A 54,115-nucleotide genomic window follows, 5' to 3' on the forward strand; every position below is an offset into this window, starting at 1 on the left:
CTTCTTCCGTTAACTGGTTTACTTCCCGCTGAACCTTAGCCTTCCATTTTTCGTACTCGTTATCAAATGGCGATACTCCATTCACGAAGTCCATAGCAACCGATAACAGGTTCGGTTCAACATCAAAAAAACACGCCTTTGATGAGAGCTTATTTGTCCCATTATCCAGTTCAATCTGAAACGTATACCGCCCAACTGTCTGGAAAAATCCTGGCAGGAAACTAAAATTAAAGATTGCGTTACCGGATCCAGACTGGTCGGCAGTTAGTTCAAATGCTGTACCATCCGGATATGCTCCCCGCATTTTAACGGTGTAACCCGCCGTGTTCAGTGGACGTCCGTTTTGGGCGAACATTAATGGTAGAACGCTACCATGATCCCCCTGTCCACCGTTGAAGTACTGACGCAGGTCAAGGAACGTATTAACTGGCTTGGAAATATCCAGCATGATATAAACCAGCTGACCGTTGACAATCTTGACCGTGCTGGGATAAGCAACTTGATAAATATTTTCTTCTGGCATGATAGCCGTAATATCTGCGTTATCCACGTCTTATCATCTCCTTTAAAAAACGCACCTACTGATTAGCAGGTGCTTCTAAATCATTAATCATGTGCTGTAACTCTCTGACCGCAAAGCCGACATCATCAGCGACCGCTTTCCAAAACTTGTTCAGAGCGTCCTTATCCAGCTCTAGTCCTTGCGGAATAACTGGCACTTCATACTCGAAGTCGTAGTCGGTGTACCGGCTATCATTAACAAGCTCCGGGAGCATATCCAACAAGGTCTGGGCGTTCTTCAACCACTGCAACCGTGCCGCTCGGTCAGCAACCGCAATATCGGTCAAATCAAACGTGTAGTTCATCACTGGAACGAATGAACTTTCAACCTCGGACAGTTGGGTCAGAAAGTTCTGAATAGCCTTGAAGTTCCCCAGATTAGTCGGATTTAAACTCCCCGGCGACCCGTCCCAAAGGTTAATTGTGACCGTTGGTAGTTGCGTCATTGTCAGTCCCCCTTGCCGTGATATTGCCGTAGTTGTCAACGTCAATCATAAAGTGCTTTCCGCTGGCGTTTACCACGTAAAGTGGAAGTTGCAGAACCGGCTGGCTCTGCATTAGTTTATCCTTGATAAGCGACCAAATACGGTCAGCGTCTGTCTGGTCGTAGACAATTCCTAGCGGGGTAATTTTTCCATGAAATACGCCGTTGTCGGTGTACCCGAAGCATTTACCCTCACCAAGCGTACTATCGTAACCAAATCCCACACCATAACTATCCGTAGAGTTGCTTGAGTTTGCCATTTAGATCTTCCACCTCACCTTCCGACCATGTGACGTTTACATCCGCCATATGGTTTTCAATATCCGTTCCGCCACTACTTATAACGCCAATCAATGAACCCACGTGTTCGTGAATGCCTTTGATTTGTTGCCGTAAAGCGGCGTTTACATCGTTCACACTGATTGCCGTGTTATCAAATGCCAGCGTTGGCACGTCCTTCTCGTTAAACGGGTTGCGCTCAATGTGGTTCAGCGTCACCGTAGTTTTCCAGTCGTATTTCGGAATAACAAGGTGGATGACTTCGCCCTTCTGGTAACCCTCGTCACTAAACGCATTCAACGTCAACGTTACACTTGGGTCTATTTGCTGGTGGCTATCTTCATAACTCTGCATTGAGTTCTGGTCGGTAAACCGGTCATCTTGGATAACGTCTCCCCGATGAAGCCCCCAACGGTCGATTGACCCCTGATTACTCCACAAAAAGTTGACCGCATACGTGGTCGTGTCGCTGTTGTCATTCTGGTTCGCCTTACCGTAGCACTGCGCCTGATTAACAATCGAACTACTATCCATGCCTAGCTTGACGTCTTCGCTGTCGTGTTCGTAGAACATTGTGCGTCCGTTATCTTGCCGAAAAGCGTCTGTGGTGTAAAACACCCAGTGCTTGCCGTTCGGAACCACAACCGCATTGTAGTCGCCAGCGTGTGATGAAAAGAAACTCTGGAATGACCCGCTTGGGCTTTCGATAGTCGCAATCGGAAAATTACCGTGAAACTCGGCACTAATACCCTGGTCGTTACCGTTCAAGAACTTGTTCACGGCGTCCTGAAAGCTGGTTGGCGTTCCGTTGCTATCCGCTGAGTTACCACTATTCGGCGAACCATTAATCCGTAAATTAGCGCTGTCCGTGAAATACTGGTGCGTTGCCGTCACACTATACGTACTCGTACCATTGTTAATTACCCGGTTAATGCTGTTGATATAAAACTGCTGTCCGCCGTAGTTGATGATATTCTCAACGGATAATAACCCTATCGCCGTCCGGTAACCAGCGTTATCCATCACCGTAAACTCGATCTGCCATGTATCATTGACGTTCCATGTTTCCTTAAAGGAAGCCTGCATATCCGGAATAGGTAATCGTTCACGTGTCGCCCCGTCCCGGGTTTGCACCGTAATTGTCGGGTACTGGTACATCAGTTCAGATACTTAAAAAAGAAGTCAATCGAACAGGAGAAGTTGTCACACCCCGACACGCTTAGGTGGTTTTCTCCTTGTTGTAACCGAATGACCCCGTTATTCGTCTGATTACCGCACCCGTTTCCGTCAAGGTACGGGTTAACCCCGTTCAATACCAACGACTGACCTTTGTTGACGTTGTTGTTCATGACGAACGTGTCGCCAGTATCGTTGTTCTTGATACACGGTTTCCCGTCCGCATGAATTGTCAGCACAAAATAATCATTTTGCACAATCGGGTCAACCGGCAGATCACCCGGATTGTAGACCGTGAATGAGTTACCGCTAAACTGATAGCTGTAATTCTCGTTCTCACGTAACCCCAACCCGAATGCCACGGCATTATCAATGTTTAATGAACTAACTACGCTCTGCCCAACCCCAGTAAGATTAGTAAGCGTCACCTGTATCTCAAGGTTTTTCTCACTGATATACGTTGCCGTCATGCTAGTATATTTCACCAAAAACATCCGATAACCGCAGTCTGCAAACGTAATCCAATATGGCGTCCGGCTAACAAGGTAATTTGTAATTGCCTTTAGTGCCAGCTTCTCATCATCTTCGTCCAGACACCGGGCGAGGAACGTAAGCGTAATCTGCCGACTATCATAACGACTTGCGGTTAAATTTTGCCCGTTCCTTTGCCCTAACGTGCTATACGTGTCGGCGGTGACTGGTGTTTGCCAATCATAGTCGTACAGGTATATCCCGTCCATATCGCCAACATCAAACGCCGATACCCAGTTCTTGCCGTCCTCACTGATAGCAAGTTCTACCGGGTCATAAGCTAGAGGGTTCTGGTATTCCCCAAACTTATAAGCATGTGGCTTATCAGTTCGTTTTGAGAAAATTTGCATTCTAGAACACCCCCTGTTTCGTTTGCATACGTAGCACGTGTGCGTCTTGTTTCCGCAGACGTTGTGCGATGTCTTCCAGACTAATCGTCATATCCTTAGCAACCAACATCTTTAACAGCTCGACAATTTCGTCCAACTTATCACCGTCTGCACTATCCGCATGAACCGGTGCTTGTGACGGTTCGGGTTGTGCCAGCATGGTTTCGTTGACTGCTTTCTCTAACAATGGTTTGGCGCTTGGAGCATACGGGTTAATCACGTACTCGTGACCTTCTGTGTTGTCGCCAACCCAGCCTAACTGTTTGCCCCAAACTTCGCCACCAGTCCACCAGCCGTGACCGTTACCAATGTTGCCCCAACCACCTTCGCCACCGTGGTTCAGACAGTTAATTGCAGCCATAATCTGATCTAGCCCGCTCATAATGTTATGGTGTCCCGGCATTGCCCACGCATTGAACGTGGACGGAATGAACTGCAAGAGCCCTTGCGCCGGGTGTCCTTCGATTGAGTTAATATCGGTAATTTGCTGTCGGATATGCGGATTACCGCCTGATTCCGTTTGAATTTGCCGGAGTAATCGACTGACCTGATTTTCTGAAAGATGAACGTGCATTAAGTGTTCGGCATGATGGATAACCTCACGCCAGTTTCCACTTCCACCTTCTTCTTCCGATAACTTTTCTTCAATCGGCTTCAGAATTCTAACAGCCCAGTCTTTCATTGCGGAAGGTAATTTGTCAACGACCCACTTGCCAATGCCCCGGTACTGGCTCGGGACAAGCCCCAGCAGTGCATTTGCCGCCTTCTGGATAATTCCTTTCAAGGCCTTAATCGGGTCATCTAGAAAATCATCCAGAGCGTCTAGCTTATCGCCAAGCCAATCCTTAACGTTGTTCCATGCGCCTTTAGCCCAGTCGATACCTTCCTGAACCCAGCCACCACCGTCAAAGTGCTGTGCTTGCATGCCAACGATACCGCCGGTTGCATAGTGTTCTACGCCGGCCATTTGCATAATAGCGTGCGTCTCTTCACCGCTGTACACCCGGGAACCAACCGGGAGCAGTCCTGTCCAGTTCCGTTGATTACTCATAAAGTATTCGCCACTTGGTGTCCGCACCAGTTCTTTCCAGTGTGGGCCAGCGCCGTCATTGATGACAGATAACGCACCCTTGCGTTCGCCGACAATACCACCTTTTGCGAAGTGAACGTGTCCGATTTCGCCTAGTCCAGTACCTTTGCCAGTAAAGAACGACCAAACCTTATTAATGCCACCGATTGCGCCATTAATAACGTTAATTACACCATTCATTCCGTCTTGGGCGGCACTCTTAATGCCATTCCAGATACTCTGAAAGGCTGATTTCATGCCGTTCCATGCACTCGACCAGACGCTGGAAATTGAGTTCAGTGTGCTACTAATATGACTGGCAATACTACTAATTGCACTGCCAATATCTGCCTTAATTGCGCCCCAAATTCGGGAAGCAACCGCTCTAACTGCGCTCCACGCAGAACTCCAGTCTGCCTTAACTTGTGCCATTTTATTTGAAACATTACTCCGAACATTGTTCATGCCTTCGCTTACTCTGTCCTTAATGCCGTTCCAAATATGCACAGTGGTAGAACTAATCACACTCCAGTCCTTGTTCCACTCAACCTTGATCTTATTAATTCCCTGCGAAACGGAATTACGCACCTGTTCAGCACCTTTCGCTACCTTGGTAGTAATATCCTTCCAGACTTTCGCAGTGATTGATGACACTTTATTCCATGACTTCGACCATAAATCTTGAATGGACTTAGTGAGTGCTTGCCAACCTTTCAGAAGTATCTTGCTTCCGTCCTTAAAGAGTTTCTGCAAGTCCTTCCAACCTTTGCTGAACAACTTACCAATGGAACCCCAATGTTTAGTTATCAGTTGCAGGAGCGCCTTAGCCCACTGACCCCACGCTTTTTGTGAAGATTTAACCCAGTTAGTTAAACCCTTAAAAAACGTCTTATAGGCTTTGGAGAAATATTGTCCTGCTTTTCCCCAATGACCTTGTAACAATTCAAGCAATCCTTTGCTCCAATCTTGCCATGCTTTTACATAGCTCTTAATGAAGTCGATATCGCCTTTAAGGATAGTGCCATAAGCTCTCTTGAATGCGTCCGGAACAGCGTTCCAAATACTTTTAGCAGTTTTACCAATGTTAGTAAACGACTTAATTAACACATTAATGCCGTCTTTTACAAGGCGTCCACATGCACTCACTAACTTTACTAACACTGAACCAATGGCATTCACTGCGTCACGGAATGGTTTGCAATGCTTGTAGGCCTCATAAATTCCCAATCCTAACAGTGCTAATGCACCGACAATCAGAACAATCGGGACGTCAACCCCAAACATTGACACACTTAAACTCGTAGTAGCGGTTGTTAAGGTGCGAATGGTAGCAATAGCACCCTTAACAGCCGAACCAGCTAAACTAGCCGCACCCTTGGCTAATCTTCCTAATCCGTTAACAGCACCCTTAATACCAGCTGCACTTAAACTACCAATCTTCTTCGCCAACGTTCCAACACTCGAGATGGCACTCTTAATACCTTTTCCACCTAACTTGGCGATTGAGCTTGTTAGGCTACCTAATTTAGTATTACCAAACTTAAATAATGCTTCGTGCGCATTATTTACCATGCTAATAAAGCCCATCGCTTTCTTAGCGGCAAACAGTCCTATTAATGCGTCAGCAAGCAGCTTGATTGCTTGCCGGTTGTTTGATAATGCTTTAAGGGCGTTAGCAACCGTCTGCATGGCATTTGCGGAGTCCTTGCCACTCTTGCTAGTTTTATCAAAAATTCCCAGTACGGAACTAAGAACCTTGATTACCGTTCCGACAGCCGTTCCAATCACTTCAAACGCGATCTTAACGGCTGAACCCATAGCACTAAACGCCGCCTTAATGGTCGTGGCATGCTTGGCAATAAATTGTGAAGCGACGGCAACTCCTTTGGTAATGGAGTTAATGGCGTTATCCATTTCGTGCTGAATGGTCTTAACGTCACCTGAACCCGTGAACGCCTTAGAAACGACTTGCATTCCCTTTGCCACGGTTTTTCCTAACTTCTGAAATTCTGCGTCAGTATCCTTAGATGATACCCACTTCGATACCGCTTCAAACACTGGACTTTTAGCGTTCAGGAAAGGCATTTGGAAGTCCGATATAAGCTGTTTGGAACGTGATTTGATAACCCGTTCCATTCCCCACATGGTTTTCATCATGTTTTCAGCAGCCTTGCCGTATTTATCCTGCCCTAATTCATTGAACACTTGTTCCAACGTTGAAGCCGAAATTTTACCTTGCCGTGCCATTTGACGCATTCCGGCAACCGAAGTATGGCACGCATGCGCCATTGCTTCATCAATCATCGGGAAGTAGCCCCCAATTTGGTTTAATTCACCAGCAGTGACCTTCCCCGTTGCCATGGCGTGCGTCATATCCTGCGATACAGCCTTTAATTGCTCAACGGACAACCCAACGGCGTCACCCATGTTCAACATGGACTTCGTTAAATTATCCGCTTGTGTCTTATTGCTATTCAGGTGGTAAAAGCTCTGTTCTAGTTCGTTTACTAGGCTGGTGGACTGCCCTGTCGCCGTAGCTAAATGCTGAATGCTGTCAACCATTGCGTTTGCCTGCCCAGCACTACCCGTTAGGGTATTCCACGTTTGCGTCATGACCTGATTTTCCTTGGCGACTTCGTCTGATTCATGCCACAATTCAGACAATTTACTACCGATTGCCCCAATTCCAGCCGCAATTGCACCGCCGACAAACGTTCCCAGCATAATATCCTTTAATGCACTGAAACGGTGTCCGGTTTCACTTGCACCGGCACTAATTCGGCTTAACACACCAGAAGCATGATCTTTGGCTTCTATATCTACGGTCTTATGGCTTGGTATTTTCTTAAACGAGTTGATAATCCGTGATAAGACACTTTGGTTCGTTTCCGCTTTGATTTCCGTGACCTTGCGCTTAGGCACGTCACGGACTTCACGGGAGAACTTGCCTAGATTACCGTCCTCAATTTTTGCCTTGATTTCGGTGGTCTTTTCACGGGGGAGCTTGTTAATTGCCGACCCGAAGCGGTCAACGTTCTTTTCAGCACTGCTTAAAGAGTTCATTACGCCATCTTTCATGTTCTTTGCGGTGTTGACGACCTTGTCAATCGCTTCTTTGGCTTTTGTGCTGAAACTCGACCAACTACTACCAGCGTTCTTAACCTTGTCATCTGTACCATTAATAGCGCTCTCCACGTCCGTTTTGAGGCTTACAGCGTCATGTTGCACCTTGTCCATTGCGTTGGTGGCTTTGGCACTGTATTCCGCCCAATGTGCGCCTTGTGCCGCAATCTCTGTCCCACTGCCTTTGACGGCTTCTTGGGCTTCCATAATTGCCTGCTTGGCACGGTTTACGCCGTTCGTAACTTGGTCAATGAACTTCCACACGAATTGCTGTTCGACAACTGCCATGGCTCTACCCCCTTTCTTTGAGAATCTCCTGTAAAGCTAACGCCGCTACGGTTTGTTTCGGCTTTTCCTTCTGCTTCTTGGCTTCCGCCAGTATCTTCTTGCGGGCTTCACCAACACTTTGGTGTGTCCGTTCGACATAATCAGTCAGAGAACCTTGTAACGAAGCGTCTACGGCAATCTGTGGGGTCAGACGTTGCTCCTGCTCATCTAGCAGTCGTAACTGATACCCCCGCTCTGCCGCCCGAAACTCAACCGGCGACATTTCGTCCAGTTCAGAAACACTTAACCCTATACGCCGGGCGTAACTGATGGTGTCGAGATAAGTTGTTTCAGGTGGTCGAGCTGACCCGTCATCCGCCGAAGTACGGCTTCTTCCGTATCCTTGTCCGGATTGTCGTCCGCTTCCTTGTCCACCCGTTCCTGCATTAAGTCCATGTTCTCGTCCATATCCTTGACGAACTGGTTCAAACGAGCTTTCAAGAAATTTGACGCTTTCATCTCCTCAATGATGTTGTCAAATTCCTTCTGCGTCCGGCCTTCGTCCGCAAATACCGTATCGCTTAATGCGTCCACAATGGCTTCCTGTGACGGCTGGTTACGCTTGTACCATGCCATGCCGTAGTAGTACGCAGACACGATTGCGTCCACGCTACCAGCTAACAGGTCATTAACCAGCATTGTGAACCCGTCCTGATTATCAGCGGCATTTTCTTTTGAAACTTGCTTGTAGAATGCAAAGTTAAACTTCGGTGTGTATGCGTTGTTGTTAATGTTAAGTGTTTCCATAACTAGATTTCCTCCTAATCTGTATTGTTATTAAGCCTACTTACCACCGTTTGTGGTAGTGGCGGTTGTTGTTTCTGCCTTTCCCGTTTCGCTGTTCGTTGATGAACTGCCTTCAACATTCGGCTTTACCACAGTTGAAGGCTGGTCAACAGTGTGTGACTGTTGCCATGTTTCCCAAACAGTCGGCTTCGGGTCTTCCTTACCCCCAAAGTCTGTGTTGTGAGCAAAGTTGAACAGCTTAATACTCATTTCCAAAATCTTCGGGTCTAACTCGTCCTCGCACAGAATTCCCGGCTGTGAAGAACCGTTAATGTTGTACGTGATGTTAGAGTGCAGTAAGTTGTTAACCGCTTCGGTTTCAGGAACACCATTAGGCGTTGCTTCGGCGAAATCTGCCCGGAAGTACCGCTTACCACCACTGGACTTAACTTGGTTAAGGTCAATCCGCCAAATACCGATTTCGACGTCCTCATCAACGGCCCGCTTGAGCATTTCCTGTAACGTGTCACCCATTAACCAGTAGCTATCAACGACAAACGTTTCAGACTTGGAACCGGAAGCGTGAAGCACACCCTTCTTGGTGTTCACATTCGTTACTGTCCGGGTGTTTGTGGTTGACGTTGCCGCCTGTACCCCTAACATGCGGATAAGGTCGGTTGGCTTGTCCCACGGGAATTTAATTCCGTAAACAATCTTATCTGCGCTTTCTACGTCTAATTCAGCGTCGTGTTGCCATTCAATCGCCATAATCTATACCCCTTTCTTTCCGTAAACAAAATAGTCAAAAATATAATTGATCCGCAGGAGCTTGTCGCCACCCTGCGTTGTATCGGTCATCGTCCGCTCGCTAAACGTGTCGTACCTTATCGGCCAATACGTGGTTGCCACTGTCTGCATTGCAACTCGAACATTGTGGGCTACGTCATAGGCTTGTCCCATGAGATTACGCTTGGTATAAACGTCCACCATGAGTGACACCTTCATGTAGTCCATTTGCCGTAAGTCGTTCTGCTCTTCTTCGTTCATGAGGTTTACGACAATCTGCGGGAACTTGTTTGGCACTTGTTCCCCGAAGTCATAAACCGGAACACCAATCTGTTTCAGTTGCCGTTTAACAGCCAGCAACAGGTCTGTTTCTGGTGACAATCGGTTCACCTCCTATTCGATTGCTCGCCGTACCGTGTTCTCAAAATCGCCTTTCAGTTCATTTGCTACTCGTTCACCGCTGGGCTTCATGAACGGTTCAGGTGCCATTTTGTACGTCCCAAATTCAACGAACGGGCCGTACGGTGTTACCTTGCCGTCTGCTTTCCCTCCTCGGGCTTGCTTAACTTGAGCGGTTGTTGCGTGTGGTGCGACTGATACCGATAACCCGTCCGGGCTAACCTCCGGCTTAATCGACCCCTGCAACGTTCCGGTAGGTACATATCTGCTCTTGCTATGCCCGACCAATGAACTTTCTAATTTCTGCGCAGCGTCCACCTCTTTGGCGCCAGCTTGGAGGACGAACTGACGGGATAATCGTTGCGCTTGCTGAAATTCACGGTCAAACTCGGCCAACGCTTCCGGCATACCAGCGTCCGCTAACGCTTGTGCCGCTGCCCTGACTTGATTAAATGCGTCCAGATTTACTCCAAACTTAACTGTTGGTAACTCGTTATCCGACATGCCATACCACTTCGCTTTCTGCAATGAAGAAATCAGTGCGCCGGAAATGGTGTTGCACCGTCTGAACGTTATACATCGTGCTATCGTCCCCGGGCTTATACGTCTGCGGAAAAGCAATCTTATCCGCTTCGTACTCGCCGAACACCCGAATAATGGTTGCCTCATACGTTTCACCCGTTCCGACCGTTACGTTCGCCCGTTGCAAGTTCGCCTTGACCCGGGTTTCTACGTACGTGTCAACATGGTCTAACGTTTCGGTATCATCCTCCGTGCTTGGCTGGCGCTTGAGCAAAATTACGTCTTGGTCGTAACGCATACCACATCACTCCCAACCGACCACAATTCCGCTATTGCCTAACCCTGTATTACGGTCTAACCATGCTTGCAGGTCGTTGTAGTACGGTTGCAGGTCGTTCGCATTAAAGGTCATCGACAGTCCAGCTTCACTGATACTGTTAATGCCCTCGTTATGGAACTTGTTGTATTTCGCCAGCGTGATTGCGTCCACGATATAACTCAACTCATCCGGAAAGTCGGTCACGTCCTTACCGATAAAGACGCAAATGGCCTTTTTAGCGTTGTCGATATAGATTTGTAGCCGGGCTTCCGTCTGTTCATCAACGGCTACGCCAACCAGCGTCTTAATTCGCTCAATATCCGTCATTGCCATTGCGTCCACCTCCTAATTAATGGCTTGAAGCCGTAGAAGTCGTCGTTGCCGCAACTGCGTCTGCGGACGTTACGAACTTAACGACCGGGATTTGCTTGTTGTCGAACTTCTTCACCCAGTTTGCACCGTTGGCAAGGTCAGTCAGTGACGGGAACTTCTTGTCCGTTCCGAATGCTGTTTCGTTCCATGACACACCCTGTGGCGCCATAACGAACCGCCGCCGGTTAACAAGGAAGTCCACCCCATGGTTAACAAGTGAGTCACGACCCGTTTCAACGGCGTGTTCTACCGGGAACTCGGCGTATGAAATTGCACCCTTAGCGAACAGGTATGATGTGTACTTACCAGAACTGTCCTTTGCCAGTGCGTCATCTACGACAATCTGAACACCCTTGATACTGTCGCCAGCGTCTGGTGCGGTGATTGCTGTTGGCACGTTAGCGTTACCGTTGATAACGAACGTGTTTGATGAACCACTCTTCGGGTCAACAAGGTTAGCGTTCTGTAATGCTTTCAGAATATCTGAATGAATTACAACCAGTGCTAAGTCCTTGTAGTGGTCGCCCAACATGAACCGTGCTTCGTTGAAGTTTGTCAGGCTGAATGTGGCGTCCTTGCCAGACGTTGCGTCAAACTGGTTAACACCCTTCATGCTCGAAGAAGCAAATACCCCGTTCAACGTAGCGACCAAGACCTTCTCGTAAACTGAACTCCAATAGTCCGCCAGTGACTCACCAATAGCTGTCAACGGGTCTGAACCAGATAATTCAGTTGCTAAGTCCGTAGCGCTCCATGCCTGGTCGAAGCCCAACTTACGTGCCTGATACAGGTCAGTCGTAATTTTGTGAAGCTGTAAGTCCGTGGTGTCGTCCGGTAGTTGCGGGTCAGCAATATCTAACGGCTTGTATGCCGGGATATTAACGACTGATCCACCCGTCCCCAGCGTGTGAAGCTGTGGTGTGTTATCAGCAACTACACCACTTTTGAAAAAGGCGTTACTTGCTGTTGACCGTTCGATAATGTACTGCGCCCAGTTGACTGGCACTTGCATATCGGATAAGTGCGTTGCTTGCGTGTAATCTACTGTCATATCTACATCTCTCCTTTATTACTCAACCGGCGTAACGTGATAACGGCTAATTGCCCCTACTTGAGCAATCAATTCCCGTGCTCTGTCCGGGTCTTCCGTACAAATGCGTTGCTGTTCCGTCAAGTTCCATGCGTCCTCTGACCACGGGTTATCTTTGACCGCAATCTGCGGGGCACGTGGTGTCGAAGCCGCCGGGGCTTGCTTGCCTTTCAGTAATTCAGCCGTCACGCTTTCCTTAATCTGCTGTCCATACTTTTTCAGCAGTTCCAGATTGCGTGAGGTTTCGTCCTCATTCCGTCCCATGACAAGCGGGAGCATGTCACGGCTAATTCCCTCGTCAATGAGCATTGACTTCGTGGTTAACTCGTTGAGCTTCTTGTCATACTCTGCGCTCTTAGCTTGCAATTCCTTCTCACGGTCAGCCTGTTCTGCCTGTGCTCGTTCTTCGGCGGACATCTTGGCACGCTCGGCAATCTTTTTCTTCTCGCTTTCCAGTCGCTCATTGAACTGCTTCTCTTGCTCCGCCATTTTAAGTTCGCTTCTCTTGCGTTCTTTGGCGACCTTCTGGGCGATTAACTGGTCGATACGTTCTTGTTGTTCGTCGGTAAATGTTGGTTCGGAGTTTTCCGTAACCTGTCCCTGCTTTTCTTCTGCTTCGTCGTTCATGACAAAACCTCCTCCGTTTTACGCCCGTCGGCTAGATTCCGTTTAGCGCCCGTCGGCGATAAAAAAATAAGCCTTTTAACGTCATACTTGGGACAAGATATTAAATTGCTGGCTCAATGTTGCACCCACAATACGGATGATAGGGCGGTGCGTTCACGCCGTGCTGCAAATCATCAATGTACGCCGCCTTGGCGTCCATTCCCATACAATACCGACACACGTTATTAGAATGCCGGGTGTACGTTTTAAATCGCTTGTAACCCATGCGTTTAAATGCCGCCGCCGACGCTTGAACCTGCCGGGCTTTTAACTCAGTCACAAAAATACGCTGGAAGTTCTTAGCTTCTTTTGAGAATGACTGACTGACCGCACGTTCCCACTTGCCGTCCAGCAAATCTTTCTGCTGGTTCTTGGCGATCACCTTGCGCACCTTATCCTTGAGTACGTTTTGGTTAACGTTATTCTTCAACGCAAAATCAATCACGTTATCTAAGTCCATACTCATCTCGTTAACATGGTGATAAATCAACTCAACTGGTGACTTATCCGTGGCGTTGCGGTAAGCAATCTTCGCTAGTGCTTTTCGGGTTGCTTGCGGGTGATATCGATCAAAGTTCGTGTGCATGAGTTCGTCCATTTCAGCACTATGTTTAATTGGTGCCGGCTTAACATCATGTGAAACCACGTTTGCAATCTTATCGACCACATCGGACTGCTTATCGGTTAAGGCGTTGTACACGTCCAACCCCAATTTAGCGTTATTCACCCGTGACTGGAGTTTTGCAACGTCTGCATTAGTCTTGTACGGTAGATCGTTTAATATCAAACCACACGCCGCCGACAAGCCCTCTACGCCGTTTTGCTCTGCCTTGTGAACTTCTACCTGCAACTGCTTTAGATCATTCAGAACACGTACTACATCCTCCGGCTTAGCGTCTGCATTCCACTGAATACCGTTGTTGATGTAATAGCTTAAATCAGCAACCTGCTTCCCTTTAGCGGCACTCACCAACCGCAATAACTCCTTAACGCTCTTGTCATTGGGGTTAAATACCCGGTTAAGGTCGTTAATCAGTTTCTGCTGGTTCATCTTCATCACCCTTTACCAGTTGGTCGACCACTGCCGGTTCACCCGTGGCAAACACCTTCCCAATGCCAGTCACGCCCTGATTGTAGGCGTCCGTAGCGTTCTGTTGCTTAACCGTTTCGTCATCGTCCCGCTGTTGCTCCGTATCTGCTGAAACTCCCGTAACCGGCTCAGCTAACTCACGCAACGTTTCAGCACTGAATAATCCGGTAGCGTTCAACGTCTGCACCAGTAACGCCGTTTCTTGGTCGTTCTTCGGCAGGTTCGGCACGAAGTTTGGTTGGATAACCTGCGCCAACGTAGCCGTATTGACTGCCTGCGGTAGGATATTGAGCTTTTGCCAGTACGCCACACAAGCGCATAGCCGACTGAACAACCCCTTTTTGTATAAGGCTTCCTGAATTTTCCGCTCTTGGTCTGCACCCCAGAGTTTGTAACTCATGGCAACCCCAGAAGCGTTAGAAGCGAAGTTCGGGTCGTTAACGTTTGGCGTGTTCGTGTACTTGTGAACCTCGCCAATCAAGAAGTCGGTGTACTCCTTCCAGCCAGCGCTGTCGTACGTCTTTGTCAGGTACTTGGCGTCTGGATTTACCATTGCTCGTCCGCCGTTGATACCCGTTGGCTGGGCGTACGGCTCCAAGTACCACAAATGGTTGTGTGGGTTGACGTTCGGGTGCGCTGGCTCCAGCACAATCGGTTGTCCGTCCGCACCGATTACCTTCTTTCCGTCCTTATCCAGCTTATACACTGGTTCAGTCAGGTTGGCGAACTTACCCGTCAAAATAATGTTGGCGTTGTCGAAATCGTCCTGAAAATCGGCCATGCTCGATACGCTGTCATCCAGTGCGTCAATCAAATCAAGCTCCGGCTCCCAGTCACCCGTCCGTTCATCATTGTTGTAGTATTCGGTCATCGGTACCCGACCGAAAAACAACGGCTCTTGGCTATCCAGCACGGCGTACGGCATAGGCGTATTCATTTCCGGGAAACCACCGTCAGTGTGGAAACGGAACACCGTGTCGCTGGTGTAAATCTCGTACTGCTCAACTAAGTCGTTATCCAGCACGCCAGTTTGGTAGTACCGTACCGCAAACAACGGCTGTTCCTTCACGCTGTCGTCATAGACAACAAACGCTGTTTCTGGGTCAACAACCGCTAAATTCAGCGTGGTTTCACCCGGGTTCACGAATACCAGATCATACGCCCGACCACACACTGACAAATCTTTCTTAATCTGTTCCTCAATGTAGCTCTCATCGCTCGTCTGGTTGAACACTTGTAACTGTTCGTCCAACTTATCAGCAACGCTTTGCTGAACGCTGCCCGTTTGTTGCACTTTAAACTGAATATCGTTACCCAAGAAGTACCCAACCCGGATATTAGTAATGTAACGGGCGAACGCACTCGCAATCTTATTGTTGGAGTGATACGGGTTCGGACTGTCCGCCTTGTTCTTAATGTCGTTCTGCGCCAAGTAGTACTGCTTTAACTCCTGAATGCGTGGCACTTGGTAATTCTGGTGGTTTTGGATAAACTGGTACGCCAACTCCATTAAGGCATTCGGGTTATCCTTAATTGCATTAAAACGGGTAACTGGCACTCGATACACTCGGTTTGCCTGCCCGTTAAAACGCTGTTTTTTCTCAATCTTCATCAGTAGTTAACCCCCATTCTTTCGCCAATTTCGTATTGCTCGTTCCAGTTGACACCCAACGACCCGTCATAGTCATTCAAATATGGACGCATGGCATAACGAAGAGCGTCAATTTCGTGGTTATTTTCGTCCTTCGGCGTGTTCAACGTGTTGCCTAACTTATCGCTGTCGAACACATACGAATTAAGCTCACGCCACAGGTTCTTGCACTTCGGATGAACGTGTATCTGATACTGCCATAGCTGGTCGATACCAACCTCAATCGGTGTCTTTTGCACACTCACCGCATTAACGACCCCGCAATCATTTAATTGGGCTGTTCGTTCCGGGTTCGCACTATCGCAATAGATATTCGCTCGCTCGTAACCGTGTGACTTCAACCATTCCGCAGTGTTCGGCGTTGTCTGGTGGTGACTGTACATCTCGTCATATACCCACAGCTCTTTGTGCTTACGGTCAATCGCCACCGCAACAAAGGCGTTCGGGTCTGAACCGAAACCGTAGTCCAAACCAAAAGAAGCTAACCCGCATTCGGTCAGCTTCTCTTGGATATTGAACTCTTGCTGATCGATATTGTCCTCGAACACCAGTCCTTCGGTTATTCCCCAATCACCGTCACATGCAACCCTCGCCCGCCTAGGGTTTGTCCGGTACAAGTCAAGGTAGCGTTGCTTATCCTGCTCGTCTAACCACTCATTACACCGAAACGTAGTTGTCAGGCTGAACGTATCACTCAACCGGGTATCTTCATCGAAAAACGCCCGCTTCAACCAATGATTTTCGTTCCACGGATTAAACGTTACCGTAATTTGTTTAAATCCTTCCGGGTCATCAATCTTCCCACGGATACTTTCGGCCAACGTCTGGAGCTTATCTTGGCTCTCAATCTCGTACGCTTCTTCGACCCACACAAACGAAAGTACACCGTGCGTTACGGAAACGGACGTCAGCTTCAATTCCTTATCCAGTCCCCGAAACATGATCTTTTGCCCGGTTGGCTTGTACACAATCTCGGGCATGGACGGGTTCAGTTTGAATAAATGCTGGGCGTGGAACTTATTGATTGCCCACACTAAATCACTGTACGTTGACTGCCGGTTCGTGTTTGAATACCGCCGAACAACTAAAACGTTGCTCCACGGATAACGCATAATGCGGTAGACCATGTTCAGCGCCGTGGTCTTGCTTTTCTTGCTGGCACGGGAGCCTTTAACAACCCGGTAAAAGTGCTTATCGTGCCAGTAGGCGTTATATCCGCCACCGACAATCGTATTAAGACTGTTCGTCACCTGCGTCACTTTCATCGTCCCCCAAATCATCAACGAACTTGATAGCCGTTATTCCAGCGTTGCCTCCTTCGGCTAGTGCCTTTGCCTTGGCTTCGCTTATCTTGGTATCTGCAATTAGCTTCTTCGTCCGTTGCTGTGCCAACCTACGTTCTTCCACTGACAACTGGCTATCGTTGTACTTATCCCGCCAGTTGTTCTTCAACCAAAAAATCATTGCTGTTGTGTTCCCTTGGCGGGCTCGTTCAAACAACTTATTTTCAATTACGAAATTTGCCTGTTGCCTACCAATTTTTAAAGCATTACTTATTGGGCGCTGTCCTCGTGGCAAATCACGTTCTTTCCGTTGCCATGCCCACAACGTCTTGGCATTAATGCCAATATTTTTAGCAATCTCTTCGTTGGTTAATCCGTTCCGCTTCCACCCTTGAATGAGGATGAGGTTCTCGGGTTCAGTCCAATCATCATACATCGAATGTTGCTTTACCATGAGGACACCCCCTTTCGCTAATCATTCATTACGCTGGTTTTGAACTCCGTTGGTTTGTTATTAGCGTACTTGACTAACAACTCACTCATACGTCCCTCTAGGTACGCATAATCACTAACCTTTACGCCAACTTTGAATGGTTTCAGCTTGTGCCTAAACGCTCGCATGCCTGCCTTACGCCTTGTCCCACTGCCCCGAGAACTCATCCCGGCTGAATAGTATTCGCCATATAACTTGCTCATATGCGCTCCACGCTTAACACCTGCGTCCACGTACGCTTGTCGATTACCGCTCGTGTCCTTGGTTCCTTCTTGCGCCGTCTTGCCATACCGGAACGGACAAACACACACGCTTGGAATACCCATTTGTTTCAGCTTTAACCGAAACTCAATGTCGTCCTCAAAGTCGCCTTGGTAATAATCAGGAATGCGTTGGAGGTCTAATGCAAACGCACTGTACACGTAACGCTCCCGCAAAAAATCATGTCCCGGAACACTTGCACCAGCAACTTCCATGCCCGCAATACCGGCGCTGGTAAATCGTAATACGTCTACCAGATACTCCAGCAAGTCATTCTGAATGCCTTCTGCATTTGAACCCTTTACGTGGCTCGTCCGATACGAACGTTCACCAATCTTGTACGCAATCTCCCAGAATACGATATTGTCGTCTAACTGAATCAGGTAACGATAACCATGTTCTCGGGCATACTTGATAGCGTAACTTCGGTTCATCGGTGCGTACCATGCACTATCGCTCGTCTTAACGTTTTGCTTGTACCATTCAACGTATTCATCCGGAACGTTTACTACGTCCCACTTGGTCTGATACCCGTCAGAATTGTTGGAAATAATCACGTGGTCGTAATCGTATTGAAACCCTTCTGTTGGACGTTCTTTAATACCACCCGGACGTTTACCGCTGATTTCAGCAATTAGTACATCACTCATATGTTTCCACCAACTCTTTCACTCGCTCGAATAACTGCTTATTCTGTGTTTTAAGGCTAAATGAATACGTCACGCCAGCTTCGTTCTTTTGCAAAACATCATCTTGCGTTTCGTCTAATACATCATCGAATATGTCAGACGTAGTGAACCCGGTAAACACGTCGTCCCCGATACCGTCCAACTCATCAAGGAGCTTCTTATTGTCCCAAATCGTCTTATCGGCCACCTTGTTATCTGCCAACCGGTATGCCTTAACCTGCTTATCGGATAACTTATCAGCTGTCACCACTGGGACTTTATCTAGCCCTAACTTTTGCGCTGCTTTGTATCGGGTATGGCCGACAATAATCACGCCGTCCTTATCAACCACAATCGGTTGTTGCCACCCGAACTCCTGAATAGACTTAGCAACTGCGTCCACTCCCCCTTCGTTTATCCGAGGGTTATTCGGATATGGTTTGATTGCGTCTATCGGCGTATTGACAATTTGCATGTACTCATCTCCTTACACACAAAAAGGCGACAGCATTTCGCTATCGCCATTCTTTACGCTATCAATATACATCCTTATTTGTCCGGTGTGTGTCCGGTCTTTGTCCGGTAAATGTCCGGTCAGTTTCCGATTTGCTTTTAATCCATAGTACAGTTATATTTATTAACGAACGCTTGTTCGCATATAACGTTTTGGAGATCTACCCGTATGATATACAACCAAACCACACTAATTAACGTCGACTACCAATCCCACCTGCGCTATCCGCGAATGCCGAAGAAACAACGAGCAGCAATTTTTTTACCATACGCAGCGCTAAGTGGATTTGAGGAAAAAATTCAGTGCGTGTTAAAACAGCACGGTAATTAAAAATAAATAGAAATTATGAACGATTGCTCAATAAATAAGTGTGTTTGCATTCAAAATTACAATTCTTCAAAAAAAACACACAAAATTCACACTTTAAACGTATGTCTCGTGATATACTAAATGGCGTTGTCGAATAGCAACGTGCTAAGGATACTATTCGATAACGCCACCTAACGTGTTAATGAAGAAGTCACGTACGTGCATTAAGGAAGTGTATAACGTGACTCTACGATTAGAATATCACCTTTATATTCATTATTCTAATCAAGTTTTAAAGTAGTTTCACAAAGTAACATTCATTAAAAGGCACTAGATTTATATTCTAGTGCCTTTTATCATAACAATTTCTTAAATATTTCACAGTGCTTCTACACACTTCCGTCACATTTTATGTGTTATACTCCTTGACGAAATAAAAGACGACATCCAGCAAAATGAGAAATAAAAAGATTACTGCTGGTAATGTCGCCGTTCAATAGTAACTGTTGTGAGCCAAGAGAGAAAATCTTCGGAGACAGAATTTCTCTAGCTCACGCGTGTAGGATAGCATATGTATTGTTAACCGTCTACTTAAGTTTTATAGCGGTTTCAAGTAATTAATATACTAACCACAGATAGTCCATCTTAATTATCTTGCTATTCGCAAAATATTATAAGGCCATTGGAGTTTTACTCTGATGGCCTTATTTTTTTGGAATAGAATGCGATAACACATAAACATTATGCTTTTAACAACAATAATGTGGTACAGAAGAAATTAATTAACTTCACCCGTTATTCCACTAAATATTCCTTACGATGCGCTACAATTTTTGCTCCGTTTGCTGCTTCAAATGGATCAAGAAAAAACTTAAAAATTAACTGAGAAAAGTTCAAAGAGATAAAATATAATATCATTTTATTCAATATGTGTTCGGTATATAAAAATTAAAATCTGGTATTTTACTTACAAGAGTACGATAATCATTAAGTAATTAACAACCATATTTACAATATCGCTAATAATAATTACGGAAGGTAGATACTATGAAACAACGCAGTATTAGAGATATATGTCCATGGCTTGGAGATGTATATTCAAGTCTCTGGAGCGTTATCAAATATTACAAAGAAGATATTTTTACCTGCATAATAGATATAATTATCACAAGTTCAATAGCTATAATACCAGTGATGATAATTAACTATAATATATCCGCAAAAAATAATCCTCATACCTACCCTCCCGTTACATTACACACCATTATGCGTCCTGAATTCATTATAGATTGTCTAAGTTTATATTTCTCATTTGATTTATTTATTATCTTGATAATAATAGTATTTATCATCCTCGAACCAATTAATCCACCTACTATAAATCCTTCATCATACTCCTTCATACAAGGTAAAAGAAGAATTACTTTATCTTTACAAGTTGCTTCAGTTTTTTCGTTATCGTTTACGTTAATTAAAATAACCACGAATTTTTTACGCCCTGATGTAACATCAGAAATTAACTTGATAATTTTCATTCTGTTTTTTAATGCGGTTATATTTTCAGCTTTAGGAAAATTAAACGATAAAAATAAAATCTACAACCATATTAAATGGACATTTATAATATCAACTTCACTATTTCTCTTATATCCCATAGTAAAATTAATTGTTACACCTGGTTATATAAAAAGCGATTACTGTCCTATCTTATTACAAACTTGCTTTATTGCATTTATTTTTGTTAGAGTAGCTAACTTAATCAAATCGACAATAACTAAGAGCGTTCTTTATTTATCAAAAAATCATGATGTTCTTGAAACGTTCATAAAGTTAATAATAATCGGACTGCTTTGCCCAATTGCTATCAAATTAATCCAAGTTCTTCTTTAAAGTTCTTATCGTTATGCAAACGTAATTGACAACATACTTAAATTAATTACCTCATTATTTACTAATAAAAACACAAAAAAGCATCAACACAAAGTTGATGCTTTTATGACCTCATTTACCGAGCTGAAAGGAAACTTTCAGCAAAAATAATAATACACGATCGACTCAGATTATGGATGTCAAAATTTGACAATAATTGTGAAAAATTATTAAAGCTCTAGTCTTGTACTAAAAAACACACATAGTTCATTCTTCTCTACATGTCCGTCATCTTAACCATCCCCACAAATACTTCTTTAAAGCGTCCCTAAGGGGATGCAGTTGCACGGTCACACCGCTACCGTCATATTTTATGAATTCCATATATCCGTCAAATATTCTAACTTCTTTCACGCCCATTTCTTTGAGGCTTTTTGTTTCCTTTTTTCTGAACACGATTGCCCCCCTATTCATCGTAAACGTGTAAATCTCTCCCGCCCCTGACGCACTCGAACCGGTCAGCAAATTCATTCAGCGCTTCCTTTTTCAAATGCGCGAATTGTGAATGAGAGTATCCGATACTATCGCAAACAATAACGTTCGGTAGATGATTAATATACAGCTTCGTGAGTATGGCCTGTGCCACACTTGAACACCGCATAATTACCATACCCACCGCATTAATCTCTGTCTTGGCGTCAATGTACTTCTGCATTTTTGTTTCATTTACATTCTCATAATGCGGATTTTTCGGCATCCCGTCCATGCTTGGTGACTTCAACGCCGCCGGACTCTCGTTCGCTATCCGCAGCAATCTTGCCACGACCACGGACAGGTAATAATCAACTCGCTTGGCGGTTGCGTCATAATCTAACTTATCTAACAGGTCAATCACACAATCACCCCTTAATCGAATAAAACCCGGTGAACCGGGTCTACTACTAAAGCTGTTTTAATGTCACCGGCATTTCCCGGTAAATACCGCCAGCGGAATCGCACCGCTGGCGATAACTAATTACGCCACCCTTCTTCGGGTGAATCACTGACAACGGTCACGAACCGTTTGGCAGGCTTTGTAAGTAAAAGAAACATGTATTTTTGTAATCCTGCGCCAGCGACACAAAAGTGAACGTCTTACATACTATATTTTACCTGACACCGAACGAACTACATACTAGAGGTTGATACACTTACGCTCATCGTCAGTAATGTTCTCGTGGTTTGTTAATGTAATCGTCCAACCCTTGCATTCGGTACGATTTTTAACCACCTCTTTGGTTTCTTTGTACGTCAGCCCGGTGATACTCTGGCTTTTCATTTGGCTATTCGCATATCTTACAGTTTCACCGTTTGTAACCCGATAGCGGTGTGTCATCAACCACCGCCATTCCTTCACATCTTCCATGCGGAACTCACCTCTCGTAAGGGTATGGAGCGTAGTTACTGCGTCCCGATTAATTGCACGCCCTAACGCACTCACTGAACCGCCTTGCCGTAATACGGTCAAACCTCGCAAATATTCATTATCCGCCAGCGGGCGAATATGACTGGCACTGTTAGCCGATTTTGGCCTTTCAAAACGTCCCTGCTTAATACACTCATCAACCATTCCCAGACTATCCCAGTACTGTTCGTTACCTTTCCGCCTTGTTTTTTGTTTATTGTTCTCTTTGCGGAGCAAACCGCACCAGCAGTTCATCAATGTTTGTAATTCAACGATTCGGGGGTCATCATTTGGAAGTTTTGTGTAATCATGACCGTATTTACCGTATAACTCCCGCTCGTAGTCATAAAACGCTGTTTTAGCTCTCTCGATTGCGTCCACTACATATCACCGTCCTTTACAAACGTCCCGTGAATGGTCTTGCCTGTCCGGTTCTTGATATGCGACCACGCCTTATTCCAACACTTATCCAGCGGTATATCCATTTGCTTAGCAAAAATAACCAGCGTCACCAGCACGTCTCCGAAACTGTCCACGATATGCTTGGCGTTGCCCTTGAGGTAATCTTCGGTTAGCTCACCGCACTCCTCGTGAAACTTGAGTAACTGCCGTGAGCGCTTAATATTTACCTGCTGTTCAAACACCTTCGTATCTGCGTTTGGCTCGATCAACAGGTGCTTATTACTTGCCCAGTCAATAACATTTTCCATGAACTCAGCAAAATTAAGTGAACGCTCCGGCTGACACAAAGCAAATACTTTGCCATTCAGTTCGGCAACATCCTCTGCCAGTTCGTTAATCCGTTCAATAACTTCGTCTTGACCTATCGCTTCATCTTGCGTATCAAAGCCAATAACTGGTGCTGAATTGCCACAGTGCAATAGTTCCGCTATATCTCCAGTATACGTAATGATTTCGGAGAACGACCACTCACCTACAACCTCAGCAAACCCACACTCAACATAGCCGCAGTACCATTTATCCGCGTCATCACGTATTACCTCACGCAACCAGCACCCAATGTTGCCGTGCTTCCATGTCTTTAATAATCGTGATTTCATTATTTTTCGTCCTCCTTAACTTTCTCAAAATCAATCAGCCGTGTTAGATATACCCGTGCTTTTTTCAAATCTTCCAGTCCGTTCTTTTTCTTGAACCGGGTCAGGTACTTAATCACGTTTCCCTTATAGAAACCGACCACCTCATCGGGTGTCAGTAGTCCATGCTCAAACCGGTCGAACAAGTCATGTCCGTCTCGTCCCTTGTAGTAATCAGGTTGTATTTCTGCCATTATCCACATTCCTTGCTTTCAGCTGCTAGTTTACTTTTAGGAAGTTAGATTCAAACTTGAGTTTGTTATAAGCGTACTGGAGAGCGGCATATGCTTCTTCGTACGTTAAATCTTCTTTTTTCAGCACTTCAACCACTTTATTCCCAGCTTCTACTGATAGTCCCCCGAATACATTACGAACTTCCTTTTCACGCGTAAACTTCTGTAAATACTCGTCTTTAGTCATTGCCATAGTAAAAACCTCCTCATAATTCGCACGCCGGGTTGACGACCTTCGCCAACTCCTCGTATAAAATCTGTTCCTTCTGCCGTTTTGTTAAGTGGCGCTCCACGCTCTTTATCTCCAACCAAATCGGTGGTAGATCATCGTGAAAAAACAGCTCCTCACTGTACTTGCGTTCCCACTCTGCCGACCGCCGTAACGGGTCGCCGGAAATATAGTCCCGATAATATTCTTCTGGTGTCATACCCGTTTCACCTGAACCTTCACGCCTTTGCTTGCCCAATAGTCAACGATTTCAGGCTCAGACGCCGAAGGATCTTTAAGAGAAGTCGGTTTGTTATAGTCCCTGACCTCAATCGTGACAAGATAACCAGCTATTTCACACTTGACGTTCTCGCTCATGTCCTGCAAATAGAATTTATCCAAACCAACGTGACGCAAAAACTTATCAGCGTCCGTTACCGCATACTTACTAATCACATTCATCGTTACCACCTCACACATGCCTTAATTTCACTCGCACCCCTAGCTCTTTGAAGTGCGCTTCCATTTCTTCAACCGATAATCTCATGAAGCCGTTTGCGGAGTTGTAGTGCTGAATTTCTAGTAGTGCAAAATATCCAGCTAATTCACGCTTGGCTTCATCGCTCATATAATCAACATATATGCCCACATCACCGAAATTCTTTAGAAATTCCTCGTCATCGATAACGGTACAGTCAGCAGCTACCGTTACCAACGGATAAATTCTTCGGGGATTTTCCACGTTTTTATCGTTCCGTTTGCAGAAGTGCTTACTAATCACATTCATTCTGGTTATTCTGCTCCTTTCGTATCTCCTCAACCGTCCCGCTCGTCAGGTACAACGCTAACTGGTAATCATCGGGGATTAACCCCGTACTGCATACCCTAATCTGGTGGTCGTCCGAATAATACAGGGCGAACATGATACGGTTACGCCACATAACTTCGATACCGTTGTACGTTGGTTCAGCGAACCAGTCATCACACCCGTTGTCATAAAGCCGGGCTTCCAGTTTCCCAGCGTAGTATTCGTAATCAGGTCGTTTCTCGCTAAAATATTCAGCCACAATCGTCCCTAGCATTATCTATCCTCCTCTACTGTGATTTCCGTTGACGGCAATTCACCGTAACGTTTTAATGCCTTAATCTGCGTTATTCGGCTATCATCGTCCCAAAGAACCCCGTTTAAGGCGTCCTCCAGTGACTTAACGTAATTGGACGTGTCCGGCTTCTGTACCGGCTTATGCTTGTTCGTCAACCGCCGGTAGCGTTCTGTCTTGCTAACCGACTTCTGAATGGGACGGAAGAACACAAACGTGACCTTCAACGCCATATCGTGGTACTGCTCAATCTCCCGCATTGCCATTGTTTCAGCAACGTATTGCCGTACCAGCTTCTTATACTTGGCAACCTTCGGTGGGTCATACACTCGCACAAATCTCCCCCGACTGGTGAACCGTGGTCGAGCTTGTTCGACCGGCTCATATGGGATTAACATTCTAACCACGATAACTACCTCCTGATTACGTTTTATTATCTTTATGTGCAATTCCTCTCATCATCACTCAAAACGCTCCTATGACGCTCTGGATGAGTTCTAGGGCTATCCCAACTCAATCACTTGTCCTAATGACGTAATCACCTTATACGGGTTGCAACCAACCGGAAGCTCCTCACCCACAACTACTCGTGGGCAGTTATCACCCACAAACCGGTATTCGTTACCGTTATCGGTAGTCACCGCCATTGCCCAACCGTTCGCTACTACTCGCACCACTCGCATAACTACACCCCCCTGTGACTGTCCGTCTTTGTCAACCGAATAACCGTGCCGTTTTTCTTCGGTACTAACCTATCTGCTACCCGGTCACCGTATAACCGCACAATGCCGTCTGTATCAAGATTACTGGTGAGGATATACGGTATCTCGTCATACCGCTTGGCGATTTGCAACAAGGCTTCCTTAACAGTCTGATACGCACCACCATTCCGGCTCATATCGCTTTCTGCCCCTAAATCATCAAGGACAATCAAGTTTGCCTTATTAACCGCACTCATCACGCAATGAACCGCATTACTAGCCCGCTCATCACGCTCTAGCCGGGAACGCATAATCACGTCCTTTAGCCGTGCCATTGAGATGAAAAGTGGCTTAAACGTCTTGTCGGACTGGTTCGCTTCGTTCAATCGGTTAATCGCACAAATCGCCAGCAACGTCTTTCCGACACCTGGTTTACCTACCAGCAACAGGTTGCCCGTACTGCCGTCCAACCAAGCCGGGATAAGCTCACCAACCACTTTGCGGGCAGCTTGCTTATATTCCGCACTGGAGTTCTGATCTAATTGGCTGAACGTCTTTTGGAACTCCTTACGACTATCAACCAACGAACACCTGCGCAGAAACTGTTGCTTTTCTTGGCGAAGAAACTGCGCTGTCAGTTTGCGCTCCTCTTTTTCCTTACGCTTTTGCCGTTCCTCTGGCGTTTCCCGGTGATTAATCACGTCCAATGACACCCCGTGTTCTTTGGCAAGGCGTATCAGAACCCGCTTATTCAACAACGAACATGTGCTTTGCACCGTAACCACCTCCTAAAAAGGCAACTCCTTGTCGTGAACCTCACCCAAATTTTCCAGTGATTTTTGGTAATCCTCGTCCTGCTCCCGTGCCAGCTTGGCGTAATCAGTACCAACTACTATGCCGTCACCACCAACCCGTGGAGTACTCCGTTCATTCAGGTAGCCCTCGAACTTTGTGCCAAACAACGTTTCCGGACGCAGGTACTTCTCCATTTTCTGGTCGCCCAACCATTCATCCGCCTTGTTATCAATAACCCGTTTGAAATCATCAACTGTAAAGCCTTCATTCAACCTAGCTTTAATCAACGTCTGTGTTTTGCGGGTGGTTGCTCGATAGTGTGTGCCAACCCGTTTGTTCAGGTAGCCAATAATTTTGGTGGCCTGCTCCAGCTTGCTGGAGGGAGCGGTTTGCCGCTCAACTATACTATCTGTATTACTATTACTGTTATTACTCTTATTGTTATTACTATCCGTGCCACTTTGACACTGGGGGTCATGCCAATCTGTCACTCCCCCTCGTGTCAACTTGTCACTCCCCACGTTCCAAGTTGTCACCTTTAAAAATCTGCGCTTAACTTTTTCGTCCTCATACTCAAAACTAACTTCGATATACCCTTTGTCTTTTAAGTTTTGAACGTACCTGATTACACTTCGCTTACTTACGTTAAGAAATTCTGCAAAATGCTGATTACTTGCAAAGCAAGGCTTTCCGCTGGAACTTAAACTATCAATTTCCACCAGCAGTGCCTTTTCAATAAGCGTTAATTTATCGGTCAACCAAATCTCTCTTGGTATCCAGACACCCTTAAAATCTCGGCTATACTTCATCGTAGTCACCTTCTTCGTCTAAATAACCGGCTTCTGTCAACCGGTTAAGGCACATACCAACCAGCTTCTCGTTCATCTCGCAGTACTTGGAGATTTCCTTTGCGCTCACGTGACGGCTATCTCCGTCCAGCGCTGACAGCAGGAAGTACACCAGCTTGTCGCTATCCATTAAGTGCTTTGAACGCAAAAGCGTACTTGGGACGGCCATCCGTTGTTCCCAAAAACATTTTCCGTAACGTAACATTCAAATCTCCCCCTTTAGAACGGCAAATCTTTGTCAGAAATCGTGGTTGTGTCATCGCCTTGCGTCCATTCAGAACCTCCGCCTTGTTGGTTGCTTTGCGTTTGGTTATTGCTCTGGTTCCCATTACTCTGCCGGTACTGGTCGTTTTCGGCTTTCGTATCAATGAACCCCCAATTTTCGACAACCACCTTTGTCGTGTAGACCGTGTTCCCGTTCTTGTCCTCGTAGCTTCCAGTTTCAATACGTCCGGTTACTTGCGTCCGGGAACCCTTATGAAAATGGTTAGCAAAGCTCTCTGCGCTCTTGCGCCAGACAATGCAACGGATGAAGTCGCTCTCGTACTCACCTTGTGCATTCTTAAAGTCCCGCGGAACAGCCAGCGTAAACTCACACACTGCCGTCCCGCTCTGCGTGTATCGCAGTTCTGGGTCTTTCGTTAATCGCCCAACTAATGCCGTGATATTCATGATTCTGCCCTCCTAGATTGTTGCCATTTCTTTTCTGTCGATACGTTTCACTACATATCCGCTAACCTTGTAGCCGTGGGATAATGCACCACTAACTGCGTCACAATGCAGTCCTAACGCCCGTGACGCCTCATTCTCGCCACTGAAATACATCGCCTGTCCGTTTCCTACCAGAACACAAGGACGCTGGAGTGCTCGTACAATGCGTATATGCGCTGTACCATAATTCATGTTTTCTCGTCTGGTTACCCACTCAAGGTTCGTCAACCGGTTGTCGCTCTTCACCTCGTTCCGGTGGTTAACCTCCAGCGGATAATTCAGTGGTTTATCGCTAAATGTTGCTAGAACCAACTTGTGAACGTAGAACGCTCGCCGTCCGCTATCATTATTCAGCTTGATACGGAGGTAACCGTTGCCGTTATTGAACGGCTTTAACATGCGGTTGTTGCTCTCCATGCGAACCCGCCCATAGTCTGATACCTGATACAGTCCTTCGTAACCCGGAATATCCTTCCAGCGCTCAATATTCCCAACCAATTTGCTTCGCCACCTCCCGATTAACTTTGACTGGCTTGATATGGTACTTCTCGATAAATTGCTTAATGCCGATTTTGTGCTGTTCCGTGTGATGAGCTCGGCACAAACTCATGACGTAATTCCCGCCGTGATGAATCTTTTCTCGGTTGCGTCCCATGCCAACGGCGAACACGTGCGCTCGGTCAGCCGGTCGCCCACAAATCACACACCGCCGTTTTCGCAAACACAACATTTGCTTTGGGAAGTAGTCCGGAATGCTCTGCCACGTCTTGTACTTGAACGGAATATCGTACTCAAACATGTATTCAATCAGCACGCTAATAATCATGTTTGCTTGACTAACACTGCAATCGCTCATGCTGAACGGTTGTAGCTGGAACGTCCGCTCGGTGATCCACTTGAACATATCTTCGGCTTCCGTCATGAGATAACCGGTGTAGTCGCAGTAATCACGAAGCAAGGCGAAGAACAGCTTACGTTGCTCCGGACTAATTACCCTCCCGTCTGCCACTTTCAGCTCGATTACAGGCTTTCTTCCGTTCGCTAATCTATTTACTTTTGCAAGGTCTAAATCGTCTGCCAAAGCAACTGACAACGTTTTGCCAGCAACGCTCTCCAACGTACCGTAAAAACTAGATTGGGAACTCGGTTTCATCGCTTACGCCCCCGGCTTCTTGTTGCGCCTGTTGCTGTTCGGCAATAACCTTGTTTAGTGCCTTAATCATCAATGTAGCTTTTTGTAATGGCTCCATTGCGCTAAACGTAGCGTCCATTTCACTGGCAACTTTCTGCGCCCGTTGTTGGAACATCTGCGCCAGCTTCTTATCACCGCCAGTGGCTTGACGTAACATCCTTGTGTACGCTTGACGCTTGGCTTTCAGCTCCACTTGTTTCTGCTGGCTCTCTTTATCCACGCCATTCCGCTTCAAGCTCTCATCAGTCGGTATATCTTCGCCAGCGTAGACGTTCAGCCCCAAACCAGCTAACGCAATCGCCTTAACTAAGCACCGCATTTGTGTCTTGTTAATCTGGGCATAGTCTGGTTGCTTGACCGCCTTGTTCCGACTATCCATGACGTACAGGCTCATCGAAAATGCTTCGCCGTCAATGTTGACTGTCACCGAAACCTCACACCCCGCATTTGTCAGCCGGTAATCAGTTGTCCCAATCTGAACTGCTTTCCCGTCTACCACTTCAAACTGCGGATATTCCTTGATTTCGTAAGTGCTATTCGGATATAAACCGGTTAAGATACGCCATGCGTCTGCCCAGCTCAAGTACGACAGCTTCATCTTCTCTTTCAGGAATGCGCTAACGTCCACTGCTGACAACTTCTTGATGATTTCTTCCCGCTTACTTGCCGTCATGGTTATTCAGCCCCTTTCAGGATAGTTTTTCGACTGGTCTTATAAGTGACTTGTGCGCCACTCTCAATGATTGCTTGGGCGACCTTATCAATGGCTTCCTTCGTCCCCTCCAGCGTGAAAGTAACTTGCTGTATCTCTTGAACGTGTTCGCCTGTTTCTTGATTGACTAATTCTCCATTGCTGGTCTTGACCAACTGCTCTTTTTGCGCTTCAACCTGTTCCCGATCTGCTTCTGCCAATGCTTCCCGCTTCTCACAATCCTCATCAATCAGCGCCATTACATCGCTGGCAATTCCGTTCCATTCCGGCGCTAACATCGGACGGACGTACGGTTCAGCGTCAACGTGCATGTTGTGAGCGTACCGGCGGACAGTTTCGATTGCGTCCTTTTTGTGCAGTGCTACATCAAACGCACCCTTAACGGCTTCAAGTAGCTTCTTCGCTGGCTTCATCGTCTTGGTGAACATACCCTTGTTTAACCAACTCTTAGCGATTTCGATGTTTTCAGCTGGTACGTGATAGTTCACACTCATTTCAGCAATCAGCTGTTCCACTACCGCTTTTCGTTCTTCCTGCTCTTTTTCTTCTTCGACGCTAATGCCGTCCTTGAGTTGGGCAACCACCACTGAAAGCTCGTTCGTCCAACCGTCAATCTGCTTTTTGAACTCGTTGTACGGTTTCTCGTATTCCTTGTGGATATCAATGCGCTTCTGGTTCAGGGCTTTAATCAGCTTGTTTAGCTCTGCCCGTGACGCTTTGCATTCCGACAACGTTTCCGGCGTTACCACCAGTCCGTCATACTTTTCGACCGCTTGCTTAACCAGCTCCGCAATCTTCTCGTGATTGTTCAGTTCGATTTTCGCCGGGGTATACGTGACTTTCGGCTGTGCTGTAAGTTCGTTCATTTTGTATTCCTCCGTTCATGTAGCGCTATTTGCTCAAATTCATTTCCTTTGTTAATCGTGATTAGTGTTTCTAGCAGTAAGTTCTGCTTTTTTGGCGATAATCCCTTCATCATTCGGTGCAGCCCGCCGAAAAAATATTGACACTGTAATTTTTTTGGCATAAACTCACTGATGAAGTTTTTGTTTTTCCAGCCACCGTCCCAAGCGGTGGCTTTTTTAATGCTCTCGTGCTTCATCTGACCGCCCCCAAAAGTAGCCCAACCAACCAGCGATTAAACCAATCATCATGCCCAATCCGTAAAAGCACGTTACATAGCTGAACAGCATAACGAATGACGCTCCCAACGTAAATGCACTAACCAGTAATGAAGCAAATCTCCAATTCATGTTTTGTCCTCCTAATCTTTCGGGATAAGCAACCCCAGAATTAAACCAACGACAATCGCAACTACGTCCTTCCACGTGATCTTCATTCGTAACCCTCCAAGGGTTCGTCCCAATCAATTCGCTTCCAGTTTTCTTCAAACCACTTCCTCGCTCCGCTTGGCTGAACGGAATAACGGTGACCCGTACCTTCACCGAACACACACCAACCACCATTCTTCCTGTCAATCTCTTGGCGGTTCGGTTTAAGCACAGCCTCCCTTATCCATGGCAATGATTTTGGAATGTGTAACTCTCGCTTCATATCAGCAAGCCCCCACGTTACACCCTGTTCTGTCTGGTCTTTCAATTCTTGCAATTCAGCTTTCTTGACTAGCACGTATTCTTCGGGAACTTTGATTGATACGTGAGCTTCTAATGTTTGCACATAATCACCCTCTTTATTAACAACTTTTTGTATTTTTCGTGCTAATTAATAACTTTATCTATATTGAAGAGCGAAAAAATCTCATCAATCGGCTTATTAAGCACTTCTGCAATTTTCTTAATATTCTTTGTACTTGGGACTACACGCCCTGTTTCCCATGCCGACACAGCAGTTTGCGTGACTCCTAACGCCTTTGCAAATTCTATTTGAGTGAAACCTTCGGTAATTCGCATACCCTTTAGTCGATAAATCATTTTTAGGCACCTCCTTTTGACGATTATTATAATATCATCATAGTTTATAAAAAGCAACACTAAATTATAAATAATATTTATCAGAGAGAATATCTTATTAATTGTTGTTGCCAAGGGCTTGAGCTTCATTTATACTAAGTTAGGTTATTAAAATAGCAATTTCATTATTAATTATTTTGTTGGGAGGGAAGTAGATGTTATCTGATAAATTACATGCCTTGAGGAAACAACACGGATATTCTCAAGTGGAATTGGCAAAGTTACTACATGTTTCTCAACCAACAATAACCGCATGGGAAAAAGGCAAGGCAGAACCATCTAGCAAAGCCATTAAGCAATTAGCTAACCTGTTCAGTGTTTCGGCGGATTATTTATTAGGGGTACAAGAAGGTAAAACTACTCCTGATTTAGCCTATTTGAACAGCGATGAAGATATTTTTACTTACGAAGGAAAGAAAATACCAAAGCGTGATATTGAATTAATTAAACACATTTTGGAAACAGGAGAATATGGGGACAAGTAAATGGACGAAATTGTGCGTGACCACTTGGAAGGGATAGCCAAGCAACATCGCATTCGTATTTACTGGGTTGATGATTTGGATAAATATACGCCACCCTGTTCGTTATCTTGTGCAAGGCGAATAGTAATGAACAACCAGTGGCATAACGAACGTGAGATACCATTTCAGTTAGCACACGAAATCGGACACGTTCTACTACATTCAGATTGTGACATTGCATTCTATCACGCTACATACGGAAGCCGGGTAAGAATTGAACGTGAAGCAAACTCATTAGCGATTAGCCTGCTTCTGCCGCTCTACTTTAGAGAAAGGGATAGCTCTAAAGTGAACGCTAACGACTTAATGGAATGTTTGTCGATACCAGCTCATCTTGAAGGCCTGGTAAGAGAACGAATAAAGGATTATCTATCGTCCAACAGTTGAAGACGTTAAAAGCTACGAAACAACTTGTTTAGGGGGTGATTTTCAGTGAAGAAGCTGAAAATCAATACGTGGACTGCGATTTTAAACATCGTGAACTGCGTTTTATTTGCCATTTCATGGTTTGTCATTTTTGGAGCAGCGTTCTCAGACGCTTTCGGAGCTACAAGTGGAGCAACCAACGGAGCTGCTGGTTTATTCTACGCTATGGCTTGGGTCGGCGTCGTTTTGAATGCTATCTGCATTTACCAATCTCATAAGTACGGAATTAAAATGACGGGCGGTATCTTAGGAACAATCGGAAGTGTCTGCTTTGGTTTAACTGCTGCCCTTGCATTTCCAGCTATTATCCTATTAGTTATTTCCTGCGTATTCTTATTCCAACAACACCCTGCTAAGAACAACGGAGGAAACACACATGAACAAGACTAGAAAGTGGTATGAACTCTGGTGGTTTTGGGCGATTATCGTCGTAGTTGTTTTTGTTGGCGCATTTAAGTTATTCAGTAGTCCTGATGACAATTCATCAAGCAATCATTCTACACATACACACACGGTTGCTCATAAGTCCACTAAGAAGCACACCGCAAATGCGTTCCACAAAGATTTTGCTGTTGGTAACACCATAAAACTAAGTAATGGCGTTTCTGTTAGAGTTAACAATATCCGTTTCGTTAAAGGTGACGACGTTAATCAGCCTGACAATGGCAAACGTTATATAGTTGCCAACGTCACTATCAATAACCATAGTCACGGTTCAATCTCCTACAACGAATTAGACTGGAACTTTGACACTAACGGCAATTCAAAGACACCTGATATTGTTTCTATGAATGGAATTGACGAAATGGGAAGTGGTGACCTTGATAAGGGAGCTTCGCTAACCAAGGACTTAGTTGGACAGGTACCTGTTAATTCAAAGGGAAATAAAACTACTTTAACTTATCAACCAGATACGTTAAACGATAATAAAAAAGTTCATGTTTTGTTAATCAACGGTAAATAGAAAAATACTCCCCTATTTGGGGAGTTCATTTAGCGATTTAATCGAACATACGTTCAGGAGGGATGACAATGGCGTTCTACCGCAAACGTGGCAATAAATGGCAAGCACGGATAACATACTATGATAATGGGATAAAAAAAGAAGTGGCTAAAGGCGGGTTTAAAACCAAGTCAGAAGCAAAGCGCTATGCTGTCGATATGGAGAACAAGTTAAACAACGGGAAACGACCGACTAATATCTCGTTTCCTGATTATTTTGACGATTGGTTCAAAACGTATAAGGAAAGCAACCTTGCCACCCCCACGATTAAGCAATATCAAATTGTTAGTAAACTATTACACAGAAATCTGAATAAACGAATTGATAAAATCACCCGGCGTGATTATCAACGTTTTATAAACAAACACGGCAAAAATCATTCTCCGGGTACAATGCAAAAAGTTAATTCAATCATTAGGGCGTGCGTTAATTCAGCTATTTATGACCGATATATTACGCAAGATTTCACTCAAAAAGTGATTTTGACCGCTAACAAAGAACGAACTCGAAAAGTAGAATACATGAATGTTAATGAGATTATGTGTCTTATTGATGAGATAAAGAAACACCTAACACCAGAAGCTCCTTCTCGCTTTATGATTTTAACCGCAATTTATACCGGCATGCGTATCGGTGAAATCGGCGCTTTAACTTGGGAAGATATTGATTTTAAGCAGAAAACTATTAACGTCAACAAAGCGTGGGACTTTTTAGATAGCCGATTTAAAAGCACAAAAACGGAAGGAAGCAACCGCACTATTCGGGTAAACGCCGACCTACTGGACTGCTTAAAAAAATTACGGGCAAACAATAGTCAAATGGTTTTTGCCAAAACCTCTGACGGTGTGCCACCTTCTTCCGTAGCGGCGAATGCAACTCTCCGCCTAGCAATGAAGAAAGCCGGAATAGTCAAACAAGGTTTCCATTTCCACAGTTTGCGTCATTCACACGTTGCTTTCCTGCTTTACAGCGGGGTTGATTTATACGCAATAAGTAAGCGGTTAGGACACACTGATATGACTACTACTTCCAAATACTACGCATACTTAATAGACGAATATCAGGTAAAAAGCGATGAACAAATTGAACGCCTACTAGACGGGTTGAAACATTGACCGTCATTTTGACCGTCATTAGCAAAAGGCAGTGATAAATATCATTAAATTTGTATGTTTCAGACGAACCAAAACAAGCGCACACCAACATTCTTGGCAACACTGTTTTTACTAATTACCTATTGTTTTGTTCGGTTTTCCTTTTGTTGAATAGTAAAGTGTCGCCTTCCATTTTCCGGACGAGAACCATTCCGGGGAGATGAAGGCGTTGACTTTTCTCTACGATGAATTGCATAGCCCTTTGACGGCTGGCGCTTATTTACACGACACCGAATGTTACTCCCTTGCCGTCGACGATGCCGAGGCATTTTAGGAACCTGAACATCTAAGTTATGAAGAACAAAATACGCACACCCAAAATTACAATACTCTGTCAGGTAATCCTCCAACAAATCAATACTCTGCGTGGACGATCCGAATTTACTCCCGTGACGATAGAATCCCCGTAGCCGGAGCTGATCGTATCCCCAGTCACCAACAATGTAGTCATATTTCGTTAAAACATGACTAAAACGTTCCTGGAGCTTTTCAACCTGAAAACCATCTCTATAATTTTTAACCAATTCGTAAGGACGACCGTCAATCAACATTCGCGTATCACTTTGCATAATAAGCTCACTGGCCTGTTCCTTAATGCGCTCATTCTTCTTTGCAATTTGAGCGGCTCGCCGTTCTTTTTTTTCGGTGTTTTTCACTTTAGATCTCCCTCTTTACTATTTCGTAAAGGATTGTCGTTCCCACTGCGTAATGCTGTTCAAAAATTTATGAAATTCTTCCTTATCCTTAAAGGAGGGAAAATCACCTAAAAGAATCTGGGGGGCTTGCTTAGCATTTCCTCCCTGCTTTTGAATAATCAAGACCGCCTTCCGGGCAACCTCTGTTTGGAATAAATCAGCGGGTAACCCCAACATTCCCTGAAGATACCCAACTTCCTTGATATACTCCAAAAGACGTTGCGCATGTTCGTCACTAAACAAATTGACGGGAACAATAAAAACACCCCATCCACCCGGAACAAGATTACGGAGCGCCTGCTCGATCATTAAATAATGAACATAGGAATGCCCTGCAGACTCCCTTGTTTCGTACGTAGCCGTCCGTTCATCGATCGGATAATACCCAACGGGAAGGTCACCAATTACTAGGTCAGTTTGTGGAACCATCAACTGGCTAATCGCATCCTGATGAATCAGTTCAACGGGTGCTTGTCCCCACTCCGCCATCACGCCGGCAAGTGCTAATTGTGTATCATCGTTATCAACCCCGTATGCAGTTATCTGGTGATCACTTACAGTTTGAAGACGGTTAACAACGGTCATTAACAAATTACCCGTTCCAACAGCAATATCAAGAATTTGCAAATCTTTATGAGGAATAATTTTTTCAATCACGTACTCCACCAGAATTCCAACCGTGTCTGGCGTCATCTGGTGGTTAGCCTGAACTCGTTCCTCACGGTACGCATTTAAAATTAACAATTGAAGTAACTGCCGGGCTTCATCCCGTGAAAAGGAATCTAAATGAATTTTCTGATACCGTTCAAGCAACTGATGCTGAACCTCTTCGCTTGGCTGACCATCTTCAACGTGCACCTCACCGGCCGCCAGATTGTCAGCTGTTTCAATTAGCGCGTCAAAGTACGAAATATCTAGCGTATCCTGCAACGTTTTTACCACCGCAACAATCTTCGCGTATTCTTTCTTTACGTCTTCAAGCGCCACTTAAGCCCAGCTCCATTTCAAATAAGATAACTACCGCTTATTCTATCACACCCTTCCCTAACGCTTAAACTGAATTACCGGCCCTTCTCGAAGCCGCACAGTAACGACATTATTCTGAACATCAACTGTTCCTCTATTAGTTACTAACTTACCATTTTCTTTTCGCCGAATAGCAAGCGTTGCCAGCGCCCGTGCAATGTAGTAATTGGTCTGTTCTTTCATCCCCATAATTATTCCCCGGTCAATTATCGTTAATCCCAATAAAACCCCCGTCACGGTAATGATCGCAACCATACTAAAATAAAACGTAAATCCCCGCATTTCTTACTCCCTCATATACAATGTTGCTTGATAATGACGGTGATCAACCATTGCGTCCAGTTGAATAATAGGCGGATGTGCAACGGTTTTAAACGCCGTCACATTTCGTAAAATTGGCATATAACCATGCCCCAAACGATACATTCGAATTTCATTCCCGCGCCATTCAAAATCATAGCGCTGGTGATCTTCTAAACTGATTAAATGCAGTTCGTGAGTCATAACCCGATCGACCTTAAAGCGAAACCGATCATCGGTTAATAAACGGCAAAAAGAATGCCATGTAAGAACCGTTGGTTGCAAAAACCGTTCCTGAGTCCCTAACCAACGAATAGTAACCCCCGCACTCGTTCCGATCACCGCAACAACTAGCAGGGTAATTATCGTTTCTACCAACGTAAAGGCCGCGCTACCACGTAATCTCATTTTTCCCGCTCCGATCTGTTATCACTATCCGCCGCTGTTGGTGGACATCGATGTGGTGAACCCGCTCATCCATCAATTGGGCGCGATGAAGCTCTCCGTATGCTTGCCGGGTTTCATGCAAAAGAGCACTACCAAAAAACGCAGTAATCTCAAGCGTTACTCCCAGCAATACTAATCCAGTAACGGCCTCAACTAATAAGAAACCATTACTTTGCTTACCGTTGAATTTCCTCATACTTATATTGCCCTCCATATCCTAATTGAAAAACAAGCACCTTATTGCACCTATTTGACGGGCTTTGATAGCATACCGTTACTGGCGTTACGCTTCCGCTGGGTGCAACTTTCACCACCTGATACCGCAACAGGTGCAGTGATGCTGGGACAGCGATTACGTGGCACTCATGTTGATCAACGATAAACCGCACTTGATTTTTCGTAAAGACGACTGTTTTGTTCGTCTGAAGCAACCGGGGATTAGTCACAGTCTCAATCCAGATAGCATTAAACCGTTTAAAAAACCACCGTTCCTGCCAGGCAGCCTGCCACCGTTTTCCCGGCCCTACAGTAACCATTCCCGCAAGTATAGTGACAATTAGAAGAACAATGGTCGTCTCAATTAACGTAAATCCCGGTTTACTCCGTCGTCCCATCAATCTTTAACCCTTCCGCATTAATTTTTTTCACCTGCGCCGCTGATAAATAATGCTCATCCTGCAGTTCTTTCAGGTGAACGTTGCGGGGATTATCAATATTGTGGGCCTGCATATAAAGCTGCGCTTGAGTATTAAGCTCCGTTTGCAAAGCATGATTATTTACCTTATTAGCTCCTTTCCGTTGCGCACTTAAATTGGGCAGCACGATTAAAATCAATAGGCTAATGATAAAAAGAACAACCGTCATTTCAATCAGCGTAAACGCCGGTACCCGTTTTTTAAACATCAATTTATCCTCCCAATACTCGAATATAGTGGAACTAAAATTGCCACGTAAGTTCCAATAATCAACACCGCAATCACAATAAAGAAAAGCGGCTGAATCCACGTTAATAAGCGGTCAAGCGCCTGCACAAATCGACGATAACTTACATCAGCAAACATCAAAAGCGCTTGTCCGGTTGTTCTTGTTGCCTGACCCCGCTCAAAAAAGGTCGCAATTTCATCGGGGATAAAAGGGATTTGTTCAGTAAAATTCCTAATCGCCTTTCCCACCATCATTGTCTGGGTAAACTCTGCTCCAAGCTGATAAAGAACACTACCTGAGGGAAACCGTAACAACAATTCACCAACCTGCGCAAGTTCAAGTCCGCTTACTAATAACTGACCTAGATTAAAACTAATAATGTACGCACAGTAGTACCGATAAAAGCGACCAATGATCGGTAACTGGCTGTACCAAATATGGCGGTTTAATGAACGCTGGCGCCACCACCAGATAACTATCCGACTGCAATATACCCCGCCGCTGCACAAAATAGCTCCCATAATTATTCGAACTACCAATGTCCAATCAAGCGTTGAAGATTGCCGCGGTGGAACAAACTGGTGAAGCATTGGCATTAACCACCAATGTACCGCACCGATAATACTCAACAGCATTACTAATAAGCCACACGGATAAGCCAACAAACCGCAAATACGCCGCCGGTATTCATAACGGCGGGAAAGTTCCCTTGCAAGAACGGTAACCGTAACTTTCAAACACCCGTGGTCTTCAGCCAAAGCCAAGTGCAGGTACGGCGCAATCCCAATTTGTGGTCGAATGGCTGTACTAAAAGAGTCCCCGGCATCTAACTGGCGTTCAACCCTATTAATATCCGATGCCAACCGGGGCATTACCTGACGAACTCCTCCCAGGGCCTGGCGCAAGGTGAAACCTTCCTGCAAAAAATCATTAATTACCGTAAAAAATCGGCCTTGCTGTTTAAGAGTCCAATGTTTACCCGTAGCGGAATTCAGCCGCCACTGCCGGTGAAACCAATTTCTTTGCAACACAGCGTGCAAGTTCAGACTGCCACTTAGCCGAATCATCTTCCTGATACCCCCTTCCATCTGAACCATCGTAAAAGTCAAAAAGAACTTTTAAATCGTGCGTGGTTGTGGGAATTAACCGCTGATAACACGCCAACCGCAAGGCAAGTGTAATATCCGCATCCCGTAATCCCAGGTTTCGTAACCTTGCAGGGGTCCCTGCTGCTGATCGAACATGAAGTGTACTAAGCACTAAATGACCGCTTAACGCCGCATTAAGTGCCACCTGCGCAGTTTCCTCATCACGAATCTCTCCAATAATAAAAACTTCCGGATGGTGTCGCAAAGCAAGTTTCAGAAGCTGCGCATACGTCATCCCTGCTGCTTCATTTACCTGGACCTGAACAAACCGAGGTTCATAAATTTCAACCGGATCCTCGATACAAAAGACCTGGCGGGTAGCAAACTCACGGGCAAAATCATACATCGCACTTGTTTTTCCTGCTCCCATCGGGCCCGTGAATAGTACCAATCCCCGTTGCCGACATGCATGCCGAATACGGGTTAACTGGGATGGCAAGAAATAACGACTTTCAAGCGCTCCGCGAAGCCGGGTTATTACCCGAATTACCAATGTTTCCCGGTCACGAAAATCACCAACTGTTGATAACCGACAAAAAACCGGAACATCATCAATTCGTATCGTTAACGCCCCCAATTGGGGACGCCGGCGTTCGCCAAGTGCCATGTTCGCCCGATATTTTAACAGGTTAATCATCCGCCGTGCTTCATCCGCCCCGATTGATTGATTTTCCACGATTCTTCCGCACACATTAAACCGGAGACCATATTCGTTCCCAACCGGCGTTAAGTAGACATCAGTCGCCCGCTGCCGTAACGCCGCTTGAATAATCCTGTCAATATTCATCTTCATTCTGTTCACCCCCTCACCATATAACTAAGAAAAAAAGTAGGAGTGTTCGCACACTCCCACGTAACTTTCGCAATTATTTTTTAGCTCTGCACCAATTTAGTATAAGGGGGGCACCGTAGGAAACCTACGGTGCCCCCTTAATTCAACCTAATCCTCATCCGGGAATTCAGCGGACGTGTAAACATCAGAAACATCGTCCTCATCCTCCAGCCGATCAATTAACCGCTGGACCTGTTCAACCCTTTCGGCCGGAACGGCGACCGTATTTTGTGGCACCATTGTAATCTCGGCCGTTGCAAGATCATACTTCTTTTGCAGGGCATCCCGCACGTCAGGGAACGCCTTAGGATCAGTGTAAACTTCAAAAACATCATCAGACGTCTGGAGGTCTTCTGCCCCCGCATCGATCACATCTTCAAACATGGTATCTTCATCAACATCAAGGTCTTCCCGGGCAATGGCAATGTAACCTTTTCGGTCAAACATAAAACTAACGGACCCACTTTCACCAAGGTTCCCCCCGTTCCGGTTAAAATCCGCCCGAACGGCAGAAGCAGTCCGATTACGATTATCAGTCAACGCATGAACAAGGATAGCAACTCCTGCCGGACCGTACCCTTCGTAGGTGATTTCCTCGTAGTTCTCGCCGCCGGCACCCGTTGACTTATCAATTGCTCGCTTAATGTTGTCCTTCGGCATGTTAGCTGCCCGGGCCTTGTCAATAATCATCCGCAGCTGTGGGTTTGAATCTGGGTCAGGACCACCAGCCTTAGCGGCAACATAAATTTCACGAGTAATTTTCTGGAAAATCTTTCCACGCTTAGCATCCTGGGCATTTTTCCGCCCCTGAATGTTATGCCATTTTGAATGTCCTGACATGACTAAAACCTCTTTCCGAATAGTATCATTAGCACAAAGCCGACTCTAATTCTAACAAAAACAGACTAAATCCGCAATATCGCCACTACTTTGTCGTATCTCGTTTAACATATCCAAACGGAAGTAAAACGGTCTTATCCTCAACTTCCTCATCATTCATCATTTTGGTTAACAACCGCATTGAAACGGCCCCAATATCGTAAAGAGGTTGCGTTAATGATGACATTCTTGGGCGGACAATCTGCGTCAATTTCGTATCCTGGCCCGTAACCAATTCAAATTCATCAGGAACCAATACCCCAGCATCACGGGCTCCATTCAGGACACCTGCAGCAAGTTCATCATCACCAACAATAGCCGCCGTTACGTGAGCCGCTGCTAAGGCCGGCCACAACTTTTCTCCCGCTTCATAGCTGTTCGTTGTTTCAAAAACTAGTTCCGGATCAAACTCAATACCGTTTGCCGCAAGAGCTTGCTTGTACCCTGGCAACCGGTAATCCTTATTAATCGGCTGGTCCGCCGCCCCTGTTACCAGAGCTATCCGCTTGTTCCCCCGGCTAATTAGGTTTGTTGTAATTTCTGCAAACGCCGCCTTAAAGTCAACGTGGACACTTTCAATTGCGTTATCGGCATCGACCGAACCGGCAATGACAACGGGCGTTTTACTCCGGTCAAACTGACTCCGTAATTCCGGAGTAATGTTGTTTCCCATAAAGATAATTCCATCTACCTGTTTAGCAAGAAGGGTATTAAACACCTGAATTCCCTTCTCGGCACCCCCGTCCGAATTAGCCAAAATAATGTTGTACTTGTACATCGTTGCTACATCGTCAATTCCACGGGCAAGCGACGCAAAATAAACGTTCGCAACATCGGGGATAATTACCCCAACAGTTGTTGTTCGCTTACTTGCTAAGCCCCGGGCAACGGCGTTTGGCCGGTAGTCAAGCTTATCAATTACGTCTAAGACCCGTTTCCGGGTTGATGGCTTAACGTTAGGGTTCCCGTTAACTACCCGGGAGACCGTTGCCATTGAAACACTTGCTTCGCGGGCGACATCGTAAATCGTAACGGTTTGTTTTTCCATAAAAACAAGCTCCTTTCATTAATTAAGTAATTTGGATTCTGGGACTACTCTCCGTCAATTTTCAATTGCTTTCATCCTAACGTATTTTAATCTAGCAGTTTCGCTCGTGAAATGCAAACGTTTTATTTTCATCCTTTTCATTTCATTTTGGTAGCCCTTTAACATGCTATACTAAAATCAATCAATAAAAAGGAGTGGTTGCATGACACACATTAAAGCAATTCAACAATGGTTAGCAAAAAACCAACTAGACGTTGCATACGTCAGCGCATTTCCGGATATTAAGTACCTTACAGGGTTTGGCAGTGATCCAATTGAACGGGTTCTTGCCCTCTTCATCTTCCCGGATCACGAACCATTTATCTTTGCCCCGGCACTAGAGGTGGAAGCAATTAAGGAAACGGGATGGCGTTTCCCTGTTTACGGGTATTTAGACCACGAGGATGCCTTCGCACTTATTACTAAACACCTAAACCAGTGCACCTCTCATCTAGCTAAGTGGGCCGTCCAAAAAAACAACTTAACGTTATCGCGCTTTGCAACCCTCAAGGACCACTTCCCGACAATGACGGTCGCGGCCGATTTAACCCCAGTAATTGAACACGAACGCCTATACAAAACACCAGAAGAAATCGCAAAACTTGAGTGCGCCGGCAAATGGGCTGATAAGGCGTTTGAGATTGGCTTTGCGGCCCTGGCGAATAATCGCACAGAGCAGGACGTTGCAGCTGAGATTGAGTACAAACTCAAAAAACAAGGTATTATGCAAATGAGCTTTGATACGATTATCCAAAGCGGCGCAAACGCTGCTGATCCGCACGGTGCTCCTAAAAAAGAACTTATTCAACCGAATAGTTTGTGCCTTTTCGACCTTGGCGTTATCAGCGATGACTACATCTCCGATGCATCCCGAACCGTTGCGTACGGCCCGGTTAATGATCATCTAAAAGAAATTTACCAGGTATGCCTTGAAGCCCAGCTTACTGCTCAAGACGCTGCTAAACCCGGGATAACGGCTGCTGAATTGGACCACATTGGGCGGCAGGTTATTGAAAAAGCTGGTTATGGCGAGTACTTCATTCACCGGCTTGGCCACGGAATGGGCCAGAGCGAGCACGAATTTCCGTCAATCATGGCTGGCAACGACATGGTCCTCGAACCGGGGATGTGTTTTTCAATTGAACCAGGAATCTACATTCCAGGAGATGCTGGCGTTCGCATTGAAGACTGCGTTCACATTACAACTGATGGGTGTGCTCCGTTCACTCATACACCAAAGGAATTACAAACCATTCCACTACGGTAACAATACAAACTTCGTGCTCCTTATCGCTTCGTCACCTAGCATGGAGCAAATAGGTATAGTAAAAGGAGTTGGAACATTATGGTTCCAACCCCTTTTATTCTTCATAAATTAGTCAGCAGCTTCACCATTCGGATAGAAGGTTTCAGTTGGCTGCCCCTCCTTAGCCGGCATAGTCTTTAAAATAATATCGTCCTGCAGTTGATCATCACTGTCCGACGATGTTGTTGATTCAGATAAGTCTTCCCGGGCAATAGCTGGAGTTGTTTCCGGCTGCTTTCCCGCAGCAACCCGCTCCTGAATTGTTGTCGCAGCCATCCGAACAGTCTGCTTTGCCCTTACAAGTTGGGCTTCCCAATTCTGTCGCTGATGCTGATACTCAGCTGATGCTAGGTATTCGTGCAAGTACCGGTCATATTTTAAAGCTGTCTCCTTCACACTGGTAGCTGCCTGCGTAATCCGTGCTCGCACCATCTGCTTTTCAGCAGGGGTCATATTCTTAACCACCACGTACGCTGCCGCTGATACTATTCCCAAACCAAACGCTAATTTTTTGCTCATTTTAAAAACCTCCTACTTCTTCTTTGACTGCTCCTTTACTGCCTTCTTCTGCCGGTGCCGATCAACTGCGCTGTAGACGTTATAAACAGTTTTGCCAAGCTTAACTGCTGAGTTAAGCTTACTCCCCTCTTCCCGGGCACTCGCAACATGGTGCACCATCTTCCGGCTTGCTGTGTTTAAATCATCAACACTCTTACTTAAAGCCACCGCCGTATCAACTAGCGGTTCAAGTTTTTGGGATTTGGCATTAATGTCGGCCATTAAATCATCAGTCTTTTTTAGAATCCGGTCAGCATCGGCTGATAAAGTCGTCGCCTCGTGTGTAACGTCTGTAAGCGTGGCTGATAACTGGTTAATCGTTTTTCCAAGCTTATGTAGCACCAAACACATAAATACTACTAAAACAACAAATGCAAGTGCTGCAATTAAACCAGCTAACTGGCCAAAGGTTAATACCATCGCCTTCTCCTCCATCCTTTTTATTCACCCTTAGGCTATCATTTATTCCCCCAAACTGCAATTCTGCTTAATTGTCGCCCTTCCCTAATAAAACTGGTATGATTACCCGTGAAAGAATTATGAAAGGACTATCTAAATGAAGTGGAATAACCTATTACTAACAACAACCGTAACAAAGACAGTTGACCGGCAAGTTCACCACCAAACCAACATCTTTACTAATTTTATCCAGAGTATTAACTGGAATAAAATCATTGGCCACGCCATTATTTTGGTAGCTTCACTTATTTTACTCACGCTCTTCTTTCTGATTGTTAATTCCGTTGGGAAGCGCATTATTGGACATTCCTTTAGCCGCGCCCGCACAGCTAAAAAACCGGCTCCTAAGATCGAAGAAGCCCCTGAGGAAGCAGCTGAACGGCTACGAGCACAGGGCCGACTAAAAACGCTTGAAACCCTGTTGCAAAATATTTTTCACTACGTCATCCTGTTCTTTTACGTATACGCCATTCTTTCTGTTCTAGGAATCCCGGTGGGCACCCTAATTGCTGGAGCTGGAATCGTCAGCGTTGCCCTTGGACTTGGGGCTAAGGGGTTGGTTTCTGACATCATTACCGGCCTTTTCATCCTCATTGAACAACAATATGCGGTCGGCGATACCGTTAAGATCGGCTCCATTACCGGTAAAGTAAAAGCGGTAGGGCTTCGAACCACGCAAATTCAAGCAAGTGACGGTACCCTTTCTTTTATTCCTAACCGGAACATCTCTATCGTAAACAACATGTCACGGAATAATATGCTCGCCCTTATTAACGTATACATTAACCCACAACAGGATATTGCGAAGATGGAACGAATTATCTCCGCAATCAACGCCGACCTCGACCTAACCCAGTACCCGGATATCATTGCTGGGCAAAAACCCATCTTAAACGGAACGGTTGATATGGGAAACGGCGCCATTGCCATTCAGGTTCAAATTAAAACACGGAACGGTGCTCAGGGAAAAATTCAACGCCAATTCCTTGAAAAATACATCATCGCCCTCCGAAAAGCGGGCTTTGATATCCGCACAGCCCCCGTCTCTTACTAATCTTTTACCCTTACGTGGTGGGGCATCAAATAATAACTAAACAAGCGTGGCGCAAGTCTGTAAACCATCGAATCAATCTGATTCCCTGGTACCTACTTCCACCACGCTCGTTTTTTCGTTTTAGAACCCGGCATTTCTTATTTTTTCTTAAGCGTAAGCGAATACTGCTCTCCTAATGCATGAACCATATAATTAACGCTTTTCATTACCTCACGCCGAGTAACAATCCCCGTAAAATAATTTTTCTCATCAACGACAACCAAAAAATTCCGATCAATCAATAACCGTAAGACTTCCTCAACATCATACGGTACCTTAATTGTTGCTACATTCCGCTCCATTACGTCCCGCACGGTCATTGTTCCTAGAACCGTAGTATCAATTCCGTCTAACCCCAGCATCTGATTCGTAATCATCGGCAAGGACAGCAATCCCTTAAACCGGCCATCACTATCTAATACCGGGATTTTCGCGTACCCAATCTTTGTCAGGACCAGTAACGCATGCTCAAGGTTATTGTTCTCTTGCACGTTAGCAACAACATCAGCTGGGATCATGAATTTATTTTCTTGGGCCGTTAACAAACGGCGAACAGTTGCGGATAACATTCCCTCCACCTCAATTCACCCTCCATTTTAGCGAAAAATCATCCCTGATTTCAAACCATATTGTCACAAAAAAGGGTTGCGCTCCATGTCACAACCCTTCATTTTATTAACCTAGTCTAAAACTGGACCTTACGCGCGCTTGCCTAGTACTCCAGGTTTCTTAACGACCTTGTACCGTTAATTTAACCGCTTGTCCAGTTCCGCCGTCTTTTCTTCGTAACCCGGACGTCCGAGCAGAGCAAACATATTCTGCTTGTAAGCTTCAACCCCTGGCTGGTTGAATGGGTTAACCCCGTTTAAGTAACCGGAGATTGCCACGGCAATTTCGAAGAAGTAGATCAGGTAACCCAGCGTATATTCACTCTGATCCGGAATGTTAACAATCATTTCCGGAACTCCCCCGTCAGTGTGAGCCAAAACAACCCCCTGGCAAGCCTTCTTGTTAGCGTGGTCCATCGTCTTCCCCTTCAGGTAATTCAGCCCATCAAGGTTCCGGTCATCCATTGGAACGTCAATGTCATGGTTCGGGTTCTCAACGTTGATCACCGTCTCCATTAAAGCACGCCGTCCTTCCTGGATGTACTGGCCAAGGGAGTGGAGATCCGTCGTAAAGTTAGCTGATGACGGGTAAATTCCCTTGCCGTCCTTACCTTCTGATTCACCCATTAACTGCTTCCACCATTCACCGAAGTAAACGAGTGATGGTTCGTAGTTTTCCAAGAGTTCGATGTCATAACCCTTCCGGAAAAGAATGTTCCGCATTGCGGCATACTGGTATGCTTCGTTCTTCTTTAGGTTAGCATCCGCGTACGCATCCCGCGCATCAGCAGCCCCCTTCATCAATTGATCAATATCAACCCCAGAAGCAGCAATTGGTAACAAACCAACCGCCGTCAGAACCGAGAACCGACCACCAATGTCATCTGGTACAACAAATTCCTCATAACCTTCATCATCAGCTAACGTCTTTAAAGCACCCTTTGCCCGGTCCGTCGTAGCGTAAATCCGTTCACGGGCGCCTTCCTTTCCGTACTTCTCCTCTAACTTCTGCTTGAAAATTCGGAAAGCCATTGCTGGTTCCAACGTCGTCCCGGACTTTGAAATGACGTTCACTGAAAAGTCGCGGTCGCCAATAATGTCAAGCAGATCGTGCAGGTATGATGATGACAGTGAATCACCCGCAAAGAAGATCTGCGGTGCTTTCCGCTGATCAGCGCCCAACAAGTTAAAGAAGTTGTGATTTAAGAACTCAATAGCTGCCCGAGCACCCAGGTATGAACCCCCGATTCCAAGAACAATTAATACCTCAGAATCGCTCATGATTTTCTTTGCAGCTGCCTTAATTCGAGCGAACTCATCTTTATCATAATCAACTGGTAGGTCTAACCAGCCCCGAAAGTCATTTCCAGCTCCAGTCCCATCCCGGAGTTCCTTGTCAGCAGCCGTGACCATTGGTTGCATTTGATCAAGCTCATAGTCGTTAACAAACTTTGTCAGGTTGGACATATCAAACTTAATGTGTGCCATGCGCAATCCGCTCCTTTATTCCTTTGTTTACGCTTTCTATTATACACCAACCCTGCCCCAAAATAACCCGAAAAACAGATAAATTATGATTATTGCTTATAAACGCTTACCACGCGGACGTTCAATCATTATTATTCGGGACAAACCATTATTCGGCACGTACCCGAATTACGTTTCCGTAAATTCACCAGCGAAAAATTGCGTTTCCTGACCTTCGGCGTTAAAATCAGAAACTGTAAAATTGAATAATCAAAATGAAGGGACGGTTGCAACCGTGATATTTAAGAAATTTCGAAACTTCATCAACACTCGGTGGGGTTTCTTTGCCTTGTTAACCGTTCTTTTCTGGCTTAAAACGATCTTTGTCTATCTCGTTGACTTTCGACTCGGAGCCCATGGTTTCTATGAACACGCCGTGATGTTCTTTAGCCCGGTTGCGACAACAATTCTTCTTCTTGGAATTGCGCTATACATTAAGCGGCCCCTTCCGGCCTACGGGTTAATGATGATTATCTACGTTGCAAATACAGCGCTTTTGCTGTTTAACGTAATTTACTACCGGGAATTTACTGACTTTATGACAATTAATGTCATTCTCGGATACTCTTCAGTATCTGAAGGCCTAAGTACTAGTTCCATTGCGCTCCTTAAGCCTCAGGACATTGTTGTGGTGGCAGACGTTCTAATCCTTTTCTTGCTGTTGATTACTAGGATTATTAAACTCGACAAGCGGCCGGTCCAGCGTCGTCAAGCATTTGCGCTGACTTCCACTGCCCTGTTTTTACTCCTCTTTAACATTACTCTTGGAGAGATTAGTCGTCCCCAGTTATTGACCCGGACATTTGACCGTGAGTACCTCGTTCGTTATCTGGGACTTGATACGTTTACTGTATATAATGCCTTGAAAACAGCCAAAAATTCTTCGGTCAGAAAAAGTGCCGATAGCGAAGACTTGAATAAGGTAATTAATTACACGCAATCCCACTATGCAAAACCCGACCCAAAGATGTTTGGCGTTGCTAAGGGAAAGAACGTAATTATCATCCACCTGGAAAGTTTTCAGCAGTTTCTTATTAACTATAAGCTTGACGGGAAGGAAGTTACACCGTTCCTGAATAGTTTATATAACGGAAAAGATTTTTACAGCTTCGATAACTTCTTTAACCAGGTCGGACAGGGAAAAACCTCCGATGCCGAAACAATGCTTGAAACGGGAACGTTTGGGTTACCACAGGGATCCCTCTTCTCAACACTGGGAACCTCAAACACCTTTGAAGCGGCTCCAGCCATCCTTCAACAGGATGAGGGGTACACTTCAGCAGTTTTCCACGGCAACCACGCGTCGTTTTGGAACCGAAATAATACGTACAAGAATTTCGGGTACGACTACTTCTTCTCGGCACGGTATTTCAATACCAGTGCAAATAACCTAACGGAGTACGGATTAAAGGATAAACTCCTGTTCCACGACTCAATCAAGTACCTTGAACGGCTCCAACAACCATTTTACGTGAAGTACATTACGGTTTCCAACCACTTCCCGTACAGTTTGGATAAGCAGAATCAGTCATTCCCGGCAGCCAATACGGACGACCAGTCAATCAACAACTACTTTGTGACGGCCCACTACCTGGACCAGTCCGTTCAGCAGTTCTTCCAGTACTTACACAAGTCAGGACTGTATGACAATTCGGTCATTATCCTGTATGGCGATCACTACGGCATTTCAAATACCCGGAACATTAAACTTGCCCCACTTCTCGGTAAATCATCGTCAACGTGGAACAACTTTAATAACGCTCAGATGCAACGGGTACCGTTCATGATTCACATTCCGGGGCAAACCAACGGCGGAATACAACATCAGTATGGCGGAGAAATTGACGTTCTACCAACGCTTCTTCATCTGTTAGGAATTAACGCCAAGCCGTTCTTAATGTTTGGAACTGACCTGTTCTCACCCCAACATAGTCAAGTTATTGCTTTCCGTAACGGGAACTTCATTACCCCGAAATACACAGTGGTTGGAAGCACCGTATACCAGAACAGCAACGGCCGCGTTGTAACTCACCCGTCCGCAAAGGTTGCCCAGCAACTAAAACGAGATAAACGCCGAGTTAACGAAGAATTAACCCTCTCTGATTCGTTGAATAACAAAAACCTACTGCGGTTCTATGTCCCGCAAGGGTTTACTCCGGTTAACCCCCAAAATTACATCTACAAGGGGGATTTCGCCCAAATTACGAAGATCCAAAACAAACTGGGAAACCGGTCGACGAGCCTGTGGACAAAGAACGGTGATAAAACAACGATTGGTGATTATGATTCTGATGCACCGGAGTTAAAGACTACTGACAAGAATAAAAACGCCGTTCGGCACGCCCACCAGGAAATGCGTAAGGCCAAGCAAAACCCTACCCTCCAAAAGGAATGGCGCCGACGAGTACGGAACCTGCGTTCAATATTAACGCCAAAAAAGAACGGAATTTTTAATCCATAGCTCATCTTAGTGCCATTAGCCACCCATGAGCTAAGAATAGCGTAGCTCACAAATAAAATGAGCTACGCTATTTCTTTATCCTAGAAGTTTCGCCCTTATCTCTTCAGCGCCCTTCTGATCTCACGCTCCTGGTCCCGCTTCTTGAGCGTTTGCCGTTTGTCGTACTCGTGCTTTCCCTCAGCAATCCCCAACAAAACCTTCGCAAACCCGTGCTTCAAGTACATTTTAAGTGGGACAAGTGTAATCCCCTTGCGCTGCGTTTCCCCGGCTAACCGAGCAATTTCCTTCTTATGCAAAAGAAGTTTCCGTTTCCGCAGTTCGTCGTGATTAAAGCGGTTCCCTTGGGCGTACTGGGCGATGTGAACGTTCATTAGCCACACCTCACCATTCCGGACCTGAGCAAACCCATCCTTTAAAGTCACCCGGCTTGCCCGCACTGACTTAATTTCCGTTCCCGTTAAGGCAATCCCCGCCTCAATGGTCGAAACAATTTGGTAATCATGCCGCGCCTTTTTATTCTGTGCCAATGGTTTTTCATGGTGCTGTGTTTTTGCCATTCAATCGCCTCCCTCTTTCATCCAACTTTAATTAATGCCTGTGACCGTGCTCCCGACTATTCCGTCGGTGATATCCCTGATTGTGACCGTTTTCCCGGTTCCCGTGATAATTGTGGGCGCCGCTTTGCCGGCCACCACCATGGCGATTATCCCGATGAAATCCATTCCCGCTTCCTCGCGATCCCCGTGGCCGCCGTGTATCAGCAACATGATACTTCTCTAATAAATCGGTTTTAGGTGCTCCTGGTGCATCAACCAGCGCAAAGTCGACTTCCTGTTGCTCAACGTTAACGTTGATTAATTTAACGCGAACTTCTTGCCCAATCCGGAAGGTGCGTTTCTTGCGCCGCCCAACCAAGGCTAGCGCCTTTTCAACAAACTCGTAGTAATCATCTTTCAGTTCACTGATATGAATTAACCCTTCAACGGTATTCGGAAGGGCAATAAACATCCCAAACTTTGTTACCGAACTGACAACGGCATCGAACACTTCCCCGACGTGCTCTTTCATGTACTCAGCCTTCTTCAACGCATCGGAATCCCGTTCGGTGTCCACTGCCCGCCGCTCCGTTTCTGAACTATGAGCCGTAATCTCATCAAGCTGACCCCGGTACTTTGCTTGGGCTTCTTCTCCCGTACCGTTTTTCTTATACCACCGAATCAAGCGGTGCACCATGAGGTCCGGATACCGCCGGATTGGCGACGTGAAGTGCGTATAGTCCTTGGCAGCCAAGCCAAAGTGGCCTGCCGGTGACGGAGCATACTTCGCCTGTTGCATTGCCCGCAACATCATCGTTGAAACGGTTGCTTCTTCCGGGTTCCCGGCAACCTGCTTGAGCACCCCTTGGAAATCCTTTGGTTTGAGATGACCGTGTCGTCCCTTTACATGAATCCCAAAACTTTGAAGGAGTTCAAGAAACGCATCCACCTTTTCTTGATCCGGGTTTTCATGAATCCGGTAAACAAACGGAACGTTTAGGTCGTGGTAATGCTTAGCCACCGTTTCATTAGCAGCCAACATAAAAGATTCCACCATGCGCTCACTGGTCCCCCGCTCCCGGAGTTCAATCTTAACCGGATGGCCCTGATCATCCAGAATTACCTTGGCTTCGTTATCATCAAATTCGATTGCGCCCCGCTTATGCCGCATCCGTAGGAGAATCTTGTGGAGTTCAGCCATATCGCGGAACATCGGGACCAAATCGTGATACCGTTCCTTCGTAGCATCATCATCGGCTTCCAAAATCTTATTAATCGCCACGTACGTCATTCGCTCCGTTGAGCGAATGACGCTCGGAAAAATCTTATGGTTAACCACTTCACCCTGAGGGTTAATTTCCATCTCGCAAGTCATCGCAAGCCGTTCAACATGCGGGTTTAACGAGCAAATACCGTTTGAGAGCTCCCGCGGTAACATCGGAATCACCCGGTCCGTCAAATAAACCGACGTTCCGCGTTTGAAAGCTTCCTTATCCAGGGGCGTTCCTGGCGTCACGTAATGTGAAACGTCGGCAATATGCACCCCCAAGTGATAATTCCCGTTATCCAATTTCCATACGTTGACGGCATCATCAAGGTCTTTAGATTCAATACTATCAATTGTGACAAGCGGCTGGGCAGTCAAGTCAACCCGTCCTTCTTTTTCGGCGGCCGTAACGTGATCCGGGATGTACGTTACCTGTTCCTTCACATCATCCGGAAATTCATGCGGAATTTCATGCTCGTACACAATCTGCGTAATGTCCATTCCCGGATCGTTAACGTTCCCTAAAACCTTGGTAACGGCCCCTTCAAGCACCCCTGGAATGTGCTCATCCGGGTATGCTGAAATTGTTGCAATGACTAATTCATGCGGTTTAGGCTTTAAGCCGGTATTCATCACCAAAAACCGATAACTCGCTAACTTTTTATCCCGTAAGTGCAGCGTCCCAATAACTCCGTCCGGGTAATGCTCATCCCCATCAGGCAGCAAAAATTCGCCCACTGCCCGGTTTAGCACCCGGGTAACAATCCGGGTCACCTTTCCCTCAGGACGCCGACCACTCGCAGGGTCTCCCGGATTAATCATTTGCACGGCCACCTCATCACCATTAAGGGCAGACATGGTGTTGGTCGGTCCGATAAAGTAGTCATCCTTCTCCGGATCAACCGTAACAAACCCAAATCCCCGATCGTTCGCATGGAACACCCCAACTTCTTCTGGCTGGTTTCCCGCTTGAACCGCCAGCTTAAAATGGTCATCCTTGAGCGTAATCTTCCCTTCATGCTCTAAGTCCGTTAAGGCCTGGACAATAAACTTAAACTGTCCACCACCGGCCATGTGCAAGGCGCTTGCCAACTTCTGAACCGTAAACGCCCGGGTTGGTTCGTTCTTAAACCGTCGCATTAATTTGTCTTTTAATATCTCTTTTTCCATCTGTCTTCCCCGTTTACTTATGGTTTTACATAAAACGGGAGCCAAGACCAGCGTCATGGCTCCCGCGTTACGGATAGTAATGGCTCCACAACCATTCTTTCTTCCATCAAATGAATCGTGTCCACCACGTTAATCAGTTACTAATGTGATGATAGGAAAACCAACCCAAGCGCAAGGCCAAAGAAGATAATCCCTAAAATTGCTGTAACCCGTTGCATGAAAGCCTCAAATCCGCGGGGCTTCTGCTTACTAAACAGATCACCAGCCCCCCCACTAAGGGCGGTTGACGCGTTATCTTCCTTAGCGGGCTGCATCATCACCGCAATGATAATCAACACTGAAACAACAATCAGCGCTGTGAGTAGTACGTTATACAAATGCGCTCCTCCTTTACCCATCTAAATTACACCACGTCTAATTTACCATAAACCCTTAGTCTTTTCCAGCCCGGGAAGCTGGCGGCTTAATTGGGCTTTCCTTATCGTTTCGGCCGACCGCATACTGGTGTAACCGATTTCTAAGCCATGCCCGATTTTCGTGTGGCGTAACCACAATCAGCGTATCACCACTCCGGATAACCGTGTCGCCATGCGGGATACGTTCCTTTTCACCCCGCCGAATTGCAGCCAATAGACAGTCTTTAGGCCACGGAATATCCCGAACCTGCTTATCCTGCAGGTTCGATCCAGCAAAAACTGGGACTTCCACTTCATCCTC

General features: G+C 45.8%; 73 protein-coding genes (1 of these 73 cut by a window edge). 10 read left to right on the forward strand and 63 right to left on the reverse strand.

Annotated features, from left to right (window positions below; all coding sequences use genetic code 11):
* From ACI3E1_RS06010 to ACI3E1_RS06110, 21 genes are all read right to left on the reverse strand, one after another.
* Window positions 1–550 (reverse strand): BppU family phage baseplate upper protein (locus tag ACI3E1_RS06010; protein ID WP_405024758.1); only part of this gene is annotated, 550 nt, incomplete at its 3' end.
* A gap of 28 nt (window positions 551–578) precedes the next feature.
* Window positions 579–1,007 carry a hypothetical protein gene (locus ACI3E1_RS06015; RefSeq protein ID WP_405024759.1) on the reverse strand — a complete coding sequence of 143 codons (429 nt, stop codon included), beginning with the start codon at window positions 1,005–1,007 and terminating at the stop codon, window positions 579–581.
* Window positions 979–1,305: a hypothetical protein gene (locus ACI3E1_RS06020; RefSeq protein ID WP_405024760.1), complete on the reverse strand. Its 327-nt coding sequence runs from the start codon at window positions 1,303–1,305 to the stop codon at window positions 979–981. The genes ACI3E1_RS06015 and ACI3E1_RS06020 overlap by 29 nt, the downstream gene beginning before the upstream one ends.
* A complete protein-coding gene (locus ACI3E1_RS06025) occupies window positions 1,277–2,482 on the reverse strand; it encodes a prophage endopeptidase tail family protein (RefSeq protein WP_405024761.1) in 1,206 nt (401 codons plus the stop codon). Before ACI3E1_RS06025 ends, ACI3E1_RS06020 begins: the two co-directional genes overlap by 29 nt.
* Window positions 2,482–3,381, reverse strand: a complete 900-nt coding sequence (locus ACI3E1_RS06030; protein ID WP_405024762.1) for a phage tail domain-containing protein — start codon at window positions 3,379–3,381, stop codon at window positions 2,482–2,484. Before ACI3E1_RS06030 ends, ACI3E1_RS06025 begins: the two co-directional genes overlap by 1 nt.
* 1 nt (window position 3,382) lies before the next feature.
* Window positions 3,383–7,900, reverse strand: a complete 4,518-nt coding sequence (locus ACI3E1_RS06035; RefSeq protein ID WP_405024763.1) for a tape measure protein — start codon at window positions 7,898–7,900, stop codon at window positions 3,383–3,385.
* Between the two features lie 4 nt (window positions 7,901–7,904).
* On the reverse strand, window positions 7,905–8,162 hold the full coding sequence (locus tag ACI3E1_RS06040) for a hypothetical protein (RefSeq protein ID WP_405024764.1): 258 nt from the start codon (window positions 8,160–8,162) through the stop codon (window positions 7,905–7,907).
* A gap of 26 nt (window positions 8,163–8,188) precedes the next feature.
* The gene (locus ACI3E1_RS06045) at window positions 8,189–8,686 is read right to left on the reverse strand and encodes a tail assembly chaperone (RefSeq protein WP_405024765.1); all 498 of its coding nucleotides are present in this window, start codon (window positions 8,684–8,686) and stop codon (window positions 8,189–8,191) included.
* Window positions 8,687–8,722: 36 nt separating this feature from the next.
* Complete coding sequence (locus ACI3E1_RS06050; RefSeq protein ID WP_405024766.1) at window positions 8,723–9,433, reverse strand: phage tail protein; 711 nt, start codon at window positions 9,431–9,433, stop codon at window positions 8,723–8,725.
* 3 nt (window positions 9,434–9,436) lie between these two features.
* Window positions 9,437–9,832, reverse strand: coding sequence for a DUF3168 domain-containing protein (locus ACI3E1_RS06055; protein ID WP_405024767.1), 396 nt, complete (start codon window positions 9,830–9,832; stop codon window positions 9,437–9,439).
* A gap of 12 nt (window positions 9,833–9,844) precedes the next feature.
* Entirely contained in the window at window positions 9,845–10,354 is a 510-nt protein-coding gene (locus tag ACI3E1_RS06060) for an HK97-gp10 family putative phage morphogenesis protein (protein WP_405024768.1), read from the reverse strand.
* Complete coding sequence (locus ACI3E1_RS06065; protein WP_405024769.1) at window positions 10,344–10,670, reverse strand: hypothetical protein; 327 nt, start codon at window positions 10,668–10,670, stop codon at window positions 10,344–10,346. Before ACI3E1_RS06065 ends, ACI3E1_RS06060 begins: the two co-directional genes overlap by 11 nt.
* 6 nt (window positions 10,671–10,676) lie before the next feature.
* On the reverse strand, window positions 10,677–11,024 hold the full coding sequence (locus ACI3E1_RS06070; RefSeq protein WP_405024770.1) for a phage head-tail connector protein: 348 nt from the start codon (window positions 11,022–11,024) through the stop codon (window positions 10,677–10,679).
* A gap of 16 nt (window positions 11,025–11,040) precedes the next feature.
* A complete protein-coding gene (locus ACI3E1_RS06075) occupies window positions 11,041–12,114 on the reverse strand; it encodes a major capsid protein (protein WP_405024771.1) in 1,074 nt (357 codons plus the stop codon).
* An 18-nt stretch (window positions 12,115–12,132) separates the two neighbouring features.
* The gene (locus ACI3E1_RS06080) at window positions 12,133–12,780 is read right to left on the reverse strand and encodes a DUF4355 domain-containing protein (RefSeq protein ID WP_405024772.1); all 648 of its coding nucleotides are present in this window, start codon (window positions 12,778–12,780) and stop codon (window positions 12,133–12,135) included.
* Window positions 12,781–12,880: 100 nt separating this feature from the next.
* Complete coding sequence (locus ACI3E1_RS06085; protein WP_405024773.1) at window positions 12,881–13,870, reverse strand: hypothetical protein; 990 nt, start codon at window positions 13,868–13,870, stop codon at window positions 12,881–12,883.
* Window positions 13,848–15,521: a phage portal protein gene (locus ACI3E1_RS06090; protein ID WP_405024774.1), complete on the reverse strand. Its 1,674-nt coding sequence runs from the start codon at window positions 15,519–15,521 to the stop codon at window positions 13,848–13,850. The genes ACI3E1_RS06085 and ACI3E1_RS06090 overlap by 23 nt, the downstream gene beginning before the upstream one ends.
* The gene (locus ACI3E1_RS06095; RefSeq protein ID WP_405024775.1) at window positions 15,521–16,825 is read right to left on the reverse strand and encodes a PBSX family phage terminase large subunit; all 1,305 of its coding nucleotides are present in this window, start codon (window positions 16,823–16,825) and stop codon (window positions 15,521–15,523) included. Before ACI3E1_RS06095 ends, ACI3E1_RS06090 begins: the two co-directional genes overlap by 1 nt.
* The gene (locus tag ACI3E1_RS06100) at window positions 16,794–17,297 is read right to left on the reverse strand and encodes a small terminase subunit (RefSeq protein ID WP_405024776.1); all 504 of its coding nucleotides are present in this window, start codon (window positions 17,295–17,297) and stop codon (window positions 16,794–16,796) included. The genes ACI3E1_RS06095 and ACI3E1_RS06100 overlap by 32 nt, the downstream gene beginning before the upstream one ends.
* Window positions 17,298–17,314: 17 nt before the next feature.
* The gene (locus tag ACI3E1_RS06105) at window positions 17,315–18,247 is read right to left on the reverse strand and encodes a hypothetical protein (RefSeq protein WP_405024777.1); all 933 of its coding nucleotides are present in this window, start codon (window positions 18,245–18,247) and stop codon (window positions 17,315–17,317) included.
* Window positions 18,240–18,740: a ParB N-terminal domain-containing protein gene (locus ACI3E1_RS06110; protein ID WP_405024778.1), complete on the reverse strand. Its 501-nt coding sequence runs from the start codon at window positions 18,738–18,740 to the stop codon at window positions 18,240–18,242. The genes ACI3E1_RS06105 and ACI3E1_RS06110 overlap by 8 nt, the downstream gene beginning before the upstream one ends.
* Window positions 18,741–18,947: 207 nt before the next feature.
* Here ACI3E1_RS06110 and ACI3E1_RS06115 point away from each other — a divergent pair, with 207 nt between their 5' ends.
* Both ACI3E1_RS06115 and ACI3E1_RS06120 read left to right on the forward strand, forming a co-directional pair.
* Window positions 18,948–19,109, forward strand: a complete 162-nt coding sequence (locus ACI3E1_RS06115) for a hypothetical protein (RefSeq protein ID WP_405024779.1) — start codon at window positions 18,948–18,950, stop codon at window positions 19,107–19,109.
* Between the two features lie 1,026 nt (window positions 19,110–20,135).
* Window positions 20,136–20,978, forward strand: a complete 843-nt coding sequence (locus ACI3E1_RS06120) for a hypothetical protein (protein WP_405024780.1) — start codon at window positions 20,136–20,138, stop codon at window positions 20,976–20,978.
* 445 nt (window positions 20,979–21,423) lie between these two features.
* On the opposite strand, the gene ACI3E1_RS06125 is transcribed toward ACI3E1_RS06120, so the two are convergent.
* The 23 genes from ACI3E1_RS06125 to ACI3E1_RS06235 all read right to left on the reverse strand — a co-directional run bounded on the left by ACI3E1_RS06125 (window position 21,424) and on the right by ACI3E1_RS06235 (window position 31,929).
* On the reverse strand, window positions 21,424–21,852 hold the full coding sequence (locus tag ACI3E1_RS06125; RefSeq protein ID WP_405024781.1) for an ArpU family phage packaging/lysis transcriptional regulator: 429 nt from the start codon (window positions 21,850–21,852) through the stop codon (window positions 21,424–21,426).
* Window positions 21,853–22,131: 279 nt separating this feature from the next.
* Window positions 22,132–22,782 carry a hypothetical protein gene (locus ACI3E1_RS06130; RefSeq protein ID WP_405024782.1) on the reverse strand — a complete coding sequence of 217 codons (651 nt, stop codon included), beginning with the start codon at window positions 22,780–22,782 and terminating at the stop codon, window positions 22,132–22,134.
* Window positions 22,782–23,462: a hypothetical protein gene (locus ACI3E1_RS06135; RefSeq protein WP_405024783.1), complete on the reverse strand. Its 681-nt coding sequence runs from the start codon at window positions 23,460–23,462 to the stop codon at window positions 22,782–22,784. Before ACI3E1_RS06135 ends, ACI3E1_RS06130 begins: the two co-directional genes overlap by 1 nt.
* Window positions 23,462–23,692 carry a DUF3310 domain-containing protein gene (locus ACI3E1_RS06140; protein ID WP_405024784.1) on the reverse strand — a complete coding sequence of 77 codons (231 nt, stop codon included), beginning with the start codon at window positions 23,690–23,692 and terminating at the stop codon, window positions 23,462–23,464. Before ACI3E1_RS06140 ends, ACI3E1_RS06135 begins: the two co-directional genes overlap by 1 nt.
* 25 nt (window positions 23,693–23,717) lie before the next feature.
* A complete protein-coding gene (locus ACI3E1_RS06145; protein ID WP_405024785.1) occupies window positions 23,718–23,924 on the reverse strand; it encodes a hypothetical protein in 207 nt (68 codons plus the stop codon).
* 13 nt (window positions 23,925–23,937) lie between these two features.
* Window positions 23,938–24,159, reverse strand: a complete 222-nt coding sequence (locus ACI3E1_RS06150; RefSeq protein ID WP_405024786.1) for a hypothetical protein — start codon at window positions 24,157–24,159, stop codon at window positions 23,938–23,940.
* On the reverse strand, window positions 24,156–24,401 hold the full coding sequence (locus ACI3E1_RS06155; protein ID WP_405024787.1) for a hypothetical protein: 246 nt from the start codon (window positions 24,399–24,401) through the stop codon (window positions 24,156–24,158). The genes ACI3E1_RS06150 and ACI3E1_RS06155 overlap by 4 nt, the downstream gene beginning before the upstream one ends.
* A gap of 10 nt (window positions 24,402–24,411) precedes the next feature.
* Window positions 24,412–24,726, reverse strand: coding sequence for a hypothetical protein (locus ACI3E1_RS06160; protein ID WP_405024788.1), 315 nt, complete (start codon window positions 24,724–24,726; stop codon window positions 24,412–24,414).
* Window positions 24,713–25,021: a hypothetical protein gene (locus ACI3E1_RS06165; protein ID WP_405024789.1), complete on the reverse strand. Its 309-nt coding sequence runs from the start codon at window positions 25,019–25,021 to the stop codon at window positions 24,713–24,715. Before ACI3E1_RS06165 ends, ACI3E1_RS06160 begins: the two co-directional genes overlap by 14 nt.
* Window positions 25,021–25,437, reverse strand: a complete 417-nt coding sequence (locus tag ACI3E1_RS06170) for a RusA family crossover junction endodeoxyribonuclease (protein WP_405024874.1) — start codon at window positions 25,435–25,437, stop codon at window positions 25,021–25,023. Before ACI3E1_RS06170 ends, ACI3E1_RS06165 begins: the two co-directional genes overlap by 1 nt.
* Before the next feature lie 105 nt (window positions 25,438–25,542).
* On the reverse strand, window positions 25,543–25,722 hold the full coding sequence (locus ACI3E1_RS06175) for a hypothetical protein (protein ID WP_405024790.1): 180 nt from the start codon (window positions 25,720–25,722) through the stop codon (window positions 25,543–25,545).
* 2 nt (window positions 25,723–25,724) lie between these two features.
* A complete protein-coding gene (locus tag ACI3E1_RS06180) occupies window positions 25,725–26,516 on the reverse strand; it encodes an ATP-binding protein (protein ID WP_405024791.1) in 792 nt (263 codons plus the stop codon).
* A 12-nt stretch (window positions 26,517–26,528) separates the two neighbouring features.
* Window positions 26,529–27,344, reverse strand: a complete 816-nt coding sequence (locus ACI3E1_RS06185; RefSeq protein ID WP_405024792.1) for a conserved phage C-terminal domain-containing protein — start codon at window positions 27,342–27,344, stop codon at window positions 26,529–26,531.
* On the reverse strand, window positions 27,334–27,588 hold the full coding sequence (locus ACI3E1_RS06190; RefSeq protein ID WP_405024793.1) for a hypothetical protein: 255 nt from the start codon (window positions 27,586–27,588) through the stop codon (window positions 27,334–27,336). Before ACI3E1_RS06190 ends, ACI3E1_RS06185 begins: the two co-directional genes overlap by 11 nt.
* 14 nt (window positions 27,589–27,602) lie before the next feature.
* Complete coding sequence (locus ACI3E1_RS06195) at window positions 27,603–28,055, reverse strand: single-stranded DNA-binding protein (RefSeq protein ID WP_405024794.1); 453 nt, start codon at window positions 28,053–28,055, stop codon at window positions 27,603–27,605.
* A gap of 12 nt (window positions 28,056–28,067) precedes the next feature.
* Entirely contained in the window at window positions 28,068–28,592 is a 525-nt protein-coding gene (locus tag ACI3E1_RS06200; RefSeq protein ID WP_405024795.1) for an NUMOD4 domain-containing protein, read from the reverse strand.
* On the reverse strand, window positions 28,576–29,247 hold the full coding sequence (locus ACI3E1_RS06205) for a putative HNHc nuclease (RefSeq protein ID WP_405024796.1): 672 nt from the start codon (window positions 29,245–29,247) through the stop codon (window positions 28,576–28,578). Before ACI3E1_RS06205 ends, ACI3E1_RS06200 begins: the two co-directional genes overlap by 17 nt.
* Window positions 29,225–29,959 carry a DUF1071 domain-containing protein gene (locus tag ACI3E1_RS06210; protein WP_405024797.1) on the reverse strand — a complete coding sequence of 245 codons (735 nt, stop codon included), beginning with the start codon at window positions 29,957–29,959 and terminating at the stop codon, window positions 29,225–29,227. Before ACI3E1_RS06210 ends, ACI3E1_RS06205 begins: the two co-directional genes overlap by 23 nt.
* Before the next feature lie 2 nt (window positions 29,960–29,961).
* The gene (locus tag ACI3E1_RS06215) at window positions 29,962–30,864 is read right to left on the reverse strand and encodes a DUF1351 domain-containing protein (RefSeq protein ID WP_405024798.1); all 903 of its coding nucleotides are present in this window, start codon (window positions 30,862–30,864) and stop codon (window positions 29,962–29,964) included.
* Window positions 30,861–31,100, reverse strand: coding sequence for a hypothetical protein (locus ACI3E1_RS06220; protein WP_405024799.1), 240 nt, complete (start codon window positions 31,098–31,100; stop codon window positions 30,861–30,863). The genes ACI3E1_RS06215 and ACI3E1_RS06220 overlap by 4 nt, the downstream gene beginning before the upstream one ends.
* On the reverse strand, window positions 31,081–31,251 hold the full coding sequence (locus ACI3E1_RS06225) for a hypothetical protein (protein ID WP_405024800.1): 171 nt from the start codon (window positions 31,249–31,251) through the stop codon (window positions 31,081–31,083). Before ACI3E1_RS06225 ends, ACI3E1_RS06220 begins: the two co-directional genes overlap by 20 nt.
* An 82-nt stretch (window positions 31,252–31,333) precedes the next feature.
* Window positions 31,334–31,675: a DUF771 domain-containing protein gene (locus ACI3E1_RS06230; protein WP_405024801.1), complete on the reverse strand. Its 342-nt coding sequence runs from the start codon at window positions 31,673–31,675 to the stop codon at window positions 31,334–31,336.
* 41 nt (window positions 31,676–31,716) lie between these two features.
* Window positions 31,717–31,929 (reverse strand): helix-turn-helix transcriptional regulator, encoded by a 213-nt coding sequence (locus ACI3E1_RS06235; RefSeq protein WP_405024802.1) that lies wholly within the window; start codon window positions 31,927–31,929, stop codon window positions 31,717–31,719.
* Window positions 31,930–32,123: 194 nt separating this feature from the next.
* Between ACI3E1_RS06235 and ACI3E1_RS06240 the strand changes: the two genes are divergently transcribed.
* From ACI3E1_RS06240 to ACI3E1_RS06260, 5 genes are all read left to right on the forward strand, one after another.
* Entirely contained in the window at window positions 32,124–32,453 is a 330-nt protein-coding gene (locus ACI3E1_RS06240) for a helix-turn-helix domain-containing protein (protein WP_405024803.1), read from the forward strand.
* Window positions 32,454–32,879: an ImmA/IrrE family metallo-endopeptidase gene (locus ACI3E1_RS06245; protein ID WP_405024804.1), complete on the forward strand. Its 426-nt coding sequence runs from the start codon at window positions 32,454–32,456 to the stop codon at window positions 32,877–32,879.
* Window positions 32,880–32,924: 45 nt separating this feature from the next.
* The gene (locus tag ACI3E1_RS06250; RefSeq protein WP_405024805.1) at window positions 32,925–33,308 is read left to right on the forward strand and encodes a transporter; all 384 of its coding nucleotides are present in this window, start codon (window positions 32,925–32,927) and stop codon (window positions 33,306–33,308) included.
* On the forward strand, window positions 33,295–33,882 hold the full coding sequence (locus tag ACI3E1_RS06255; RefSeq protein WP_405024806.1) for a DUF4352 domain-containing protein: 588 nt from the start codon (window positions 33,295–33,297) through the stop codon (window positions 33,880–33,882). Before ACI3E1_RS06250 ends, ACI3E1_RS06255 begins: the two co-directional genes overlap by 14 nt.
* Window positions 33,883–33,950: 68 nt before the next feature.
* A complete protein-coding gene (locus ACI3E1_RS06260) occupies window positions 33,951–35,036 on the forward strand; it encodes a tyrosine-type recombinase/integrase (protein ID WP_405024807.1) in 1,086 nt (361 codons plus the stop codon).
* A 119-nt stretch (window positions 35,037–35,155) separates the two neighbouring features.
* On the opposite strand, the gene ACI3E1_RS06265 is transcribed toward ACI3E1_RS06260, so the two are convergent.
* From ACI3E1_RS06265 to ccpA, 11 genes are all read right to left on the reverse strand, one after another.
* Window positions 35,156–35,731 (reverse strand): YutD family protein, encoded by a 576-nt coding sequence (locus ACI3E1_RS06265; RefSeq protein ID WP_405024808.1) that lies wholly within the window; start codon window positions 35,729–35,731, stop codon window positions 35,156–35,158.
* A gap of 18 nt (window positions 35,732–35,749) precedes the next feature.
* Window positions 35,750–36,757 (reverse strand): class I SAM-dependent methyltransferase, encoded by a 1,008-nt coding sequence (locus tag ACI3E1_RS06270; protein WP_405024809.1) that lies wholly within the window; start codon window positions 36,755–36,757, stop codon window positions 35,750–35,752.
* Between the two features lie 57 nt (window positions 36,758–36,814).
* A complete protein-coding gene (locus ACI3E1_RS06275; RefSeq protein ID WP_405024810.1) occupies window positions 36,815–37,078 on the reverse strand; it encodes a hypothetical protein in 264 nt (87 codons plus the stop codon).
* A 3-nt stretch (window positions 37,079–37,081) separates the two neighbouring features.
* On the reverse strand, window positions 37,082–37,504 hold the full coding sequence (locus tag ACI3E1_RS06280) for a hypothetical protein (protein WP_405024811.1): 423 nt from the start codon (window positions 37,502–37,504) through the stop codon (window positions 37,082–37,084).
* Complete coding sequence (locus tag ACI3E1_RS06285; protein ID WP_405024812.1) at window positions 37,488–37,739, reverse strand: hypothetical protein; 252 nt, start codon at window positions 37,737–37,739, stop codon at window positions 37,488–37,490. The genes ACI3E1_RS06280 and ACI3E1_RS06285 overlap by 17 nt, the downstream gene beginning before the upstream one ends.
* Window positions 37,720–38,157, reverse strand: coding sequence for a prepilin-type N-terminal cleavage/methylation domain-containing protein (locus ACI3E1_RS06290; protein ID WP_405024813.1), 438 nt, complete (start codon window positions 38,155–38,157; stop codon window positions 37,720–37,722). Before ACI3E1_RS06290 ends, ACI3E1_RS06285 begins: the two co-directional genes overlap by 20 nt.
* A complete protein-coding gene (locus tag ACI3E1_RS06295) occupies window positions 38,141–38,446 on the reverse strand; it encodes a prepilin-type N-terminal cleavage/methylation domain-containing protein (protein WP_405024814.1) in 306 nt (101 codons plus the stop codon). Before ACI3E1_RS06295 ends, ACI3E1_RS06290 begins: the two co-directional genes overlap by 17 nt.
* Window positions 38,446–39,534: a type II secretion system F family protein gene (locus ACI3E1_RS06300; protein ID WP_405024815.1), complete on the reverse strand. Its 1,089-nt coding sequence runs from the start codon at window positions 39,532–39,534 to the stop codon at window positions 38,446–38,448. Before ACI3E1_RS06300 ends, ACI3E1_RS06295 begins: the two co-directional genes overlap by 1 nt.
* Window positions 39,443–40,408: a competence type IV pilus ATPase ComGA gene (gene comGA, locus ACI3E1_RS06305; RefSeq protein ID WP_405024816.1), complete on the reverse strand. Its 966-nt coding sequence runs from the start codon at window positions 40,406–40,408 to the stop codon at window positions 39,443–39,445. The genes ACI3E1_RS06300 and comGA overlap by 92 nt, the downstream gene beginning before the upstream one ends.
* A 147-nt stretch (window positions 40,409–40,555) precedes the next feature.
* On the reverse strand, window positions 40,556–41,287 hold the full coding sequence (locus ACI3E1_RS06310) for a YebC/PmpR family DNA-binding transcriptional regulator (RefSeq protein WP_405024817.1): 732 nt from the start codon (window positions 41,285–41,287) through the stop codon (window positions 40,556–40,558).
* A gap of 85 nt (window positions 41,288–41,372) precedes the next feature.
* Window positions 41,373–42,374: a catabolite control protein A gene (gene ccpA / locus ACI3E1_RS06315; protein ID WP_405024818.1), complete on the reverse strand. Its 1,002-nt coding sequence runs from the start codon at window positions 42,372–42,374 to the stop codon at window positions 41,373–41,375.
* 202 nt (window positions 42,375–42,576) lie between these two features.
* Between ccpA and ACI3E1_RS06320 the strand changes: the two genes are divergently transcribed.
* Complete coding sequence (locus ACI3E1_RS06320; RefSeq protein ID WP_405024819.1) at window positions 42,577–43,680, forward strand: M24 family metallopeptidase; 1,104 nt, start codon at window positions 42,577–42,579, stop codon at window positions 43,678–43,680.
* Between the two features lie 108 nt (window positions 43,681–43,788).
* On the opposite strand, the gene ACI3E1_RS06325 is transcribed toward ACI3E1_RS06320, so the two are convergent.
* Both ACI3E1_RS06325 and ACI3E1_RS06330 read right to left on the reverse strand, forming a co-directional pair.
* Entirely contained in the window at window positions 43,789–44,238 is a 450-nt protein-coding gene (locus ACI3E1_RS06325; RefSeq protein ID WP_405024820.1) for a hypothetical protein, read from the reverse strand.
* Window positions 44,239–44,250: 12 nt separating this feature from the next.
* Window positions 44,251–44,697 carry a DUF948 domain-containing protein gene (locus ACI3E1_RS06330; RefSeq protein ID WP_405024821.1) on the reverse strand — a complete coding sequence of 149 codons (447 nt, stop codon included), beginning with the start codon at window positions 44,695–44,697 and terminating at the stop codon, window positions 44,251–44,253.
* A 136-nt stretch (window positions 44,698–44,833) separates the two neighbouring features.
* On the opposite strand from ACI3E1_RS06330, the gene ACI3E1_RS06335 reads away from it, so the two are divergent.
* Window positions 44,834–45,790: a mechanosensitive ion channel family protein gene (locus ACI3E1_RS06335; RefSeq protein ID WP_405024822.1), complete on the forward strand. Its 957-nt coding sequence runs from the start codon at window positions 44,834–44,836 to the stop codon at window positions 45,788–45,790.
* A gap of 137 nt (window positions 45,791–45,927) precedes the next feature.
* Here the strand turns inward: ACI3E1_RS06335 and cbpB are convergent, their stop codons facing one another.
* Both cbpB and ACI3E1_RS06345 read right to left on the reverse strand, forming a co-directional pair.
* Window positions 45,928–46,398: a cyclic-di-AMP-binding protein CbpB gene (cbpB, locus tag ACI3E1_RS06340; protein ID WP_405024875.1), complete on the reverse strand. Its 471-nt coding sequence runs from the start codon at window positions 46,396–46,398 to the stop codon at window positions 45,928–45,930.
* A gap of 177 nt (window positions 46,399–46,575) precedes the next feature.
* Window positions 46,576–47,925, reverse strand: a complete 1,350-nt coding sequence (locus ACI3E1_RS06345; protein ID WP_405024823.1) for a glucose-6-phosphate isomerase — start codon at window positions 47,923–47,925, stop codon at window positions 46,576–46,578.
* A 274-nt stretch (window positions 47,926–48,199) separates the two neighbouring features.
* On the opposite strand from ACI3E1_RS06345, the gene ACI3E1_RS06350 reads away from it, so the two are divergent.
* Window positions 48,200–50,425, forward strand: coding sequence for an LTA synthase family protein (locus ACI3E1_RS06350; protein WP_405024824.1), 2,226 nt, complete (start codon window positions 48,200–48,202; stop codon window positions 50,423–50,425).
* Window positions 50,426–50,520: 95 nt separating this feature from the next.
* Here ACI3E1_RS06350 and smpB read toward each other — a convergent pair whose 3' ends face one another.
* From smpB to ACI3E1_RS06370, 4 genes are all read right to left on the reverse strand, one after another.
* Window positions 50,521–50,982, reverse strand: a complete 462-nt coding sequence (gene smpB / locus ACI3E1_RS06355) for an SsrA-binding protein SmpB (protein WP_405024825.1) — start codon at window positions 50,980–50,982, stop codon at window positions 50,521–50,523.
* Window positions 50,983–51,013: 31 nt separating this feature from the next.
* Window positions 51,014–53,398, reverse strand: a complete 2,385-nt coding sequence (gene rnr, locus ACI3E1_RS06360) for a ribonuclease R (RefSeq protein WP_405024826.1) — start codon at window positions 53,396–53,398, stop codon at window positions 51,014–51,016.
* A 140-nt stretch (window positions 53,399–53,538) separates the two neighbouring features.
* On the reverse strand, window positions 53,539–53,775 hold the full coding sequence (gene secG, locus ACI3E1_RS06365) for a preprotein translocase subunit SecG (protein WP_405024827.1): 237 nt from the start codon (window positions 53,773–53,775) through the stop codon (window positions 53,539–53,541).
* A gap of 55 nt (window positions 53,776–53,830) precedes the next feature.
* Window positions 53,831–54,115, reverse strand: partial view of a ClC family H(+)/Cl(-) exchange transporter gene (locus ACI3E1_RS06370; protein WP_405024828.1) — the final stretch only. The gene runs 1,317 nt beyond the window's last position; only the last 285 of its 1,602 coding nucleotides appear in the window; its start codon lies beyond the right edge, outside the window; it ends in the stop codon at window positions 53,831–53,833.

Origin of the sequence: Ligilactobacillus sp. LYQ139 (assembly GCF_045033025.1) — a bacterium.
Lineage (GTDB): Bacteria > Bacillota > Bacilli > Lactobacillales > Lactobacillaceae > Ligilactobacillus.

Excerpts from the sequence above, each read along its gene's own strand:
- ACI3E1_RS06015 (WP_405024759.1), bottom strand. The coding sequence starts at position 1,007 with ATGACGCAACTACCAACGGTCACAATTAACCTTTGGGACGGGTCGCCG.
- ACI3E1_RS06020 (WP_405024760.1), bottom strand. The coding sequence starts at position 1,305 with ATGGCAAACTCAAGCAACTCTACGGATAGTTATGGTGTGGGATTTGGT.
- ACI3E1_RS06025 (WP_405024761.1), bottom strand. The coding sequence starts at position 2,482 with ATGTACCAGTACCCGACAATTACGGTGCAAACCCGGGACGGGGCGACA.
- ACI3E1_RS06030 (WP_405024762.1), bottom strand. The coding sequence starts at position 3,381 with ATGCAAATTTTCTCAAAACGAACTGATAAGCCACATGCTTATAAGTTT.
- ACI3E1_RS06035 (WP_405024763.1), bottom strand. The coding sequence starts at position 7,900 with ATGGCAGTTGTCGAACAGCAATTCGTGTGGAAGTTCATTGACCAAGTT.
- ACI3E1_RS06040 (WP_405024764.1), bottom strand. The coding sequence starts at position 8,162 with ATGTCGCCGGTTGAGTTTCGGGCGGCAGAGCGGGGGTATCAGTTACGA.
- ACI3E1_RS06045 (WP_405024765.1), bottom strand. The coding sequence starts at position 8,686 with ATGGAAACACTTAACATTAACAACAACGCATACACACCGAAGTTTAAC.
- ACI3E1_RS06050 (WP_405024766.1), bottom strand. The coding sequence starts at position 9,433 with ATGGCGATTGAATGGCAACACGACGCTGAATTAGACGTAGAAAGCGCA.
- ACI3E1_RS06060 (WP_405024768.1), bottom strand. The coding sequence starts at position 10,354 with ATGTCGGATAACGAGTTACCAACAGTTAAGTTTGGAGTAAATCTGGAC.
- ACI3E1_RS06065 (WP_405024769.1), bottom strand. The coding sequence starts at position 10,670 with ATGCGTTACGACCAAGACGTAATTTTGCTCAAGCGCCAGCCAAGCACG.
- ACI3E1_RS06070 (WP_405024770.1), bottom strand. The coding sequence starts at position 11,024 with ATGGCAATGACGGATATTGAGCGAATTAAGACGCTGGTTGGCGTAGCC.
- ACI3E1_RS06075 (WP_405024771.1), bottom strand. The coding sequence starts at position 12,114 with ATGACAGTAGATTACACGCAAGCAACGCACTTATCCGATATGCAAGTG.
- ACI3E1_RS06080 (WP_405024772.1), bottom strand. The coding sequence starts at position 12,780 with ATGAACGACGAAGCAGAAGAAAAGCAGGGACAGGTTACGGAAAACTCC.
- ACI3E1_RS06085 (WP_405024773.1), bottom strand. The coding sequence starts at position 13,870 with ATGAACCAGCAGAAACTGATTAACGACCTTAACCGGGTATTTAACCCC.
- ACI3E1_RS06090 (WP_405024774.1), bottom strand. The coding sequence starts at position 15,521 with ATGAAGATTGAGAAAAAACAGCGTTTTAACGGGCAGGCAAACCGAGTG.
- ACI3E1_RS06095 (WP_405024775.1), bottom strand. The coding sequence starts at position 16,825 with ATGAAAGTGACGCAGGTGACGAACAGTCTTAATACGATTGTCGGTGGC.
- ACI3E1_RS06100 (WP_405024776.1), bottom strand. The coding sequence starts at position 17,297 with ATGGTAAAGCAACATTCGATGTATGATGATTGGACTGAACCCGAGAAC.
- ACI3E1_RS06105 (WP_405024777.1), bottom strand. The coding sequence starts at position 18,247 with ATGAGTGATGTACTAATTGCTGAAATCAGCGGTAAACGTCCGGGTGGT.
- ACI3E1_RS06110 (WP_405024778.1), bottom strand. The coding sequence starts at position 18,740 with ATGCAAATTGTCAATACGCCGATAGACGCAATCAAACCATATCCGAAT.
- ACI3E1_RS06115 (WP_405024779.1), top strand. The coding sequence starts at position 18,948 with ATGATATACAACCAAACCACACTAATTAACGTCGACTACCAATCCCAC.
- ACI3E1_RS06120 (WP_405024780.1), top strand. The coding sequence starts at position 20,136 with ATGAAACAACGCAGTATTAGAGATATATGTCCATGGCTTGGAGATGTA.
- ACI3E1_RS06135 (WP_405024783.1), bottom strand. The coding sequence starts at position 23,462 with ATGAAATCACGATTATTAAAGACATGGAAGCACGGCAACATTGGGTGC.
- ACI3E1_RS06140 (WP_405024784.1), bottom strand. The coding sequence starts at position 23,692 with ATGGCAGAAATACAACCTGATTACTACAAGGGACGAGACGGACATGAC.
- ACI3E1_RS06145 (WP_405024785.1), bottom strand. The coding sequence starts at position 23,924 with ATGGCAATGACTAAAGACGAGTATTTACAGAAGTTTACGCGTGAAAAG.
- ACI3E1_RS06150 (WP_405024786.1), bottom strand. The coding sequence starts at position 24,159 with ATGACACCAGAAGAATATTATCGGGACTATATTTCCGGCGACCCGTTA.
- ACI3E1_RS06155 (WP_405024787.1), bottom strand. The coding sequence starts at position 24,401 with ATGAATGTGATTAGTAAGTATGCGGTAACGGACGCTGATAAGTTTTTG.
- ACI3E1_RS06160 (WP_405024788.1), bottom strand. The coding sequence starts at position 24,726 with ATGAATGTGATTAGTAAGCACTTCTGCAAACGGAACGATAAAAACGTG.
- ACI3E1_RS06165 (WP_405024789.1), bottom strand. The coding sequence starts at position 25,021 with ATGCTAGGGACGATTGTGGCTGAATATTTTAGCGAGAAACGACCTGAT.
- ACI3E1_RS06170 (WP_405024874.1), bottom strand. The coding sequence starts at position 25,437 with ATGTTAATCCCATATGAGCCGGTCGAACAAGCTCGACCACGGTTCACC.
- ACI3E1_RS06175 (WP_405024790.1), bottom strand. The coding sequence starts at position 25,722 with ATGCGAGTGGTGCGAGTAGTAGCGAACGGTTGGGCAATGGCGGTGACT.
- ACI3E1_RS06185 (WP_405024792.1), bottom strand. The coding sequence starts at position 27,344 with ATGAAGTATAGCCGAGATTTTAAGGGTGTCTGGATACCAAGAGAGATT.
- ACI3E1_RS06190 (WP_405024793.1), bottom strand. The coding sequence starts at position 27,588 with ATGTTACGTTACGGAAAATGTTTTTGGGAACAACGGATGGCCGTCCCA.
- ACI3E1_RS06195 (WP_405024794.1), bottom strand. The coding sequence starts at position 28,055 with ATGAATATCACGGCATTAGTTGGGCGATTAACGAAAGACCCAGAACTG.
- ACI3E1_RS06205 (WP_405024796.1), bottom strand. The coding sequence starts at position 29,247 with ATGAAACCGAGTTCCCAATCTAGTTTTTACGGTACGTTGGAGAGCGTT.
- ACI3E1_RS06210 (WP_405024797.1), bottom strand. The coding sequence starts at position 29,959 with ATGACGGCAAGTAAGCGGGAAGAAATCATCAAGAAGTTGTCAGCAGTG.
- ACI3E1_RS06215 (WP_405024798.1), bottom strand. The coding sequence starts at position 30,864 with ATGAACGAACTTACAGCACAGCCGAAAGTCACGTATACCCCGGCGAAA.
- ACI3E1_RS06220 (WP_405024799.1), bottom strand. The coding sequence starts at position 31,100 with ATGAAGCACGAGAGCATTAAAAAAGCCACCGCTTGGGACGGTGGCTGG.
- ACI3E1_RS06225 (WP_405024800.1), bottom strand. The coding sequence starts at position 31,251 with ATGAATTGGAGATTTGCTTCATTACTGGTTAGTGCATTTACGTTGGGA.
- ACI3E1_RS06235 (WP_405024802.1), bottom strand. The coding sequence starts at position 31,929 with ATGATTTATCGACTAAAGGGTATGCGAATTACCGAAGGTTTCACTCAA.
- ACI3E1_RS06240 (WP_405024803.1), top strand. The coding sequence starts at position 32,124 with ATGTTATCTGATAAATTACATGCCTTGAGGAAACAACACGGATATTCT.
- ACI3E1_RS06245 (WP_405024804.1), top strand. The coding sequence starts at position 32,454 with ATGGACGAAATTGTGCGTGACCACTTGGAAGGGATAGCCAAGCAACAT.
- ACI3E1_RS06255 (WP_405024806.1), top strand. The coding sequence starts at position 33,295 with ATGAACAAGACTAGAAAGTGGTATGAACTCTGGTGGTTTTGGGCGATT.
- ACI3E1_RS06260 (WP_405024807.1), top strand. The coding sequence starts at position 33,951 with ATGGCGTTCTACCGCAAACGTGGCAATAAATGGCAAGCACGGATAACA.
- ACI3E1_RS06275 (WP_405024810.1), bottom strand. The coding sequence starts at position 37,078 with ATGCGGGGATTTACGTTTTATTTTAGTATGGTTGCGATCATTACCGTG.
- ACI3E1_RS06280 (WP_405024811.1), bottom strand. The coding sequence starts at position 37,504 with ATGAGATTACGTGGTAGCGCGGCCTTTACGTTGGTAGAAACGATAATT.
- ACI3E1_RS06285 (WP_405024812.1), bottom strand. The coding sequence starts at position 37,739 with ATGAGGAAATTCAACGGTAAGCAAAGTAATGGTTTCTTATTAGTTGAG.
- ACI3E1_RS06290 (WP_405024813.1), bottom strand. The coding sequence starts at position 38,157 with ATGGGACGACGGAGTAAACCGGGATTTACGTTAATTGAGACGACCATT.
- ACI3E1_RS06295 (WP_405024814.1), bottom strand. The coding sequence starts at position 38,446 with ATGTTTAAAAAACGGGTACCGGCGTTTACGCTGATTGAAATGACGGTT.
- ACI3E1_RS06300 (WP_405024815.1), bottom strand. The coding sequence starts at position 39,534 with ATGATTCGGCTAAGTGGCAGTCTGAACTTGCACGCTGTGTTGCAAAGA.
- comGA (WP_405024816.1), bottom strand. The coding sequence starts at position 40,408 with ATGAAGATGAATATTGACAGGATTATTCAAGCGGCGTTACGGCAGCGG.
- ACI3E1_RS06310 (WP_405024817.1), bottom strand. The coding sequence starts at position 41,287 with ATGTCAGGACATTCAAAATGGCATAACATTCAGGGGCGGAAAAATGCC.
- ccpA (WP_405024818.1), bottom strand. The coding sequence starts at position 42,374 with ATGGAAAAACAAACCGTTACGATTTACGATGTCGCCCGCGAAGCAAGT.
- ACI3E1_RS06320 (WP_405024819.1), top strand. The coding sequence starts at position 42,577 with ATGACACACATTAAAGCAATTCAACAATGGTTAGCAAAAAACCAACTA.
- ACI3E1_RS06325 (WP_405024820.1), bottom strand. The coding sequence starts at position 44,238 with ATGAGCAAAAAATTAGCGTTTGGTTTGGGAATAGTATCAGCGGCAGCG.
- ACI3E1_RS06330 (WP_405024821.1), bottom strand. The coding sequence starts at position 44,697 with ATGGTATTAACCTTTGGCCAGTTAGCTGGTTTAATTGCAGCACTTGCA.
- ACI3E1_RS06335 (WP_405024822.1), top strand. The coding sequence starts at position 44,834 with ATGAAGTGGAATAACCTATTACTAACAACAACCGTAACAAAGACAGTT.
- cbpB (WP_405024875.1), bottom strand. The coding sequence starts at position 46,398 with ATGTTATCCGCAACTGTTCGCCGTTTGTTAACGGCCCAAGAAAATAAA.
- ACI3E1_RS06345 (WP_405024823.1), bottom strand. The coding sequence starts at position 47,925 with ATGGCACACATTAAGTTTGATATGTCCAACCTGACAAAGTTTGTTAAC.
- smpB (WP_405024825.1), bottom strand. The coding sequence starts at position 50,982 with ATGGCAAAAACACAGCACCATGAAAAACCATTGGCACAGAATAAAAAG.
- rnr (WP_405024826.1), bottom strand. The coding sequence starts at position 53,398 with ATGGAAAAAGAGATATTAAAAGACAAATTAATGCGACGGTTTAAGAAC.